Origin of the sequence: Methanorbis rubei (assembly GCF_032714495.1) — an archaeon.
GTDB lineage: Archaea > Halobacteriota > Methanomicrobia > Methanomicrobiales > Methanocorpusculaceae > Methanocorpusculum > Methanocorpusculum rubei.
Genome location: NZ_JAWDKB010000006.1, coordinates 57,672 through 112,904, shown reverse-complemented (window position 1 = coordinate 112,904; position 55,233 = coordinate 57,672). Strand labels below are relative to the sequence as shown.

General features: G+C 50.7%; 59 protein-coding genes, 1 tRNA gene and 1 pseudogene (2 of these 61 running past the window's edge). 23 read left to right on the top strand and 38 right to left on the bottom strand.

Going from position 1 to position 55,233, the window contains the following annotated elements; all coding sequences use genetic code 11:
• The 3 genes from McpCs1_RS07750 to McpCs1_RS07740 form a co-directional block, all read right to left on the bottom strand.
• Nucleotides 1–617: the 5' portion of a coiled-coil protein gene (locus tag McpCs1_RS07750; RefSeq protein WP_338096688.1), read on the bottom strand. 265 nt of this gene lie to the left of the window's left edge; 617 of the gene's 882 nt are visible here — the first part of the coding sequence; it begins with the start codon at nt 615–617; its stop codon lies beyond the left edge, outside the window.
• 743 nt (nt 618–1,360) lie between these two features.
• Nucleotides 1,361–2,527, bottom strand: coding sequence for a cell division protein FtsZ (ftsZ, locus tag McpCs1_RS07745; protein ID WP_338096687.1), 1,167 nt, complete (start codon nt 2,525–2,527; stop codon nt 1,361–1,363).
• Nucleotides 2,528–2,556: 29 nt separating this feature from the next.
• A complete protein-coding gene (locus tag McpCs1_RS07740) occupies nt 2,557–2,742 on the bottom strand; it encodes a ribbon-helix-helix domain-containing protein (RefSeq protein ID WP_338093773.1) in 186 nt (61 codons plus the stop codon).
• 215 nt (nt 2,743–2,957) lie between these two features.
• Between McpCs1_RS07740 and McpCs1_RS07735 the strand changes: the two genes are divergently transcribed.
• Nucleotides 2,958–3,968: a pyridoxal phosphate-dependent aminotransferase gene (locus tag McpCs1_RS07735; protein ID WP_338096686.1), complete on the top strand. Its 1,011-nt coding sequence runs from the start codon at nt 2,958–2,960 to the stop codon at nt 3,966–3,968.
• Nucleotides 3,956–4,558: an NTP transferase domain-containing protein gene (locus McpCs1_RS07730; RefSeq protein ID WP_338096685.1), complete on the top strand. Its 603-nt coding sequence runs from the start codon at nt 3,956–3,958 to the stop codon at nt 4,556–4,558. The genes McpCs1_RS07735 and McpCs1_RS07730 overlap by 13 nt, the downstream gene beginning before the upstream one ends.
• Before the next feature lie 110 nt (nt 4,559–4,668).
• On the opposite strand, the gene dnaG is transcribed toward McpCs1_RS07730, so the two are convergent.
• From dnaG to McpCs1_RS07690, 9 genes and pseudogenes are all read right to left on the bottom strand, one after another.
• The gene (gene dnaG, locus McpCs1_RS07725; RefSeq protein ID WP_338096684.1) at nt 4,669–6,207 is read right to left on the bottom strand and encodes a DNA primase DnaG; all 1,539 of its coding nucleotides are present in this window, start codon (nt 6,205–6,207) and stop codon (nt 4,669–4,671) included.
• A gap of 113 nt (nt 6,208–6,320) precedes the next feature.
• A complete protein-coding gene (locus McpCs1_RS07720; RefSeq protein ID WP_338096683.1) occupies nt 6,321–6,821 on the bottom strand; it encodes a hypothetical protein in 501 nt (166 codons plus the stop codon).
• A 3-nt stretch (nt 6,822–6,824) separates the two neighbouring features.
• A pseudogene (locus McpCs1_RS09340) lies at nt 6,825–6,917 on the bottom strand (archaellin/type IV pilin N-terminal domain-containing protein); the annotation flags it as partial.
• A gap of 254 nt (nt 6,918–7,171) precedes the next feature.
• Nucleotides 7,172–8,440: a dihydroorotase gene (pyrC, locus tag McpCs1_RS07715; RefSeq protein ID WP_338096682.1), complete on the bottom strand. Its 1,269-nt coding sequence runs from the start codon at nt 8,438–8,440 to the stop codon at nt 7,172–7,174.
• On the bottom strand, nt 8,441–9,466 hold the full coding sequence (hypE, locus tag McpCs1_RS07710) for a hydrogenase expression/formation protein HypE (RefSeq protein WP_338096681.1): 1,026 nt from the start codon (nt 9,464–9,466) through the stop codon (nt 8,441–8,443).
• A gap of 2 nt (nt 9,467–9,468) precedes the next feature.
• Nucleotides 9,469–9,807 (bottom strand): hydrogenase maturation nickel metallochaperone HypA/HybF, encoded by a 339-nt coding sequence (locus McpCs1_RS07705; RefSeq protein ID WP_338096680.1) that lies wholly within the window; start codon nt 9,805–9,807, stop codon nt 9,469–9,471.
• The gene (locus tag McpCs1_RS07700) at nt 9,800–10,042 is read right to left on the bottom strand and encodes a HypC/HybG/HupF family hydrogenase formation chaperone (RefSeq protein ID WP_338096679.1); all 243 of its coding nucleotides are present in this window, start codon (nt 10,040–10,042) and stop codon (nt 9,800–9,802) included. The genes McpCs1_RS07705 and McpCs1_RS07700 overlap by 8 nt, the downstream gene beginning before the upstream one ends.
• A 59-nt stretch (nt 10,043–10,101) precedes the next feature.
• Nucleotides 10,102–10,185 (bottom strand) — tRNA-Ser (locus McpCs1_RS07695).
• 62 nt (nt 10,186–10,247) lie between these two features.
• On the bottom strand, nt 10,248–11,402 hold the full coding sequence (locus McpCs1_RS07690; protein ID WP_338096678.1) for a hypothetical protein: 1,155 nt from the start codon (nt 11,400–11,402) through the stop codon (nt 10,248–10,250).
• 92 nt (nt 11,403–11,494) lie between these two features.
• Here McpCs1_RS07690 and McpCs1_RS07685 point away from each other — a divergent pair, with 92 nt between their 5' ends.
• A complete protein-coding gene (locus tag McpCs1_RS07685; protein WP_338096677.1) occupies nt 11,495–12,472 on the top strand; it encodes an archaeosine biosynthesis radical SAM protein RaSEA in 978 nt (325 codons plus the stop codon).
• Nucleotide 12,473: 1 nt separating this feature from the next.
• Here the strand turns inward: McpCs1_RS07685 and McpCs1_RS07680 are convergent, their stop codons facing one another.
• Both McpCs1_RS07680 and McpCs1_RS07675 read right to left on the bottom strand, forming a co-directional pair.
• Nucleotides 12,474–13,673, bottom strand: coding sequence for a purple acid phosphatase family protein (locus McpCs1_RS07680; RefSeq protein ID WP_338096676.1), 1,200 nt, complete (start codon nt 13,671–13,673; stop codon nt 12,474–12,476).
• 306 nt (nt 13,674–13,979) lie between these two features.
• The gene (locus McpCs1_RS07675) at nt 13,980–15,209 is read right to left on the bottom strand and encodes an ornithine cyclodeaminase, nickel-pincer nucleotide-dependent (protein ID WP_338096675.1); all 1,230 of its coding nucleotides are present in this window, start codon (nt 15,207–15,209) and stop codon (nt 13,980–13,982) included.
• Nucleotides 15,210–15,563: 354 nt separating this feature from the next.
• On the opposite strand from McpCs1_RS07675, the gene McpCs1_RS07670 reads away from it, so the two are divergent.
• From McpCs1_RS07670 to McpCs1_RS07655, 4 genes are all read left to right on the top strand, one after another.
• A complete protein-coding gene (locus McpCs1_RS07670; protein ID WP_338096674.1) occupies nt 15,564–16,001 on the top strand; it encodes a hypothetical protein in 438 nt (145 codons plus the stop codon).
• A gap of 111 nt (nt 16,002–16,112) precedes the next feature.
• The gene (locus tag McpCs1_RS07665; protein WP_338096673.1) at nt 16,113–16,718 is read left to right on the top strand and encodes a PH domain-containing protein; all 606 of its coding nucleotides are present in this window, start codon (nt 16,113–16,115) and stop codon (nt 16,716–16,718) included.
• A gap of 151 nt (nt 16,719–16,869) precedes the next feature.
• Complete coding sequence (locus McpCs1_RS07660; protein ID WP_338096672.1) at nt 16,870–18,312, top strand: cobyric acid synthase; 1,443 nt, start codon at nt 16,870–16,872, stop codon at nt 18,310–18,312.
• Between the two features lie 35 nt (nt 18,313–18,347).
• Nucleotides 18,348–18,698 carry a type II secretion system protein E gene (locus McpCs1_RS07655; RefSeq protein WP_338096671.1) on the top strand — a complete coding sequence of 117 codons (351 nt, stop codon included), beginning with the start codon at nt 18,348–18,350 and terminating at the stop codon, nt 18,696–18,698.
• A gap of 206 nt (nt 18,699–18,904) precedes the next feature.
• Here the strand turns inward: McpCs1_RS07655 and McpCs1_RS07650 are convergent, their stop codons facing one another.
• Complete coding sequence (locus McpCs1_RS07650; protein ID WP_338096670.1) at nt 18,905–19,651, bottom strand: hypothetical protein; 747 nt, start codon at nt 19,649–19,651, stop codon at nt 18,905–18,907.
• A gap of 8 nt (nt 19,652–19,659) precedes the next feature.
• A complete protein-coding gene (locus McpCs1_RS07645; RefSeq protein WP_338096669.1) occupies nt 19,660–20,382 on the bottom strand; it encodes a sugar phosphate isomerase/epimerase family protein in 723 nt (240 codons plus the stop codon).
• A 465-nt stretch (nt 20,383–20,847) separates the two neighbouring features.
• Here McpCs1_RS07645 and McpCs1_RS07640 point away from each other — a divergent pair, with 465 nt between their 5' ends.
• Nucleotides 20,848–21,417, top strand: coding sequence for a flavodoxin family protein (locus tag McpCs1_RS07640; RefSeq protein ID WP_338096668.1), 570 nt, complete (start codon nt 20,848–20,850; stop codon nt 21,415–21,417).
• A gap of 122 nt (nt 21,418–21,539) precedes the next feature.
• Here the strand turns inward: McpCs1_RS07640 and tpiA are convergent, their stop codons facing one another.
• Both tpiA and McpCs1_RS07630 read right to left on the bottom strand, forming a co-directional pair.
• Nucleotides 21,540–22,205 carry a triose-phosphate isomerase gene (tpiA, locus tag McpCs1_RS07635; protein ID WP_338096667.1) on the bottom strand — a complete coding sequence of 222 codons (666 nt, stop codon included), beginning with the start codon at nt 22,203–22,205 and terminating at the stop codon, nt 21,540–21,542.
• A 14-nt stretch (nt 22,206–22,219) separates the two neighbouring features.
• The gene (locus McpCs1_RS07630; RefSeq protein WP_338096666.1) at nt 22,220–22,732 is read right to left on the bottom strand and encodes a multiprotein bridging factor aMBF1; all 513 of its coding nucleotides are present in this window, start codon (nt 22,730–22,732) and stop codon (nt 22,220–22,222) included.
• A 154-nt stretch (nt 22,733–22,886) separates the two neighbouring features.
• On the opposite strand from McpCs1_RS07630, the gene McpCs1_RS07625 reads away from it, so the two are divergent.
• Nucleotides 22,887–24,164 carry a proteasome-activating nucleotidase gene (locus McpCs1_RS07625; RefSeq protein WP_338096665.1) on the top strand — a complete coding sequence of 426 codons (1,278 nt, stop codon included), beginning with the start codon at nt 22,887–22,889 and terminating at the stop codon, nt 24,162–24,164.
• Between the two features lie 18 nt (nt 24,165–24,182).
• On the opposite strand, the gene McpCs1_RS07620 is transcribed toward McpCs1_RS07625, so the two are convergent.
• The gene (locus tag McpCs1_RS07620; protein WP_338096664.1) at nt 24,183–24,872 is read right to left on the bottom strand and encodes a class I SAM-dependent DNA methyltransferase; all 690 of its coding nucleotides are present in this window, start codon (nt 24,870–24,872) and stop codon (nt 24,183–24,185) included.
• 139 nt (nt 24,873–25,011) lie between these two features.
• Here McpCs1_RS07620 and mutS point away from each other — a divergent pair, with 139 nt between their 5' ends.
• The 3 genes from mutS to McpCs1_RS07605 all read left to right on the top strand — a co-directional run bounded on the left by mutS (nt 25,012) and on the right by McpCs1_RS07605 (nt 30,617).
• On the top strand, nt 25,012–27,624 hold the full coding sequence (mutS, locus tag McpCs1_RS07615) for a DNA mismatch repair protein MutS (protein WP_338096663.1): 2,613 nt from the start codon (nt 25,012–25,014) through the stop codon (nt 27,622–27,624).
• Nucleotides 27,624–29,432 (top strand): DNA mismatch repair endonuclease MutL, encoded by a 1,809-nt coding sequence (gene mutL / locus McpCs1_RS07610; protein ID WP_338096662.1) that lies wholly within the window; start codon nt 27,624–27,626, stop codon nt 29,430–29,432. The genes mutS and mutL overlap by 1 nt, the downstream gene beginning before the upstream one ends.
• Before the next feature lie 102 nt (nt 29,433–29,534).
• Entirely contained in the window at nt 29,535–30,617 is a 1,083-nt protein-coding gene (locus tag McpCs1_RS07605) for an AAA family ATPase (protein WP_338096661.1), read from the top strand.
• A 40-nt stretch (nt 30,618–30,657) separates the two neighbouring features.
• Here McpCs1_RS07605 and amrS read toward each other — a convergent pair whose 3' ends face one another.
• Nucleotides 30,658–31,659, bottom strand: coding sequence for an AmmeMemoRadiSam system radical SAM enzyme (gene amrS, locus McpCs1_RS07600; RefSeq protein ID WP_338096660.1), 1,002 nt, complete (start codon nt 31,657–31,659; stop codon nt 30,658–30,660).
• Nucleotides 31,660–31,735: 76 nt separating this feature from the next.
• On the opposite strand from amrS, the gene McpCs1_RS07595 reads away from it, so the two are divergent.
• A complete protein-coding gene (locus McpCs1_RS07595; protein WP_338096659.1) occupies nt 31,736–31,996 on the top strand; it encodes a DUF3795 domain-containing protein in 261 nt (86 codons plus the stop codon).
• On the opposite strand, the gene McpCs1_RS07590 is transcribed toward McpCs1_RS07595, so the two are convergent.
• Nucleotides 31,983–32,729, bottom strand: a complete 747-nt coding sequence (locus McpCs1_RS07590; protein ID WP_338096658.1) for a TrmB family transcriptional regulator — start codon at nt 32,727–32,729, stop codon at nt 31,983–31,985. The genes McpCs1_RS07595 and McpCs1_RS07590 overlap by 14 nt on opposite strands.
• Entirely contained in the window at nt 32,730–34,112 is a 1,383-nt protein-coding gene (locus tag McpCs1_RS07585) for an MATE family efflux transporter (RefSeq protein ID WP_338096657.1), read from the bottom strand.
• A gap of 95 nt (nt 34,113–34,207) precedes the next feature.
• Between McpCs1_RS07585 and McpCs1_RS07580 the strand changes: the two genes are divergently transcribed.
• Together McpCs1_RS07580 and McpCs1_RS07575 are read left to right on the top strand one after the other, a co-directional pair.
• Nucleotides 34,208–35,386, top strand: a complete 1,179-nt coding sequence (locus McpCs1_RS07580; RefSeq protein WP_338096656.1) for an MFS transporter — start codon at nt 34,208–34,210, stop codon at nt 35,384–35,386.
• A 23-nt stretch (nt 35,387–35,409) separates the two neighbouring features.
• Nucleotides 35,410–36,078: a metallophosphoesterase family protein gene (locus tag McpCs1_RS07575; RefSeq protein ID WP_338096655.1), complete on the top strand. Its 669-nt coding sequence runs from the start codon at nt 35,410–35,412 to the stop codon at nt 36,076–36,078.
• Nucleotides 36,079–36,528: 450 nt separating this feature from the next.
• Here the strand turns inward: McpCs1_RS07575 and cyaB are convergent, their stop codons facing one another.
• Nucleotides 36,529–37,095: a class IV adenylate cyclase gene (gene cyaB / locus McpCs1_RS07570; protein ID WP_338096654.1), complete on the bottom strand. Its 567-nt coding sequence runs from the start codon at nt 37,093–37,095 to the stop codon at nt 36,529–36,531.
• A 148-nt stretch (nt 37,096–37,243) separates the two neighbouring features.
• On the opposite strand from cyaB, the gene McpCs1_RS07565 reads away from it, so the two are divergent.
• From McpCs1_RS07565 to McpCs1_RS07550, 4 genes are all read left to right on the top strand, one after another.
• Nucleotides 37,244–37,936 (top strand): FKBP-type peptidyl-prolyl cis-trans isomerase, encoded by a 693-nt coding sequence (locus McpCs1_RS07565; RefSeq protein WP_338096653.1) that lies wholly within the window; start codon nt 37,244–37,246, stop codon nt 37,934–37,936.
• A gap of 303 nt (nt 37,937–38,239) precedes the next feature.
• Entirely contained in the window at nt 38,240–38,698 is a 459-nt protein-coding gene (locus tag McpCs1_RS07560; RefSeq protein WP_338096652.1) for a hypothetical protein, read from the top strand.
• Between the two features lie 76 nt (nt 38,699–38,774).
• On the top strand, nt 38,775–39,587 hold the full coding sequence (locus McpCs1_RS07555; protein ID WP_338096651.1) for a winged helix-turn-helix transcriptional regulator: 813 nt from the start codon (nt 38,775–38,777) through the stop codon (nt 39,585–39,587).
• A gap of 137 nt (nt 39,588–39,724) precedes the next feature.
• Entirely contained in the window at nt 39,725–40,456 is a 732-nt protein-coding gene (locus McpCs1_RS07550; RefSeq protein ID WP_338096650.1) for a winged helix-turn-helix transcriptional regulator, read from the top strand.
• Between the two features lie 256 nt (nt 40,457–40,712).
• Here the strand turns inward: McpCs1_RS07550 and McpCs1_RS07545 are convergent, their stop codons facing one another.
• Genes McpCs1_RS07545 through McpCs1_RS07535 form a run of 3 tightly spaced genes read right to left on the bottom strand, consistent with a single transcriptional unit; the run spans nt 40,713 to nt 43,154 of the window.
• Nucleotides 40,713–40,946, bottom strand: a complete 234-nt coding sequence (locus tag McpCs1_RS07545) for a hypothetical protein (protein WP_338096649.1) — start codon at nt 40,944–40,946, stop codon at nt 40,713–40,715.
• The gene (gene feoB, locus McpCs1_RS07540; RefSeq protein ID WP_338096648.1) at nt 40,933–42,918 is read right to left on the bottom strand and encodes a ferrous iron transport protein B; all 1,986 of its coding nucleotides are present in this window, start codon (nt 42,916–42,918) and stop codon (nt 40,933–40,935) included. Before feoB ends, McpCs1_RS07545 begins: the two co-directional genes overlap by 14 nt.
• Nucleotides 42,915–43,154 (bottom strand): FeoA family protein, encoded by a 240-nt coding sequence (locus tag McpCs1_RS07535; protein WP_338096647.1) that lies wholly within the window; start codon nt 43,152–43,154, stop codon nt 42,915–42,917. The genes feoB and McpCs1_RS07535 overlap by 4 nt, the downstream gene beginning before the upstream one ends.
• Before the next feature lie 157 nt (nt 43,155–43,311).
• Between McpCs1_RS07535 and McpCs1_RS07530 the strand changes: the two genes are divergently transcribed.
• Entirely contained in the window at nt 43,312–43,761 is a 450-nt protein-coding gene (locus McpCs1_RS07530) for a metal-dependent transcriptional regulator (RefSeq protein ID WP_338096646.1), read from the top strand.
• A 686-nt stretch (nt 43,762–44,447) separates the two neighbouring features.
• Here McpCs1_RS07530 and McpCs1_RS07525 read toward each other — a convergent pair.
• From McpCs1_RS07525 to McpCs1_RS07510, 4 genes are all read right to left on the bottom strand, one after another.
• Nucleotides 44,448–45,128, bottom strand: coding sequence for a small multi-drug export protein (locus McpCs1_RS07525; protein ID WP_338096645.1), 681 nt, complete (start codon nt 45,126–45,128; stop codon nt 44,448–44,450).
• Between the two features lie 24 nt (nt 45,129–45,152).
• The gene (locus McpCs1_RS07520; RefSeq protein ID WP_338096644.1) at nt 45,153–45,908 is read right to left on the bottom strand and encodes a small multi-drug export protein; all 756 of its coding nucleotides are present in this window, start codon (nt 45,906–45,908) and stop codon (nt 45,153–45,155) included.
• Between the two features lie 134 nt (nt 45,909–46,042).
• A complete protein-coding gene (locus McpCs1_RS07515) occupies nt 46,043–46,336 on the bottom strand; it encodes a type II toxin-antitoxin system HicA family toxin (RefSeq protein WP_338096643.1) in 294 nt (97 codons plus the stop codon).
• 4 nt (nt 46,337–46,340) lie between these two features.
• Nucleotides 46,341–46,781, bottom strand: coding sequence for a hypothetical protein (locus McpCs1_RS07510; RefSeq protein WP_338096642.1), 441 nt, complete (start codon nt 46,779–46,781; stop codon nt 46,341–46,343).
• A 124-nt stretch (nt 46,782–46,905) separates the two neighbouring features.
• Here McpCs1_RS07510 and McpCs1_RS07505 point away from each other — a divergent pair, with 124 nt between their 5' ends.
• Nucleotides 46,906–47,391, top strand: coding sequence for a GNAT family N-acetyltransferase (locus tag McpCs1_RS07505; protein WP_338096641.1), 486 nt, complete (start codon nt 46,906–46,908; stop codon nt 47,389–47,391).
• A gap of 6 nt (nt 47,392–47,397) precedes the next feature.
• On the opposite strand, the gene McpCs1_RS07500 is transcribed toward McpCs1_RS07505, so the two are convergent.
• The 5 genes from McpCs1_RS07500 to McpCs1_RS07480 form a co-directional block, all read right to left on the bottom strand.
• Nucleotides 47,398–47,808: a bactofilin family protein gene (locus McpCs1_RS07500; RefSeq protein ID WP_338096640.1), complete on the bottom strand. Its 411-nt coding sequence runs from the start codon at nt 47,806–47,808 to the stop codon at nt 47,398–47,400.
• A 69-nt stretch (nt 47,809–47,877) separates the two neighbouring features.
• Nucleotides 47,878–48,738 carry a geranylgeranylglycerol-phosphate geranylgeranyltransferase gene (locus McpCs1_RS07495; RefSeq protein ID WP_338096639.1) on the bottom strand — a complete coding sequence of 287 codons (861 nt, stop codon included), beginning with the start codon at nt 48,736–48,738 and terminating at the stop codon, nt 47,878–47,880.
• A 40-nt stretch (nt 48,739–48,778) separates the two neighbouring features.
• Nucleotides 48,779–49,357: a hypothetical protein gene (locus tag McpCs1_RS07490; protein ID WP_338096638.1), complete on the bottom strand. Its 579-nt coding sequence runs from the start codon at nt 49,355–49,357 to the stop codon at nt 48,779–48,781.
• A gap of 1 nt (nt 49,358) precedes the next feature.
• Nucleotides 49,359–50,363: a TFIIB-type zinc ribbon-containing protein gene (locus McpCs1_RS07485; protein WP_338096637.1), complete on the bottom strand. Its 1,005-nt coding sequence runs from the start codon at nt 50,361–50,363 to the stop codon at nt 49,359–49,361.
• Entirely contained in the window at nt 50,360–51,118 is a 759-nt protein-coding gene (locus McpCs1_RS07480; RefSeq protein ID WP_338096636.1) for a TFIIB-type zinc ribbon-containing protein, read from the bottom strand. Before McpCs1_RS07480 ends, McpCs1_RS07485 begins: the two co-directional genes overlap by 4 nt.
• Nucleotides 51,119–51,637: 519 nt before the next feature.
• Between McpCs1_RS07480 and McpCs1_RS07475 the strand changes: the two genes are divergently transcribed.
• Both McpCs1_RS07475 and McpCs1_RS07470 read left to right on the top strand, forming a co-directional pair.
• Nucleotides 51,638–52,165: a hypothetical protein gene (locus McpCs1_RS07475; RefSeq protein ID WP_338096635.1), complete on the top strand. Its 528-nt coding sequence runs from the start codon at nt 51,638–51,640 to the stop codon at nt 52,163–52,165.
• 552 nt (nt 52,166–52,717) lie between these two features.
• The gene (locus tag McpCs1_RS07470; RefSeq protein ID WP_338096634.1) at nt 52,718–53,650 is read left to right on the top strand and encodes a tetratricopeptide repeat protein; all 933 of its coding nucleotides are present in this window, start codon (nt 52,718–52,720) and stop codon (nt 53,648–53,650) included.
• Between the two features lie 20 nt (nt 53,651–53,670).
• On the opposite strand, the gene yciH is transcribed toward McpCs1_RS07470, so the two are convergent.
• The 3 genes from yciH to McpCs1_RS07455 all read right to left on the bottom strand — a co-directional run.
• Nucleotides 53,671–53,976: a stress response translation initiation inhibitor YciH gene (yciH, locus tag McpCs1_RS07465; RefSeq protein ID WP_338093584.1), complete on the bottom strand. Its 306-nt coding sequence runs from the start codon at nt 53,974–53,976 to the stop codon at nt 53,671–53,673.
• Nucleotides 53,977–54,056: 80 nt separating this feature from the next.
• Entirely contained in the window at nt 54,057–54,689 is a 633-nt protein-coding gene (locus McpCs1_RS07460) for a DUF2115 domain-containing protein (RefSeq protein WP_338096633.1), read from the bottom strand.
• Nucleotides 54,690–55,233 carry the 3' portion of a Tex family protein gene (locus McpCs1_RS07455; RefSeq protein WP_338096632.1) on the bottom strand. It continues 1,604 nt past the right edge of the window, so 544 of the gene's 2,148 nt are visible here — the last part of the coding sequence; the start codon falls outside the window, past its right edge; it ends in the stop codon at nt 54,690–54,692.

The window sequence follows — 55,233 nt, the reverse complement described above, 5'->3', positions numbered from 1 at the left end:
TCACGTGACTTGTCAGCCTTGCGGTAGCACTCGACCATCAGATCGTGGTGCTTCTGAGCAAGCTCTGCCTTCTCGGTCACATCTGCGTGCAGAGCGGATGCCTGCTTGCGGAACTCGCGTGCCTCAATTAAGCGGCCGCGAACTTCCTTGTTCTGCTCGTGCTCAACTTCCTGCTCTTTGACTTCGGAACGGAGCTGCTTAATCTTGTCGACAAGCTCGCGCTCTTTTTCCGTCGTCATGACCTCAGTCTGCTGTCTCTCCTCAAGAGACTCAATTTGACGGAGAATATCCTTTGCGGAAGTCTTCTTCTCATGGCTTGCAGCGGCTGCGCCGGAACCTGCATCGCCTCTGAGTGCGTCAATCTCTTCGAAAAGCGCATTCGCCTTGTCGTTTAACTCATTGCGCTGTTCCTTAAGAGCCTGAACCTCGTTGTTGTTCTGATCACGAAGCTCTTTATTCTTCTGTGCATCCTCAACATACTGACGGGTTGCATTGTTCAACTCGTTTCTCTCGCGGGCAAACTGGCTTGCCTGCGCGTTCAACTCATTGCGCTTTGTTTTGTGTTCTTCAGACTCTTCGAGGAGTGTTTTTCTCTTTGCGACAAGATCTTCGGTCAACGTTCTTACCTATCCTGAGCAGCCGCCTGATTGAATCGAGTGGAAAACATAAACGGAAAAAGGCGGGAATCAAATACAAAATTGCATGAAAAATGACACAAAAACGAATCTATAATCTCAAGCGAACGAATGGTATTCAACCTCCTGTACTTTCTGCCGTCTGTCTTCAGGTACTCTACCTTTCAGATACACGACTTTCCTATAATAAATGGAGACCTTAACATTTAAACATGTCGGAGAGGATAGATTTCTGTCCCTAATCGAAAAGCCGCCCAAGAAAAACGCGAGAAAGCATGCCTGCCCCATCATGCTTACTGTTGCGCAGCTTCGCAGGAAAACACAGAAATAAAAACATCACTGAGAGGCGTGAACAATACGGAATCCGAAAACAACACACGAACAACTCATTTCCGTGATGTTCTCGTCTGCTCCGTGATGTTTTTTCTGTGAAATTTCCGTGTGCTCCGCTTTTCCGTGGGCGGAACAGAAAGTACAAGATACCGAAAAAGAATAAAAAACAAAAGAGGCTGACCAACCCCGATTGCGGGTTGGGGTTTTCGGGGCAGCTGAGTGTGAATCCTGCCCCGTGTGAATTATAGTTATCGTATTGGTTGGAATATCTGAGTCCTTTGTACTCCAGGAAACTGGCACCGGGAAGCTGAGTGGTGGTTGGTGTGTAGTTTCTCCCCGGTACCTAGTGTATGTATGGAAATCCTCGGTGTAAGGATGGTGGCTGCCCTACCTTACATAATCCAGTCAAAGCTTGAACCGCTGCGTGCAGTTGCGGTATTGTTTGACGAGGAGTGGGTTGCGGCGGAAGCCTGGGCATAGTTAAAGCCGCTGCCGCTTGACTGAGAGGGCTTGGATGCAAGGTTAACCGAGTGGCCGCCAAGAATCTGCGGGCTCTGGATACCGGTCATGATTGCCATAACTGAAACCTTGCCCTCAAAGTCCTTGCGGACACGTGCGCCCCAGATAACATCTGCGTGCGGATCAAGTTCATAGGTCAGCTGCTGGGCAATCTCCTCAGCATCATGGAGCGTAAGATCATTACCGCCCGTGATGTGGATAAGACCGCCGGTTGCGCCTCTGAAATCGATGTCAAGAAGCGGGTGTGCAAGACAGTCGCGGATAACGCTCTCAGCCTTGTTCTGCTGCTTGGACTCGCCGACCAGCATAACTGCAAGACCGCCCTTGCTCATGATTGCACGGACATCTGCGTAGTCGATGTTGATTAAGGACGGCTCAGTGATCGTCTCAGAGATTCCTTTTACCGTCTCAGCAATGATCTGGTCCATCACGGAGAAGGCCTGACCAAGCGGAAGGTTTGGAACAAAGTTCTTCAGTCTGTTGTTGTCGAGAACAATAACAGAATCTGCTGCCTGACGCATTGCCTCAAGACCATCCTCGGCCTTCAGCATTCTCGCACGCTCAACCTGGAACGGGTAGCTGACCATTGCAATAACAATAGCTCCGTGTTCCTTGGCAATCTGTGCAACAACCGGTGCGGATCCCGTACCAGTTCCACCGCCCATACCGGCAGTGACGAACACAAGGTCTGCATCCTTTAAGATCTCTTCAAGCGTCGGTCTGGCCATCTCTGCGGCACGGCGACCAACATCAGGGAAACCTCCGGCACCAAGACCGCGGGTCAGGGACTTGCCGATAAGAACACGCTTGTCAGCCTGAATCATATCCAGGTGCTGCTTGTCGGTGTTGATTGCGATAGTCTCAGCACCGGCAACCTTCATGTTGTGCAGACGGTTGATGGTGTTGTTTCCTGCGCCTCCGCAGCCGACAATCACGATTCTTGGCTGTCCAAGCATATCGTCGTCGTCAACGATAGAGGTCTTCTGCATTCCCTTTTCAAGTTCTGAGTTTTTTAATGCCTCGTTAATAATACTCTGCATGTTTTTTCACACCCCAATAATTTTTAACATTAAAGTCGTACGTCGAATGTGGATACCTGGTCACTCTCACGAATAATTCGTTCGCTTCTACCTGCGAGAAACTCCCTCACGGCGTATCTGACGGCTTCAGATACGGTGGGAAACTCCCCAGTCTCAACAAGTTTCTCCAGTAGTTCCACCTGCTGCGGCGGTAAGCGGATCGTGATTCTGTCCATCATAACTCCATTCAGACAATTGTCAGTCATTCGTCTGACATTTGTCTGACATTAGTATGACACTCGACTGACGTCCTGTTTTGGACAAAACATAATTGAATCTCTTCCCATATATAGATATGTATGCCAGACAGGTTCGGTTCATTAAAAAATACTGCCATTCTGCACGGTATTTATGTCCGTGCGTCGATACTAATAAACAGGAATTCAAGAGCATGGAGAGACATTTTCCAAAAAAAGCTGTGCATGGAGGAAAAGCACAGGAACTGAGGCGCACATTCGGCTGCGATTTTCTTGACGTGAGCGCAAGCATGAACCCGCATGTCCCAGCCTTTCCTGTTGACTACTCTTGCGCGGATCTCTCCTTCTACCCTGATGACAGTTACATAGAATTAAAAGAAAGCATCTCACGCGTGTTCGAAAGAAATGTGGACGAAATATGCGTCGGCAACGGATCCGCAGAGCTCATACGCGTCTACTGTCACACCACTCTCAAAACCGGCGACATCGCAAGAATTGATCAGCCGACATTCTCCGAGTACGGCCTCTCTGCTGAACTTGCCGGAGCAGAGATACGCTCCGGCGACCAGCTCGGCAACCAAAAGCCAAAGGTCAGATTCATCTGCAACCCGAACAACCCGACCGGAACCCTTCTCTCAAGAGAACAGATGCTCGCTGAACTTGAGCTCTGCACAAGCGACGGAACAAAACTCTTCGTGGACGAAGCATTCATGGACCTCTCCGAGCCTGAGGACTCGATCACGGACCTGCGGTCTCCGGATCTTTTTGTAATGCGGTCGTTAACCAAATCCTTCTGTGTGCCTGGCATCAGATTCGGGTTCGGGTTCGGTGACCCTGACCTGATCGCAAAAATTGAAACCGCCCGCACACCATGGACCGTGAACGCATTTGCCGAGTATTATGCAAAACTTGCCCTCGCCCACTATCATGAACTGCGGGACTCTGCCCGCAAACTTGCCGAAGAGCGCGACTGGTATTATGCCCGCCTGAGAGACCTTGAGTTATCCTATGAAGAGTCAACGGTCAATTATATTCTCATCCACCTTGACCGTGACGCAGCTCACTTCACCAGAGCAATGATCGACAAAGGAATTCTTGTCCGCGACTGCACCTCGTTTGGTCTTGCAAGAAGCATCCGGGTCTCGGTTGAGACTCGGGAGAAAAACGTCCGGGTACTGGAGGCAGTTGAGGCATGCTTGCGCTGATTCTTGCCGGCGGCGAAGGATCACGCCTGAGACTTGGAGAAAAAGCGCTGGTGATGGTGCATGAGCAGCCGATGATCTCCTGGGTGCTGGATGCATTTGCTGCGGCAGACTGCGAACCGCTCGTTATCACCTCACACAAGACACCGTTCACCAGAAACTGGTGCAGGGCAAACGGCATCGACTTCCTTGACACAGCAGGAACCGGCTATGTAGAGGACCTCACCGAAGCAGTAGAGATGACCGATGAGGAAGGCCCGCTCTTCACCTCGGCAGCAGATATCCCCTGCTTAACCGAGGATATCATCCGCCGCATCCGTGCGGCCCATGCCGAACACGGACTTCCCGCATGCTCTGCCTGGGTGCCGGTCAGCAGGTGCGAGGCATACGGCATGCAGCCCCGCTACTGTGAAACTGTCTGCGGCGTTGCGGCAACTCCCTGCGCAGTGAACATACTGACCGGCGGTCTGATCGGTGTTGCGCAGGAAGAGTTCTGCCTGCTGCTTGATGAGCCCGGCCTTGCATTCAATATCAATACCCGCGAGGAGCTTGCGGTGCTGGAACGCGAGTTCTATGCGGTGCGTGGGTTGTGAAGGGCACTATCTGTACTTGATCAGCTCCACTCATGGAAAAACAGAGTGCAGACCAAAGGCCTGCACCCTGTTTTTCCGTGGGAGGCAGAGTCACCTCATCAAAAAAAAAGTTAGAGTAAAATCATCCTAATAGACACGGGACGCCGGACGATTCCATCAAAGTTTTTCGCCACAACAAACTTCATTCCCTTCTCTGCAGCCGTATCCACAAACCGCTGGTTCACCACTTCGTCGATGATCACACCGGCGAAGTCCCCCTTCAGCTTTGGCAGAATATCCCGCATCTCAGATAACGAGTAGTCGCCGTGAATGGCACCATCAGCAGTAAGAACGCGGGCCCTTCCGGTCTGACGCATCCAGTCCGAGTGCTCGGCAATGGTCCTTGGTTCTGCAACCAGAACAGGCGGCACAGCAGGTGCGGCCTGCTTCGTCTTCGGTACAGATGCAGGTGCGGGCGCAGGAGCAGGCACAGACGCCGGCTCAGGTTCGCCGGTGATGACCGCAACCGATGCAAGCGGAACCTCAGCCACCTTCTGCGGAGGAACAACCGGTTCGGCAGAAACCGCCGCCGTCTTCTTGGAACGAGTGGTCTTTTCCGGAACAGCAGGCACTGCGGGAGCAGGCTCGGAAATTGGCACAGGAGCAGGCACGAGAGGCACTGCCTCGGGAATCACTGCGGGAACCGGCACCACCGGCTCAGACAAAGGGACCGAAACCGCGCTGGGCACCTCAGGCTCAGAGACAGCCTGCATCATTGCAAGATCTGCTGTCACATCATGCATCGAAACAAGATCAGGCACGAGATCAGCAATCGGCTCGTCACGCGTAATCTGTGCACGCAGGGTATCAGCAGGAATCTTGTTGCGCAGAGACTTCACAATCTCCTTGCGCGACATGTCCTCCACACTTCGTCCGCGGGGAGAAAACGCCACGAAATCAATCTCTGCGACCTGCAAAAGCTCACGCAGAATCAGATCTCCTCCGCGGTCGCCGTCCACAAACACCGTCGTGTTCTTCTTGATGCTCAGCTCCACAACCGTCTGGGGAACTTTGGTTCCCTCAACAGCCACCGTGTTTTTGATGCCGCACTTGAGAAGGTTCAGCACATCGGCTCTCCCTTCTACAATAATGATGGCATCCGAGTCCATGACATTGGGTCCTGCCGGGAGGCGTTCCTCGCCAATGGAAGAGACCTTCTCCACCCTGATGGACTCGCGAACCTCGGCAAGAATATCATTGGTCGAGATTCCGACATCATCAAACGATTCGAGCAGCAGCTCTTTGGCACGGTCCACAATCTGGCGGCGTTTGATCGCCCGTAGATCCTCGATCCCCTGCACCTTGATAATGGAAACGCAGGGGCCGACCCGCTCGATGGTCTCAAGGGACGCAGCAAGGATTGCCGTTTCCGCACGATCAAGAGAAGATGCGACGTAGAGCTCACCGGTGGTTTTACCGTGCTTGCTCGTAATCTGCACATCGATTCTGCCAACGCGACCGCTTCGCTGCAGGTCGCGCAAATCCATATCTTCGCCTAATAATCCTTCGGTCTGGCCGAAAACAGCCCCGACTACGTCGGGTTTTTCGACCACCCCCTCAGCCTCGATATGAATATGAATAAGATACTTGGTAGTGTCAGGTGAGTACATGTAAGTAAGCCTCCATGGTTGGGATGAATAATGAAAGAAGTAACCATAGATGAATAGGATATGTACTCTTGACGCATATAAATTGTCTGACCGAAAAGTATTAGGTAGGGGAGTTATGATCTGACAATTTTCGGCGCAATTTCCGTGGACCGGGAGATAACTTTGCCATCGGATTTTCTGATGATTTCAAGCGTGACGACATCATTTTCATTAATAAGGCTATTAATAAAATCAAACACCGCAGTTTCTCCGGGGTCCCAGTAATAATCACTAACACCGTCCCCCTCAATGGTGTGAACCTTGTAATGGTGAGTTGGAATAAACTCATGCCCATTCAGAGTCAGGAGAAAAACATGTTTGTTTTCGCCATTCACATACAATTCTGCAGAATAATCTGACAAAAATAATCGCGGATATTCCCCGGAAACAAGATATGGCACACCATTGCGTATTCCAAGAACCGGTTCAGGTTCAAATCCCTTGTGAATAAGAGATAGACGGCTTGCAGCACCAGTCTTAGGTATTGCTCCGTTAAAAGTGTGATGAATCTCCTGTATATCTATGATCTCAGGCACCGGTTCATAATCAGAAAACGACATAGTTGCAGTTCCCATTAGGCAGGAACAGAGAATGGCAATAAGCAGTATCACCAAAACTATCATTAGAAGAGTAGCAATTACCGGGGATACTGCGGGATCACGCTTCCACACAATATGAGAACTGTACCTCTCAGAAAAGATAGAGTTGTGGCTAGCATATGACAATAATATGTCAATGCAAAAGGGATGATATGTCCCCCGTCGTTAACCGATCACATTCATTGGTGGCTGCTGCCGTCCCTTATGGATCTTTGACCGGACGGGGGGTGCCTGTAGCATGTCATGTTGTCCCGTGGATCATTCTCCGCGACTGCGTATGCGTCACCCGGGGGCCTAACACATGCCGAAGTATCGACACAGTATACTTATGGAGCGGTGAATGATTTACCCTTTCCGGCAAACCAAAGCGGTTCATCGCGGGAAAACTCACCATTATGCCAGACAGGAGCTCCACCGACAACAGTCGTCAGCGGGAAAACTCCCGCCATTCCCTCATACGGCGTCCAGCCGCATCTGCTGTGAAGATGCTCTGCAAGAATTGTCTCAGGCTGCCTGGAATACACAGCAATATCCGCACGACTGCCGACTGCAATCTTTGGTGCGACAAGTCCGAGAATATGGTACGGATTTGTGACCGTCTTTGCAACAACTGCATCAAGGGAAATTTTTCCCTCGAAAACCGCATTCATCAGAAGCGGCATCATCGTCTCAACACCCGGAACGCCGGAGGGAGCAGTCGAAAACGGCTGAGTTTTTTCAAGAGTAGTGTGCGGAGCATGATCTGACGCAATGGCTGGAATGGACTCAAACATCCGCCACAACTCCATCCGTTCAGTCTTCGTTCGCAGAGGCGGGTTCATGCGAAAGTGCGTGTCCGAAGGACTCTGCTCTTCCCAGGAAAGAAACAGATGATGCGGCGCAACCTCGTAACTGTTCCCTGGCCGCATCATTACCCGGGCGATGGATGCAGCACCGCTCATATGACAGTAGTGCAGACGTGCAGTTGCGGGAACAAGAGAGTTCACCAGATCAACCGTTGCCGCCTCTCCGCTGACAGGCCGGGACGCCGCATGCTCGGCAAGGTTGTGCACCTCGCCAGGCCGAACCTCTTCAGCATGCACCGTTGTCAGAGCGCCTGCGTTCCCGAGAACAGCGAGGGCTGAGCGGATCGTCTCTGGAGAGAGCGCTGACCCGTAACTTGACGGAGCAGCAAACATTTCTCCAAACGCAAGAGCGCCTGCTTCCCACAGACCCGTCAGGTCCGCAGTCTCTGTAACCGAGCCGTTGATTGCAAAATGACAGAAACTTGTTTCGTGTGCATGAGCGACGCGGGCGGAAAAGTTTGCCGCAGAATCCATCGCAGGCACCGTGTTCGGCTGATCAACAACCGCCGCAACACCACCGGCAACCGCAGACTGCGTTCCCGTCACCCAGTCCTCCTTCGCAGACTGCGGCCCGTCCCGCATATGCACATGCATATCAATCGCCGCAGGAACACACAGACAGCCGCGGCAGTCAATTGTTTTTTCCGAGGAGCCCGAGCTGCCGATATGAGTGATGACTCCGCCGGCGATTGAAATATCCGCAACCCTGCCGTCCGGCAACAGTGCAGACTTCAGCACCAGATCAGTCATTTAACAGACCCTTGGAACCGGATCGCCCATCGGCGGCTCAATAAACCTCTCGCCGCCGATACGTGTCCGCATCACAACGCCTGACCCTTCCACAACCTCGCCGACGATCACTGCGTTTTTTCCGTACGGATGCTTCTTCAGAGCAGCAAGCACCGCGTCAGCAGCATCTGCTGAAACGCCCATCACGCACTTGCCCTCGTTTGCAACCTGCAGTGGATCAATACCGAGGAGACTGCCGGCTGACGCAACATTCTCGCGAACAGGCATCGCATCCTGCTCCACCACAACCTTCACCCCGGCTTTTCGTGCCATCTCATTGATGCATGCCGCAAACCCGCCGCGGGTCGGATCCTTCATCGCATGAATTGCACCTTTCGGCGCAGCGTTCACCGCATCATGAATCATCGAATACAGAGGCGCAACATCAGACTTCAGCTGATCGCCGAGATCAAATCCCTCGCGGTAGGCAACAATCGCCATACCATGATCGCCGAGCGTTCCGGAAACGATGATCTTGTCCCCAACGGCAAGAGCCTTGTCGCGAATAAGATACGACTCCTCATCCACCACACCAACACCTGCGGTATTGATAACGATACCGTCAAGACTTCCCTTCTCCACAACCTTTGTGTCGCCGGTGATGATCGAAGCCCCGCACTCGCCGAGAGCCTCGTCCATCGACGCAACAATTTTTTCCAGATCTGTAATCGGGAACCCTTCCTCAATCACCATTGCGCACGTCAGGGCAACAGGCCGTGCACCCATCACCGAGAGATCATTAATAGTTCCGGAAACCGCAACACGACCGATGTCGCCGCCCGGAAAAAAGATCGGCTTCACCACGTGCGAGTCGGTGGTCAGCACCACCGTTTTTCCGCCGATATCAAATGTTGAACCGTCGTCAAGCGACTCAAGACCGATGCCGCCGGCATTATTGTGTTTGAATGCGGTCAGAGTCTGGAGAAGTTCTCCCATGACCTCTCCTCCCGCGCCATGCATCATATTGACCTCAGTATCCTTTTTCATTGTTACTCCTCGGTATCGATTTCAATATTTTTCACTAAAATTTCGCGGCCCTGCACCAGACGCGGCAGCTTTCCGCAGGTCGGGCAGACAAAAATCTCAGAGCCACAGTAGCCGCACTCGCACTCGGCGATCGGCGGGATGGTAGTAAACACCAGTTTGGTTCTATCAAACATGGGGTCGTCAACGATGAATGTTCCAAACATAAACTCAACCTGATCAGGGTTGACCATCGCCATCGAGCCGACGTCCACGTAAATTGTTTTGACCTTTATCGCACCGTTATCCTCGGCGGCACGTTTCGAGGTCGCATAGATATCATATGCGATGCCGGACTCATGCATGGTGCCCGGGCCCCTCTTCCATCGCTTTATAGACTTCCTTGAACAGCTCGCGAGTCTCAAGACCCTCCTCGCGGGAAAGACGCTGAATGGCAAAACCTACGTGGACGAGAACAAACTCGCCGACCGCAACATCAACAAGATCGATTCTGACCTCCTGCTGAAGGTCTCCGTAGTCAACGAGAGCCACATTTCCGTCACGTATTTCCAGAATTTCTGCAGGGACAGCTATGCACATATAAGGGTATATTGGTGAGGGACAGTGATAAAGACAACGATAAAGAAAAACAGTAAAAGCGCCGAGAGGGAGATTTGAACTCCCGAGGTGTCACCACCAGAGGCTTTCAAGGCCACCGCCTTTCCGGACTAGACTATCTCGGCATCAAAGTCCACTCATAATATGCATGCCGCCTAAAAAAAGATTTGTGTTCTGATTTGTCGCGTCACGCCCGGCGCATGAGAACAACACCGGCAGCCGCGAGGACTCCGAGGAACGGAAGGATGGCACCCGCAGGGCTTTCGGTTGCGGACGGGTCTGCGCCCGGCTTGCCGAAGGTGTTTGCGAGGTTTGGATCTGCGGCAAGCGAGACCACATTCTTTCCATTGATATAGATGGTTGCTGACGCATCACCGCTGGATGGATATACCATCAGATTCACGGTTGCGTCGCTCGTTGTGACCGTAAAGGACTCGTCAGAGTTTTCATCTTTTTGGTTGACTTTGATCGGAGTTCCACCGTTGACCGTGTATTCAAGGGTCCAGTCGGTTCCGCGGAATGCGGTGATGGTTGCTGGTCCGGTTCCGGTCTTGATCGCGAAGTAAGCAGGTTTTGCTTTGGATGCAACCGCATTTGCCGTCAGCGTCTGGCCTGATGAGGTCTGTGTCGCTGTGACTGTTACAGAACTGGTCGGGCTTCCACTCATCAGCGTGTAGGTCAAAAGACCGATGTAGCCGTCCTTGTCCCTGACTGCTACCTGATACATGCCTGCACCGGTTGCCGGAAGATCTTCGGAGAATTGACCATTTTCGTCAGTTCCTACCCAGTACGGGCCGTAGACTACGCGTCCGTCGACAACGCTGCCCTCGTACATGGTCAGCTCAACGCCTTTTGCGCCGGTAGCGCTTGCCTTGCCTGAGACCTTAACGTCAGTGGTAGAGTACTGGACTCTCGGGGACGTGCTGGTCAGCTCACTGGTACGATCGACCAGCTGAACGGTGAAGAAGGCACGCTTGCTGCCAAGATCGTACTCCTTTGAAGAGGAGACGGTCACCGTGTACATGCCGCCTTTGAGCTCCCAGGTCTCAAAGGTTGCACCGAAACGACCGTCGGACTGGATGACAACCGATTTGGAGTCCACAGTTCCTCCGCCTCCACCGGATTTTGCAAGCACAATGCGCATGGTGGCACCTGCTGGAATATTATCTGTTACGCAGTCAACAACAATCTGGGATCCCACTCCCATCTTCAGAGTGGCGGTCTGCGGGTCAGGCGTGATGAAATCAAACGAGTACGCTGACACAGTTCCTGCACAACACAACAGAACCAGCAGACCGGCAGCGAGAAGGAGAATACGGGTTTTTCTCGTACCGTTAATCATAATTTAGTTAGTTAATTTCTTTACAGATAGTCTTTGCCGTTGACACTGCCAACCAAACTAAGATAACTACTGCAATGCCATTATATCAGAGAATGTTGGCACCCGTAAAACCGCTCGCGTCCTGGAAAGGACAGGACAGATATTTCGGCGAAGTCCTGCCGTCGCTCACCGGAATTTTTCTTTCCGGCGGGTGCAGCTGGAACCGCTGCAGGATGTGCGGTTACAAAAATGACCGCAACAGCTGCGCGTCACGTGATGAGCTTATCGCGCACATGAACGCTCAGATTGCCTGGATTTCCGAGAATTTTGCAGGTGATGAGTATGGGCTTGGAAAGATCTTTACCTCGGGCAGTGTGTTTGACCCAAATGAAGTGCCGTTAGAAGTACTGGACTCGTTTGGAAACCTGTTCGCCGGAAAGCCGGTGATCGCAGAGTCACGCGCTGAGTATGTGACTGAGGAGGGGCTTTCAAGACTTTTGAAGACCCTGGATCAGGGTCAGGCACATCCGCTGACTGTCGCGATGGGTCTTGAGACCACGAACGACGCCATCCGGGAAAAGTCAATCGACAAAGGATTTTCCTTTGCAGACTTCGTTCGCGCATCAGAGGTTTGCCATAATGCAGGGGTCGGCGTGAAAGCATATCTGATGATGAAGCCGCTGTTTTTAACCGAGAGCGAGGCTCTCGCGGATATGCAGACATCGATTGCTGAGGCAGCACCCTATGCAGATATGATCTCAATGAACCTGTGCACGGTGCAGGGTCGAACAGAGCTTGAGCAGTACTGGCAAAGAGGCTCGTTCAGGCCGCCGTACCTGTGGTCTGCGGTAAAAGTTCTGCTGGAGGCAGAAGTGCCGGTTGCATGCGATCCAGTCGGCGGTGGATTCCGCCGCGGACCGCACAACTGCGGAGCCTGCGACAAGGAGATCGTTGCGGCAATCAATGCCTACTCGCTGTCAGCGGACAAGTCCGAACTTCAGCAGGTGTGGGACGCGGGTTGTTCCTGCAGAAAAGAGTGGGAGTATGTTCTGGAAAACGAGTTTTCCTGGAACATGCCCTTAACACAATAATTTATTTTTTCTGCCATGCGGCAAGGATTGCTGCAAAAGGGTTTCCAACACGATATTTTTCTGCGACTGTCGACTGATAGGTCTTCAGGACGTCCTGATTGTCAGGACTGATGTCTGCTGCGATGAGCCGTTTGCCGGTGATTGAATCAGAGGTTGCTTCAAACAGCTGCCAGCCGAGGGTGTGATACTGGAAGCTGTTCAGCTCGTGAGCTGGCGCTATCCCCTGCGGAATCATGGCAGCGCCGCTGGTTCCAGAAATGATGTGGTGGGTGCTGCCGATGAGGTAATGCTCATACCAGTGTTCATGCCCGCTAAAGACGAAGTCCACGCTATAGTAATCGAAAAGCTCCAGCATCTTTTCGTGCTGGGCATCGGTTACCTGCTGACGATAAGGATCGTTGGAGCTGAAGAGCGGCTGGTGGAAGATGACAATTTTTCTGCCTTCGGCGACTGCAAGCTCACTCTCAAGATAGACGAGCTGGGCATCGATGTCAGGGAGGGCAACGACGTCGTCGGGATAGTAGTTGGGGCGGATTTTCACGCTGGTGTCAAGGACGATGAAGGTGACGGGACCTGCGTCAGCGGTGTAATACCGGTCGCCGAAGAGATCATGCCAGAGGCTGTAGGTGATGTAGGGAATGTCATGATTTCCGGGAGCTGCAACGAGCGTGACATTGTGGATGTAGGGGTCGGCCGCGGTAAAGAAGTCGGTCCAGTACTCATACACGGATCCGTCGTAGACGAGGTCTCCTGTGTGAATCACGATATCAGGATGTGACGCTGCAATGTCTCCGGCGATGAGACCGTGACGTTCGGTTTCCGAGAACTCAAGGATGTTGGTGGTGTCGTTGACGATCTGCTGGGTGTCGCCGACGACGGCGAAGGTGATTTTGCCGCTGCCGAATGTTTTGAACTGGTACCAGGGAGTGATTTCTCCGTCAGCAGTGACGCGGTAGAGATATCCGGTATTTTTGTCAAGGTTTGCAATCTGCACATGATGATATTTGGCGGCCTGATCGCTGACTGCATCACAGCCCTGGACTTCAACGAGACTTTCAGAGATGTTGTCGGTTACAAAACTGATGACTGTTGAGTTTTCGGTTGTCTGGGTGATGTAAGGACCCATGGCAACTCCTGCACAGGCAGGGCCGCAAAAAAGAAGGAGGAGAGTTATTGAGAACACCATTATTTTGAGATTCATACAGATATGAGTTGATACTCATGGTTGATAAATGTAGTGAGTTATGCGGTGTTGCATTCTGAAACGCGAATCGCATGCCTGCGGCCTGCTCACCGCTTCGCACGCCGTTCCGTCGTGCTCACTGCTTCGCGGAATAACGCGAATAAAAAATCGCCAATGGCGATTTTTGAGATATTATTAATATTACTTATTTTAGAAAAATTTCTTCATTCTGAGAGACAGAATTTATTTTTGCGTTTTGAAAAATCGCCATTGGCGATTTTTTTTATTCGCGCTATTGGCACTATTCGCGTTTCAAAATTTTATTTATGATGAGGAAAGAACCCGCAGCTCTTCAAGGAGGAGGGGCATGAATGTTCCCGCATCGCTGACCATGCCGATCGCCTGGGATGTTCCGCGGTCCATGAGTTTGGTGACGGAAGCCGGATTGATGTCAACACAGATGGTCTTGACATGGGAGGGGAGGAGGTTGCCGACTGCGATCGAGTGGAGGAGGGTTGCAACCATTAAGACCATGCCAAGCTCAGGGATGTGTTTTCGCATGGCATCCTGTGCATCGATCACATTCTGGATGACATCGGGCAGCGGACCGTCGTCGCGGATGGAGCCGGCAAGCACGAACGGAACATTATTTTTGATACATTCATACATGATGCCCGACGTCACGATGCCGGTTTTGACCGCCGCATAGATGGAGCCTGCATCCATGATTTTGTTGATGGCATACAGATGGTGACGGTGGCCACCGCTGACAAGCTCGCCGGTGCGAAGGTCCATGCCGAGCGAGGTTCCAAAGATGCTGTACTCAAGATCATGCGCAGCAATGGCGTTGCCTGCGAAGAGAACGTCGATGTATCCCTCGCGGATCATGGCAGATACTGCCTCAGACGCTCCGGTGTGGATGATCGCAGGCCCTCCGACGAGTGCGACCTTTTTGCCTGACTGTTTGATCTGCAGAAGCTCTTTTGCTATCTGGCGGATCATGGTTTTGCTGGGTCGTTCAGACGAGACCTCGCCGCCCATGAACTCAAAGACACCGATCTCACGGGGACGCTCGGGGAAGTCAACGCGGACGCCTTCTTCGCCGACGACGACATTGTCTCCAGGAAGGAGTTTACCCTGCACGACGCAGGACGCGGTTTTCATTTTGGTGTCAACAGAGATGAGGGCATCCATTTTCATGTTGGCAACCGCGATCCACTCGCCTTCGTGGTGGATGTAGGTCGGGTGGTTGGTGGTTGAGTAAAAGCCTTCGGGAGCTACTTTTGCTTTGATAACGTTCTGGAGGGTGACCTCTTCTTCTCCGGAGACGAGAACACCTAGCCTGCGGAGTTCGCTGATTATCTGGGTGAGCTCTTCGGGAGTTTTGGCGGAGATCTGCATGCGGGCGTAACTCGGGTCGGTTTTCTGCCGTCCGAGACTGAACTCCTCGGTTTCAAAGTCTCCGTTGTACTCGACAACGCAGTCCATTACTTTGGCAAGAATGCCAGAGTCAACGATGTGACCCCTGAGTTCGATCTCCCGCGAGAATTTCATGTATATGTATGAGTCGCGTGACGAGATGAATATCTCGGCTGAGGGGAGGATGCAGTATTGTTTCTGAGTAGCCCGCGGAAGAAAATATAACGAGTGATGAGCAGCTGAAGTTAATAAACAAGCCGCGTAGGGATCACCACACATCCCCCGATTTCTGTTGATTAATGTTTCGCGCATATTTTTCCGGAAAATACACATGTATAAATATTGCTGCGTTTTTGATTTTGTCAATGAAAACGAGATTGATTTTCAGAATTAATGTAACATTGGGCTGAAAAATATCCGATCCCATCCACACATCACAAGTATTTCATCAGAAATACTATATATCACCTGAAAGAAAGACATTCATGTATGAAGCGATTGCTGATTGTTTTGATAATGTGTGTTGTCCTGCTGACCGTATCTGCAGGTTGTGTGGGAACGCCTGGTGTGGTAACTCAGGTGTACACTGAGGATGGTGTCACGGTGTACCAGAATGCCGACGGATCCCACTACGGTATTGATGAAGAAGGAAATGAAGTATGGGTCAACCCTGACGGTTCCTATTCAGGAAAAACAGTCGACGGATCTACAGTCACCGGAAGCAAAAACGGCGATATCAACTACCAGGGCACTGACGGTACCAGTGTTGTTGGAAACAACCAATCCGGAACCGCGGTCACAGAAGACGGCAGTACCATGACCTGGACCACCGATGCAAGCGGAGTAATCCACTACACGATTGTTGACAAAGAAACCGGTGAGACCTACACCTACTCCTCAACCGACATTCCGAGAGGATACTACTGAGAACTGCATGATGATCTCAATCATAAAAATGGATTGAGGTTGTCATCTACATCACTTTTTTACAAAACAGGCAAGAAAGTTTATCTCATCTCACTACGACGTAACCCTATAATGATTCAACTCGGAGAAGACTTCAAACCCTCACTGAAGTACAAACCCTACCTCGCGATCGCCACGATCTTACTTATAGCCTTCATCTGGGCTCTCTGTTTTGGTTGGGTGTTCATTGGCGATATATTCGGTCTTGGCGCATCCATTGCGATTGCAGCAGCAGTAATTCTCATCGCCTGTCTGGTCTTCGGCGTTGTGTGGGTCGTTCTCTACTACAAGTCGGTCGTCTACCATCTCAATGAGACCGAGATGACCTGGAAGCGCGGTGTCTGGTTCCGCAAAACCGGAATTGTTCCCTACAACAGAATCACCAATGTTGATATTGTCCAAGGTCCGGTCATGAGAATCTTCGGCATCTCTAACCTCAAGATTCAGACTGCCGGATACTCAGGAACGAACGGATCTGCGGAGATTTCGCTTGAAGGTATCGAAGAGCCTGAACCCTTGCGTGCACTCATCATGGACTTCGTCCGCGGCACTGCCCCAAGCCCTGCGGCAACCGGCGGTGCACCGAAGGTGACTGCGCAGACAACAGCCAATGCCGACATGACCGCACTCATCGCAGAAGTTGCGGCTATTCGCAAACTCCTCGAAGAGAGGAAATAATTTCTTTTTTACATCAGTCGATATTCGCCATTAATCACAGCTCCATGGGCGGATCTGATCAATCCTAAACATTGTTTGCCAATACACGAATTTATGGACAAACCCACATCAATCCAAATTATTATTTTTCCGCACCGCAAACGAGTATCTCATGTCTCTGATGGTCCTCGGAACCTCCTCTCATGCAGGTAAAAGCTCAATAACAGCAGGAATCTGCCGCATACTCAGCGACCGGGGCATCCCTGTAGCACCGTTCAAGGCGCAGAACATGAGCTTGAACTCCTATATCACCGAAGAGGGAGCAGAGATCGGCATCGCCCAGGCAACCCAGGCATTCGCAGCCCGGGCCCTTCCGGTCGCAGACATGAATCCGGTGCTCTTAAAGCCCAAAGGAAACGCAGTCTCGCAGGTGGTGCTTCTCGGAAAGCCCTGGAAAGACACCAAAATTGCCGACTACTACACAGAGACCGAGTACCTGCTTGCCGAAGCAGTTGCTGCATACGACCGACTGAAAAGCGAGTACACCAATATCATCGTCGAAGGAGCAGGAGGTGCTGCCGAGGTGAACCTCTACGACCGCGACATTGCAAACATCCAGCTCGCAAAACGTTTGCAGATACCAATCATCCTTGTCGGAGACATCGAACGCGGAGGAATATTCGCACAGATCTATGGAACGATCGCCCTTTTACCGGATGACGTCCGCCCCTTGGTGAAGGGAATCATCGTCAACAAATTCCGGGGTGACGCACAGCTCTTTGAGTCAGGCAGAAAAATTCTCGAAGATCTTACCGGAATACCGGTACTTGGCATCGTGCCTTGGATGAAACTTGCACTTCCTGAAGAGGACTCGCTCTCACTCGCAGACAAAATACCTGCGGTAAAAAATATCAGAGTCGCAGTCATCCGCTACCCCCACATCTCAAACTTCACCGACTTCTCTCTGCTTGAAGAAGCCGCAGCAGTTGAGTACGTTGAGCCGGGAACTTCGCTCGACGCCTATGATGCGGTCATTTTACCCGGAACAAAAAACACCGTCGATGACCTTGCAGTTCTCAGGTCTTCGGGTGCCGCAGACCAGATTACTGCCTACGCGAAAACCGGAAAGCCGGTGATAGGCATCTGCGGCGGATACCAGATGATGGGAACATCCATCTTCGACAACGCAATCGAAGGAGAAGTTGTCGCAGACTACGAAGGGCTGAATCTGCTTCCGGTGCACACGATCTTTGACCATTATGACAAGATCACCCGTCAGGTGAAAAGAGTCTCAAAAGGAAAAGGACCAATCCTTTCCCGAATGAACACCGCATCAGGTTACGAGATACACTCAGGCAAAAGCAGTGTTGCAGGAGCTCCCGCGTTCACGGACGAGGGATGCGTTGACGAGACCGGACTCCTCTTTGGCACCTACATGCACGGACTGTTCGCCAATGCAGAAGCGGTCGATGCTCTTGTCGGCCATCTTGCCGAAAAAAAGAATGTTCCCTACACTCCGGCAGGCGATGCCGGCGATCCGTATGCGGCCCTCGCACGACATCTGGAAAGCTGTCTTGACGTGGAGCGAATTGTAGCGCTCTCAACGGTTAACTAAATCAGGGTCCGGCACCCAACCACTTAGTGAGAGAGATGGTGCTCAGGTTATCATTCACACTGGATACTGAACTGTCGGAGCGGATCGATCTGTTTGCAAAAAAACAGGAGGTCGACCGTAACGAGGCAGTGCTCAGGCTGATCGAGGCAGGCCTCTTTCAGGCCGAGCAGAAAGGGGAGATGCCGCCCGCACCCAAACGCGACTTCAAGGAGTTTGCGAAAATGCAGAAGAATGTGGACATGCTTCTGCGCAGCATAGATGAGCTGAAAAAAGAGGTGCGGGTCATGCACCATGTGATTGATCTTGAGGAGAAGCGGGAAATGGAAGAGAAAACAGCCGAAAAACCTGCCGCGAAGTGGTGGGACCGGCTTGACTTCATGAAATAAAACTCGGATAAACGCGAATCGCATGCCTTCGGCCTGCTCACTGCTTCGCAGCTTCGCGGAATAAAAAAACGCCTTGGGCAATTTTTAAGATTTTTATTTAGACAACATCTTCATTTCGAGAAGTACAGTCAATTTTTTTTGAAAAATCGCCATTGGCGATTTTTTATTCGCGTTCTTCGCGTTTCAAATATTTCAAAACCGGCAACTCATTCGCGAACGACCACATCACACTGGAGCGTGAACGGACTCTTGCGAATCGAAAGCGACAAAAGATACGGATAGTTTGCCGCAAGATACTCCATATGATCGAGCCAGACAAAAGTCAGCTGCGAGTAGACGCGGTTCACGTCGCCTGCGAGATGCGCAATATCAGTCTCTGGAAGATCGGCAATATTTCCGCGGCTTGCAAGCTCCTCGCCGAGATGGAAGAGATCCTGCAAAAGTTTTGAGATGCTGTTGTGTTCAAGAAGAACAGGATTTTCAATCAGTCTGAGCAGAAACTCATGATGCTTCTCAAGGAGATTGCGAATCTCAATAAGATCTGCAGCAGAAGGAGAGGCAAGGAACCTACAGGAGGCAAGCTGCTGCTTTGCCTGGGAAAAATCCTCGGCCGCCCATGTTTTATGGACCGCAAGAGTGTCGCGGATAACTCCCGCATCAGGATCTGACGAGGTAATCAGGCGGAGCAGGCGGGACCCCATCTCAGAGAAGAAGAGGCCGATAACCATCTTCATCTTTTCCTGCTGCTGTTGTTTTGCCCGCATGGAAAGAAGCCGGTTGATGATGATGGTTACAATCAAAATGTTGATCGGCAGAAAGCCGAGGCTGTTGAAGATGTAGGAGAGCGTGTTGCTCTCGCCGTCATCACCGAACACGATGAATTTTATCATGTAGACGAGGACAGATATGCAGATGAGCGCAATAATCAGCCGTTGTTCCCAGGTAAGCTTCACCACCGCGTTTACGCTCCGTATCGTTTGGTGAGGAGGTCAAGGGTCTCAAGGGCACCGTCAAAGGACTCAACCTCGATGACCGGTGTTTGGATATTGTTTTCAGCGACACGTTTCATTACCACGTCAAAGTTGATGTTTCCTTTGCCGATTGATTCATGGCTGTCACTTTTGCCGTTGTTGTCATGGAGATGCACGTGGGCGAAGGAGGAGGGAAGGAACTGGTCAAGGTTGCCGCACTCGTTTGCATGGCCGACGTCAAGGCAGAAGAGGGCACCGTCAAGCAGGGAAAGGTCCTTTGGTTCTTTGAGGAAGAAGTAGCCCCAGTTGCCCATGTTTTCAATAAAGTAGGTGACGCCGTACTGAATGGACTCGGCACGAATCTGTGCGAGGGAGGCGCGAAGGTGCTGTTCGGCAAGCTCATACTCGTACTCCCAGGCAAAGTAGCCGGGATGGACAACAACCGATGCGTCAACTTCTGCGGCAAGGGCAAAGGTGTCGGCGATGACCTCGACTGATGCGCGGCGGATGGGTTCAAGAACGGAAGCAATGTTCACGCCGCGGGAGGGAGCGTGAATGCTGTACTTGAAGCTGTAGGATTCGAGAAGTTTGGTATCGGTTAGCAGATGCGGGCCGTCGCTCATGATCTCAACGTTGTTGGTGTAGGGAACAAGTTTGTCGAGGGCTGAGCTGAGCGGTTCTGCGTGAAGACAGTGGGTGGATATTGAGTACATGTCTATTATAGTAGTAGTGTGCGCTGTGAGAAAAAAATGGCTTTGGCGATTTGGCAGGGTCGGGAAGATTTGTGATCGCAACTCGTAAGTCTACAATCCGCAGTCCACAATCTACAGTCGCAACTCGTATCCTGATCATAATTTCTAAAAAAGCGGGCGAATGTCCATATTTCGAAAAGAAATATGACAACTACTCAGTCCTGTTGTAGTTCTATTTCACTAAAGAATAATAAAGATGAGTAATTGCAGAGGGAAAAAAGCAGAGGCAGTTGGAGAAATTATTGGGCGCTTCATCTTTTAGATAACCAGCATATGAGTTGTGACTGTCGACTGTAGATTGTAGATTGTAGATTGTCGACTTGCGACTTGCGACTCAGGAGGAAAATCCTCTGAATGGATGCGGAGCAAAATCCCTCTGTAATATTGTAGCGGATTGATAATCCCAAAAACGAAACAGGTACAGATATGGCAGACGTAGTTTTAATTTCAGGAAGTCCGCGGGCAGATAGCAACACGGAGTTCCTGCTGAATGTATGCAAAGAGGAGCTGGAAGCGGCAGAACTCACCGCAAAAATTCTCTCGCTCCGCGGAAACCCCATTCAGTCCTGCATCGCCTGCGGCCAGTGCGCGAAGCTTGGTAAATGCTCCTTACAGGACGGCTTAAACGAGATTCTCCCTGACATCCGCGAGGCTGACGGTTTTATTATCGGTGCTCCGGTCTACTTTGGAACCGCACGCGGAGATGTGATGAATCTTCTTCAGCGCGTTGCGATGGTTGCTCGGGTAAACGGTAACTGGCTGTCCAGAAAGGTTGGCGGACCGGTTGTTGTCGCACGCCGCGGCGGCCACTCGGCAACACTGCAGGAGATGCTGATGATGTTTTTCATCTCTGATATGATTGTTCCGGGTTCGAGCTACTGGAATATCGCGTTCGGCCATGCGGCAGGAACGGTTGCCGATGATGCAGAAGGCATTGCAACGATGCGGAAGTTTGCGCAGAACACGGCGTATCTGATTTTACAGATGCGCAAATAATTTTTTTTGCTGTTTGAAACGCGAGTCGCATGCCTTCGGCATGCGACTCGTGCCATTCGCGTTTCAAATTTTACCAAAAAAAAGTATTCGAGGGTGGATCCCCCTTTAAAATCATGCAAACATTAAATCTTTGAGATTAAATCGCGCAGCACAGCCTCAGGATCCTTCGCCTTCACCACACTCGACGCAAGGAGCACACCGTCCGCTCCAAGTTCCAGCGCTTTCTTCACGCACTCGCCTGACTGAATACCAGCCCCGCACAGAACCTTCACCTCAGGATTCACGCGGTGCACACCCTCAACCGAGCTCTGGATAATCTCAGGATTTGCCGTAGCAACCGAAATGCCTGAACCGATCAGCTCAGGAGGCTCGATCGCAACATATGTCGGCGCAAACAGAGCAGCAGCCGCAGACACCGCCGCATTATTCGTGCAGACCACCGACTCCAGATGATGGAACTTTGCCGCGGCAACCGTAGCCTCAATATCAGCAATCGTCAACCTGCGCTCAGAGTGATTAATCAGTGACCCAACACAACCTGCCGCACGGACCGTAAACGCAGGAACACGTCCCGTAAACGCACCCTCGACAGGATCAATATGCTGAGCATACACCGGAATCTCATAATGCTTACAGAACGGATGAAGTTCCGTAAACTGCGGAGCAACACCAATCGTCACCCCGGACTCCTGCATCACAAGCTCTGCCGCAGTCCCTATCTGGCCGGCATTATTTCCCGCACCCTCGCGGTACGACTTAAAATTAATAAGAATAAGGGGAGATGCCATTTGGAATAGCCCACTTATTTCTTCTTTACCTGTAAAACATCGCCCAGCGTCGTTGCAGGTGCGCCACCCTGCTGAAGCGAGTTTGCATCACCATCTGAATCAAGAAGCCGGATGCCAAGCTCGCTCTCGAGCTTGCTGCGTTCAGCCTCGGTCGGCGCACGCTCTCCGCGCTCAAGTTTCTTGATGTCGCCTTCCTGCATCTTCAGGATAAAAGCAAGATCCTTCTGGGTATATCCTTTCTCCTGACGTGCCGCAGTGATCCGCTTTGCGAAATCCTCCACAACATCGCCCTCAATATAATCGAACATATCGCGTTTGCGAGGGGTTGACGGGGTGGATGCAGGCGCGGACTTTCTTGTCAGCGTCGGCTTGCCGTATCCGGCGCTGGCAACTTTTGGTGCCTGAATCTCTGTGCCGAGCTTGGCACATTTATCGCAAACCTTCATTGGTTTGGCACCCTCAATCTGCACCAGTCTTGCCTTCTTGGTGAGAGGTGCACCACATAACTCACAGTATTCTGTTTGCATGATAAATTCGCCGTTATCTATTTTTTATTTCTAACACATTAACGATTCGGATACCGATACATTTCAGGAATGAATGAAAACCTGATATCATTCAATCCAAAACTCGGATGAGAAGATATTTTAGCGATATACACTGATATACCCGTAAGTTGCCATGTCAGAAACACCCGATATTATGTCGCCGTTAGCGAGCGATCAGAATACGGCAGACAGCAGGGCCCCGTTGCCTGAGGAGAGCGAGCTTGCAGCTCTGCGAAAGACGAATGTTTCGTTGGAGAGCAGAAACTACGAGCTTCGCGAACAGGTCCGCCAGCTCAGGCTCCAGAACGCGGCAGCAGAGTCGCAGCGGGATCAGCAGAAGCGCGAGGTAAAAAAACTGCGTGAAGAGCTTGACAGCTACCGCAGCCCTCCTCTGGTGCTTGGAACCATCGAGTCGGTTCTCGACGAAAACCATGCGGTGGTGAGGAGCACGACCGGCCCGCAGTTCCTTTCCCGAATAAGTGAACATCTCACGTCAACGAAGGATGTGGTGCCGGGCGCCCAGTGCGCGATGCACCTTCAGTCATTCACGGTCGTTGACATTCTGCCTGCACGATATGATATGCAGGTGGAGACGATGGAGATTTTAGACGCTCCGTCAGTTACGTATGACGACATCGGCGGTCTTGAGGAGCAGAAGCAGATGCTCCGCGAGTCGGTTGAGCTGCCACTCAAGTCGCCGAAGCTGTTTGAGGCGGTCGGTATTGAGCCGCCGAAAGGGGTGCTGATGTACGGGCCGCCCGGAACCGGCAAGACGCTGCTGGCAAAAGCAGTCGCCCATCACACGAAGGCGACGTTTATTCATGTGGTCGGATCCGAGCTGGTGCAGAAGTACATCGGTGAGGGAGCGAGACTGGTTCGCGAGCTGTTCCAGATGGCACGCGAACGGGCTCCTGCTATCGTTTTCATCGATGAGATCGATGCGATCGGAGCGTCAAGGATGCATGATGCCTACTCGGCAGGGGATCATGAGGTCAACCGTACACTCATGCAGCTGCTTGCAGAGCTTGACGGTTTTGACAAACGCGGCGATGTGAAAGTTATCGGCGCAACGAACCGTCAGGATATTCTTGACAAGGCACTCCTGCGCCCGGGGCGGTTTGACCGCATCATTGAGTTCCCGCTGCCGGACGCGAAAGGACGGAAGGTAATTCTTGAGATTCATACGAAGAAAATGAATCTGCGAAAAACCGTTTCCTTAGAGGAAATTGCGGACCAGACCGAAGGAATGAATGGTTCAGAGCTGATGGCGGTCTGTGTTGAGGCAGGTATGAATGCAATCCGCAAGCGGCGGACGATGATCAATCAGGAAGACTTCGCGAAAGCTCTTGTGTCGGTGAAGAGCGGCAGGACCGGTATCGTGATGCAGCAGCCGGACGCGATGTACTCCTAAACTTTTTTTAGATATCTTCTAACATTTTCTCAGTCTGATGGTGATGATGCGTGGAATTTCCGGATCATCATCTGCGGTTTCGTGCAGCGCGTCCATAACAAAACCTGCGGCGAAAGCAGACCCGAGTATCTCCTGAAGCGAACGATGATAATAATTTTGCAGAACCGGCTGGCCGGCGATTGCCGTATCCTTATGGATGCAGCTTGAGAGATACTGACCGTGTGGATACGTAAAGCAGGGATGGTGCGTGGTAAACACAAAAATTCCGTTTCGGCACAGCAGCTCATACACTCCGAAAAATAATGGGTTGATATCAGCGATGTCCATGACCGCCATGTTGGAGACCGCTTTGGTAAAACAATTTTTTCGTTTGAGTTGAGAGAGCTGTGCAGAATCGGTCGCATCGCAGACAACAAACTCGGCGTTGTGCAAAATATGTGACCGTCGACGTTTTGCATGTGCAATCATTTTTGGGCTGTAGTCAAAAGCAACCGCCCGTGCGCCAAGTTCCACAATTCTTTGGGTGAAGTTTCCTGTGCCGCAGGCAATATCCAGCACGAAATCGCCTGACTTTATCTCCAGCAGTTTTTCCGTATACGGACGGACCAGTTCACGATGAAAAGCATTCGAGTTATCACCCATTTTTTCATCCCAGTAATCCGCGTTCGCCTCCCATGCCAGTAAACTTTCATCAGTAGTATTATTCATCAAGAAATCTCTGAGGATAGTATGATTTGAATACGAAAAAAAGGTATGCGGAAATTTTTCGAATGATCTGTCTGACCAGACACAAAATGCCAAAACCGAACTTTTCAATAGTTACCAAGACCTAAAGTACTTTTCAATTATGGTTCCTCCAAAGAAACTCACTCCTGCGATGGAACAGGTCAGGACATTCAAGGAACAGTATCCTGACTGCGTTCTTTTCATGCGGATGGGGGACTTTTACGAAACCTTCTGGGAGGACGCAGAAATATGTGCCAGAGAGCTTGACATCGTGCAGACCACGAGGTCCAAGGACCCTGACGGCAACCAGATACCGCTTGCAGGAATCCCGTATCATGCACTGGACCTTTACCTGCCGCGGATGATTCGCAAAGGCTACAAAGTGGCAATCTGTGAACAGGTTGAGGATCCAAAAACCGCCAAAGGCTGTGTGAAACGTGATGTCGTCCGCGTGGTAACGCCCGGAACCGCGATTGACACGGGCATTGTGGATGGCAGTGCGGCGCACTATCTGATGGCACTATCAGTTGACGCCAAAAAAAATCATGCCGGACTTGCATTTCTTGATATCACCACCGGCGAATTTTTTGTCAAAGACATTGCATCAGAAGACAACCATGCATCCCTTGCAACCGAGATCGAACGCTACACGCCCGCAGAAATTTTGGTGCCGCAGGGAGTTTCAGCAGACCTCATCAGTTTTCTTGCCGGCACCGGCAGGGTCCTCACCCCGGGCAGGTCAGGCCTGTTTTCCGACGGGGATGCGGTACTCTGCGAAGCATTCGGCGTTGCAACGCTGGAGGGATTCGACTGTGCTGACTCCCCGCTCTGCATCAGCGCCGCAGGAGCCGCTCTCAGATACGCGAAAGAAACCCAGAAGACCGCACTCCCGCACATCAGCGGATTTTCCCGCAAACATGCAAGCAATGCGATGGTGCTGGACGCAATAACGCTGCGAAACTTGGAAATTCTCTCGCCGCTCAGGGGAGACCGGAACGACACCACACTGTGTGGATTTTTGAACCGGACCAAAACACCGATGGGAAGCAGAACGCTTCGGTCGGTTGTCACCGTTCCCCTCCTGGACCCCGCAGCAGTCAACCGCAGACTTGATGCTGTCGAGTTTTTCAAAAATCGTCCCGTGCTCTGCGGAACGCTTGGCGCAGTGCTGGCAAGAGTTGCCGACATTGAGCGGATCGCAGGACGCATCGCCTACGGCAATGCGTCCCCACGCGATCTTCTGTCGCTTGCGACAACACTTGAACTGCTGCCCGAGATCGGGGACTCGATCGGAGAAACATCAGGACTTCTTGCTGAACAGCTTGCAAAAATTCCTGACTTTGCAGGAGTCGCGGATCTGATCAATGCCGCAATCGTCGACGATCCGCCCGTGGTGTATAGGAACGGCAACGTGATTCGCGCAGGCTACAACGCCGACCTCGACGAACTTCGTGACGTGCTGGCAAACGGGCGCGACTGGATCGCCGAGCTGCAGCAGAACGAACGGGACCGGACCGGCATCAAATCCCTGAAGATCGCCTACAACAACATCTTCGGCTACTATATCGAGGTCACGAGAGCGAACCTCGACAAAGTCCCGCCCGAATACGAGCGCAAGCAGACGACCGTGAACGGCGAGCGGTTCACGCTTCCGGCACTCCGCGAACGCGAAGCTCTGATGGCGCAGGCCGACAGCCGGATTCTCGCGCTTGAAGTGGCGCTCTATGAGTCGCTGATTGAGACCCTGCGAAATTATGTTCCTACATTCAAGGAGACCGCAGAGGCCGTTGGAACCATCGACATGATCGCATCCTTTGCCGAGCTTGCAGCTGCGAACAGGTATGTGCGGCCAGAATTTTCAAAGGGAGAAGATCTCCTCATCCGTGACGGACGCCACCCGATTGTCGAGAACTCGGTTCCGGGCGGCTATGTCCCGAACGACACCGAGATGAATGCGTCAGGCGACCAGATTCTGATTCTGACCGGAGCAAACATGGCAGGTAAGTCGACCTACATGCGAAGCGTTGCCCTCACCTGCATCATGGCGCAGATCGGCAGTTTCGTTCCCGCACGCTACGCAAAAGTCGGTATCGTGGACAGAATTTTCACCCGTGTGGGCGCGTCCGATGACCTCGCGGGCGGCCAGAGTACCTTTATGGTTGAGATGCTGGAGTTAGCCAACATCTTAAACAATGCAACCGAAAAAAGTCTGATTCTTCTTGACGAGATCGGCAGAGGCACGAGTACGGTGGACGGGTACTCGATTGCAAGGGCCGTTCTTGAGTATCTGCATGGAAAAGGGGCCGCAGGTCCCCGGACGCTGTTCGCAACGCATTTTCATCAGCTGATCGGTATGGAGCAGGAGCTCCGCCGCGTGAGAAACTATCACTTTGCGGTAAAGGAGGATCAGTACGACATCACGTTCCTTCGAAAACTCATTCCGGGAGCAACTGACCGGAGTTATGGTATTCATGTGGCCCGCATTGCAGGGGTTCCGAAAAAAGTTCTGACACGTGCCGAGACAATTCTGGATCAGGCACTTCGCGAGGATGCAGGGTCGGGCGGGAAAAAATACTACACCCAGATGCTTCTGGTGGATACGGCATCAGAATCCCTCACACCCGCAGTCTCCGCAGTTGAGGAACGGGTCCGCGAGGCGAACCTCAATGAGATGACGCCCATGCAGGCGCTGATGTTCGTCAATGAACTCAAATCAATTTTGGAGAGAAAGTAATGGGCATCATTACCGTTCTTGATGAAGAAACGATCAGCCACATCGCCGCAGGGGAAGTGGTCGAGCGGGCGGCGTCCGTCGTCAAAGAATTAGTCGAAAACGCGATTGATGCAGACGCACACAGAATCAAAATTGAACTTTTCGCAGACAGCACCGCGGTCACGCGAATTTCTGTCACCGACGATGGCATCGGCATGAGTGAAGAGGACGCACTCCTCGTTTTCCGCCAGCATGCAACAAGCAAAATCTCACGTCCGTCCGACCTCGCGGCAATTGCCACACTCGGATTTCGGGGCGAGGCAATGGCAAGCATCGCCGCAGTTTCCCAGGTCACCCTGGTCACCAAAGAACGCGGCAGCAGCAGTCCTGCGGCATGTAAGATTACGATTCACGGCGGTGAACTCATCGAGTGCACAGCAGCAGGCGCTCCCGAAGGAACCAGTGTAGTCGTTGAAGGCCTCTTTTACAACACACCGGCACGCAGAAAGTTTCAGAAAAACGTTGCTACCGAACTTTCGCACATCTATGACATGGTGGAGCGGCTCGCACTCGCGCACCGCACCATCTCGTTTGTTCTCCTCTATCAGGGAAAGGAACGGTTCCGCACCTACGGAAACGGCAGTTATCAGGACGTGATCGCAGCAGTCTTTGGCGCAACATTTGCCAAAGAACTGGTACCGGTTGAAGGAACCTATGGCCTCGTCAAAGTCTCAGGACTGATAACGAGACCCGGGTCAGAGATGAAAACAACGCCGAGTAGATTGTATCTTTCCATCAACCACCGGCAGATAAGTTCGCGGACTATTCAGTGGGCGGTCCGCGAAGGTTACGGCACACTGCTGCCGAAAGGAATGTACCCGGCAGCATTTCTCGACCTCGCAATTGATCCCCGCGACGTGGACGTCAACGTCCATCCGACGAAAAAAGAGGTCCGGCTCTCCCGCGAACGCGATGTCCAGAGAGGAGTGCAGGACGCGGTCTACTGTGCCCTGCACGAAACACCGGTGTTTGCTGTTGAACTGAACGCTCCCGCTCCACAGGAGATGCCAAAGCCGAAGACGGCGCAGCCGAGAGTGTCTCTCCCGCAGACAATTCTTGGCGAGGCGGTTGCCCCCTACGAACGGCGGGTGCGGCCAGTTCAGGAGATCCAAAAACCTGCCGCAGCCTCCCTCCGGCAGACCGACAAACAGCTGAGAAGGACAGAGACCTTTGAAGTTCCGGAGACAACAGAGTTCGTGCCTCAGGTCCTCGGCCAGATTGCAGATACCTACATCCTCGCAAAAAATGAGTCAGGAGATCTCATCGTCGTGGACCAGCATGCAGCGCACGAACGGGTGATGTATGATCTTTTACTCGCACGACAGAAGAGCGGGCTTGCCGGTCAGGAACTGCTCGTGCCAATCCAGCTGCATCTGACCAAACGCGAGACCGCAGCGATCGCAGATCTCTTGGATGTACTTGCAGAAGCAGGCTATCTCCTCGAGCCGTTCGGCAAGGATGTCTGGATGGTGCGCACCGTACCGGTCGTCTCCGAGACCCTCGGCGACCCGTCCGTGATTCATGAGATCATTACAGAGGCTCTTGACAAAACCTCGGGCGGCGGTGAAGAGAGTGTGCTTGACCGGGTGCTCAAGACCGCGGCATGCCGGGCGGTGGTCAAAGGCGCAACGCCGATGACCGTTGAACAGATGCAGAGACTCCTTCGCCAGCTGATGGCAACCGCGTCCCCCTACACGTGCCCGCACGGAAGACCGACCACCATCGTGCTGACCAAAGAACGGTTTGCCGCAATGTTTCTGCGGACATGAAGATTTTATTTTTGTGAGGAGCATTTTATTATAGGAAACTAGTACCGGTACCTCTCAGGTAGCAGAACGAATGGCCAAGCACAACTCCCCACCATCCGCATCATGAAACTCACTGAACTTCATCTGGAAAATATTACAAGGTTTGAAAAACTGGACATCACCTTTTCTCCCGGCATCAATGTAATCATCGGAGAAAACGGAATTGGAAAAACACATATCCTCAAGATACTGTATGCCGCCTGCCGGTCGATTGAAGATGGAATCTCGTTTCCGTACAAACTTGTGCGGGTGTTCCAGCCGGCAGAAAGAGGAATAAACCGGCTGGTGCGCAGAACCAGCGGGAAGGCCTATCGGGGAATTATTGAGATAATGTCAGACTCAGCATCGATTTCCTGCGAGATAAGTATAGCTTCAAGGGAGTATGAGTCTGCCCGGCTCTATGGCACCGAAAAGTGGAATGCACAGAAAGACAGCACCAGTCTCTTTATTCCGGAAAAGGATGTTCTGCTGTATACACGGCAGATAAATGCGGCCACGTCGAGAAATTATTTCGAGACCGATGACACGCAGATAGATCTGGTGGCGGCGGTCAATCAGAAGTGCAGGAGGGAGGGGGAGGAAAGTGTGTGCGGTGCACTCCCTGAAAGGATGTTACAGCATCGGGTGCGGGGTATCCTTCCGGGAAAACAGCGGTATTATCTGAAGACCGGAAGAAAACAAGAGATGACGATGGTATCTTCTGCAATGAAGAAAATTGCAGTACTCAAGACGCTGGGGATGAACGACAGCCTTTGTAAAGCGAATATACTGTTCTGGGACGCGCCTGATGTGGATATGGATTCCGGGAGCATGGAAGCCATCACAGACCTGATTCTTGATCTGTCCAGAAAGAAAAAACAGATATTTCTTACAACAAACAACTGCCTGTTTGCCAGATATCTGGAGGCACGGGCTGATGAAAAGGATGTGATGCTATATCACTCTATTTACCCGAACAATTATCGGCAGAGACTGGCCACGGCCAGCGGCCGAAAGATATCCGAGATGCGTGACACTCCGATGGAGAAAAAGTTCTCCAAAATACTGAGGGTTATCTGCGGACTGCAAACCGATACGGGTTATGTTCGGGAAGAGTTCGAGGATGAACTGGATGAGGAAGAGGACGATGGAGATGATCAGGAGTAAATCCTGATCTGATTTTTTTTACAGAAAAACACAACCATGATTACCGAGCGAGGCGGCCGTCGAACTTTCTGCCGCAGGTTTTACATTTTCCGTGGGAAATACCAGGCATCTTTGTCACATAGCCTGCCCGAAGAATCAGCAGTTCCCCGCACTCAGGGCACAGGGTCTGAGATCCTGCGGCATGCATGATGTTGCCGATGTAAGGATAGTAGAGGCCGTGATCTTTTGCCTGCAAAAAGATCCGGTCGAGTGTCTCTTTTGGTGTCGGTTTCTCGCGGTCCATCTGGTACATGGGAGTAAACCGCGTAAAGTGATGAGGAACCGCGAGCCCTAGATTCTCCATCTCCCACTCAAGCATGATATCGATCTCTTCGGAACTATCATTGTAGCCGGGAATCACCAGCGTCACCAGCTCCAGATGAAGTCCAAGCTCTTTTGCAAGGAGAATGGTGTCCAGCACCGGAATCAGACGTGCGCCGCAGACCTTCTGATAAAACTCATCGGTGAAAGCCTTCAGATCCACACGAATCGCGCCGAGATATTTTGCGAGCTCGCGGAGAGCCTCCTCGCTGATGTAGCCGTTCGTGATAAACGCAGAACCAAGGCCTGCGGAGTCAGCGAGCCGCAGGGTGTCCAGCACGTACTCAAAGGAGATCGTCGGCTCATTATACGTGAACGAGATGCTCTTCGCAGAAGTTGCCGTCGCCTCTTCAACCAGATGTTCCGGAGAAACATACGTTGCCGGCAGTTCCCGCACCTGCGACAGCGTAAAATTCTGGCAGTGACGGCAGGTGAAGTTGCAGCCGTAACTGCTCACAGAAAATGTCTGGGTTCCCGGAAGATAATGATAGAGCGGCTTTTTCTCGATCGGGTCAAGGCCCGCAGCAGTCAGACGGCCGTAGCTGTTCGAGTAGAGAATGCCGCAGATATTTTCCCGCACACCGCAAAATCCCCGCTCACCGTCGGTGATCCGGCAGTGTCTCGGACACACGCCGCAGACGACGGCATCGTCTGCAACTCGGGAAAGGAGCGCCTTATGCATACTCAAAGTATAGTCAGAGAATCTATATCAAAGAGTGCATCGAAGAAAATATATTATGAGATTAGCATGCTGCGGCATGGACTGTGACGCCTGTCCCTACCCAGGCAACTGTCCCGGATGCCGCGAGGTTGACGGAAAACCGTTCTGGACCGCGTATGCAAACATACCGGTCTGTAAAATCTTTGACTGCTGTGCAAACGAACGTGCCCGGACCAACTGCGGAAAGTGTCCAGAGGTTCCGTGTCACCGCTACTTTGCCAACCCTGACCCCTACATGAGCGAGGAAGATGCAAAGAAGACTCTTGAAAAAAAGATGAAAAATCTCAGATCGGTTTGATCTCATCCAAAATGCAGTGATAGAGGTAGCCGGAGAAGGGATCGTTCGAGAGAAAAATTCCGAGAACATCTCCGCTGTCCTCCACAATCTGAAGAAAATCGCGTCGATCTGCATAAATTGCGAGCCTGAGTTTAATGCTCCTGTCATCAGGGACATGCGGAGAAAAAAATCCATTCTCAATCTCGCGACCGCCAAGATAGCATTTGATGCTGGTAGACTCCGCGAGTTTTCTGTTTCGCAGAACCACGTAGAGATCGAGTCGTTTCTGAAGATCCGCCAGATCAAATGCGTAGCGTTTGAGAAACTCGGCGTCATCGCAGAAAATAATCATCTCTGACTTCGCCCGCTGAAACATCAGACGAATCTGGGAATCGATTGCATGAACATTCTGGAGTTCATATGCCTGCGTCAGACGTGCGGGACGGTCGCGTTCCAGATCCGTCAGATACTCGCTCAGTTCGTTTAGGGCTGACATGGTATCTGTCTTGATGTGCTCAAAAGTTTTTGCGACATCATTGACATGATACCGAACCGGCGACGCTCCCGAACAGCCGACGAAACGCTTCTCCATAAGCCGGTCCAGCGTTTCATAGACCCGACCGCGGGGAATCGAGGTGAGGTCATGGACCTCTCTTGCGCTTGCAACCCGCAGCTCGAACAGGGACGAGTAGACTTTTGCTTCATACTCGTTCATGCCGAATTTTTTCAGGCGGGATACAAGCTCCTCGTTCATTTATGCGTCTTCTCCGCCAAGGTCCAGCTTCTTTCTCTTCCAGTCGCCCTTGCGGTAGAAGTAGTAGTCGCAGATACACATGACAATGGAACCGCAGACGATCGCATACCAGATGTACTGGATCGGATAGCCAAGGTAGGCAAACATCGCAGAAAGCGCGACCTGCGTACAGATCTGTCCGGCGATTGCCGAGTACATGCCGGGGCGCGTCATGCCTGCTCCATTCATCGCAAACCCGAGCGTCATTGCCGCTGCAATGATGAAGTAGGAGAACGGGATGATGTGCATGAAGAGGATGCCGTCAACAAGCGCCTCGCCTTCCGCGCCGAAGAATGCCAGCAGCATCTCTGCGTTGAAGTAGTAGAAGACGGCAACACATGCCATGAAGATGGCATTGATGACAACCGCATACTTCACTGAAAGCTCGGCACGGTCAACACGTCCGGCACCAAGATTCTGACCGACCATCACAGCGATCGCAGTACAGAATCCCATCACGATGATGAGGCCAAGCATATCCAGACGAATCGAAATTCCGTATGCGGCAACGGCTGCCGTCCCATAGAATGTGGTGACGATGGCAGTCATCATCAAAAATCCGAAGCTTCTTACTCCGCTCTGGATTGCGCTCGGGATTGCGATGAAGACGATCTGTTTGATCAGGTCAGGCTCAAAGGTCCACTTCTTCGGCAGTCTGACCGGACTGTTTTTGAATGCCGGATGAAGATAAATCACGCCAAGCAGCAGAAAAATTCCTGCTCCTCGTGAAATGATTGAGGCATAGGCAGACCCTGCGATACCGAATGCCGGGAATCCTGCAAGACCCTGAATGAGGGTCGGGTTGAGGAGGATGTTGACGATGTTTACCGCTATCATAGCAAACATCGGTGTTCGTGAGTCGCCGCTGCTCTGAAATGCGGTGACCAGGGTCATTAAGATGACCATCACAAACAGACCCATCAGCATCGGCTGGAGAAACTTTACTCCTTCGGCAAGAGCTCCCGGGTCTGCTCCAAGAAGCAGAAGGAGTCCTTCGGACCAGAACATGCCGATGACGGCAATTATTGCGGAGATGATTAAAGCCAGATAGAGCGAGTGGGCGAGAATTACCTGAATGCGTTCATACCGCTGTGAGCCGTACGCTCGCGATATGAATGCAGCAGTGGCGGTGACAATACCAAACAGCACGGTCATTAAGACCATGATGATGGAGATACTCATCGTTCCCCCAGCAATGGCGTCCTGTCCGAGGTGGCCGATGAAGTACATGTCCACTACTTCAAGAACACTCTGCAGGATGTTGCTGATGATGATTGGGATGGCGATGATAATGAGGGCTTTTGTGATACTACCCTCGGTGATGATGTTTTCCCTTTCGGTCATGAGACTATACATGTGTGGTCTGTAAGGCAATAATAATACTGCTACTGAGTTCAGGTGCACCACGCATTTATGAGAGATGTCTTTAATGAGTAAAGATGAAAAAGACGTTTGTTCCAACGAGATGGACACTGGTATTCCTGCTTTGCGCAGCGATGCTTACTCTGATGGGTGGAGCGGCGGTCGCTCCGGCACTTCCTCTGATAAGTCAGGTGTTTCCTGACGTGCCAGAGTACCTGATCTCAATGATCATCACGCTGCCAAGCCTTGCGGTTGCCTGCACTGGGTATTTGGTCGGGATGGCATGCGACCGGTTTGGAAGAAAACCGATTCTTCTTTTGTCGCTGGTGATATTTTCGGTTGCCGGGTCAGCGGGATTTTTCCTTGATTCATTTCCGGCAATTCTTGCAAGCCGCGTTGTTCTCGGTATTGGTATTGCAGGTCTCATGACGGCAACGACCGCACTTATCACCGAGTATTATACAGGTGCCTCCAGAGTGAAGGTGCTTGGTTACCAGTCGGCTGCGATGGGTCTTGGCATTCTGATTCTTGAAACCGGAGGAGGAAGTCTTGCGGAGATCTCATGGAGAGAGCCGTTCTTGATTTATCTGGTGGGTTTTGTGATCCTCCTTGGAGCTATCTTTGCAATCAAGGAGCCTGCCCGTGAGCCGACTCACGGTCTGCGCGACAGCTCGGTGAAGCTGAACATGCGTGCGCTTCTACCAATTTATGTAACAATCTTTGTCGGGATGGCAATCATTTTCCTGATGCCAACCAAACTGCCATATCTTATTGCTCAGGTTGGCAGTACTTCTCTGATGGGGACCGGAGTTCTGCTTGGTCTGATGGGATTTTGTGCGGCGGTTGCCGGAATTTTTTACGGACGGCTTGCGGCACGGATGCCAAGAATGCAGATGATGTTTCTGTGTTTCCTCGTGCTCGGCGTGGGATGCTGTCTGCTTGGGTTTGCCTGGTCGGTCGCGGCAATTGCCGCTGCGGTAATTTTAGTCGGAGCAGGAAACGGCGCACTGATTCCGACAATTGTGAACTGGATCACCAATGAGGCACCGATTCGTGCGATGGGAAAGGCGACCGGAATTTTTTCGATGTCGCTGAACCTCGGACAGTTTGCATCCTCACTTCTGGTGGTGCCGGTTCTGGTAATTGTCGGGTCGTACAGTAATTTGTTTCTGGTTACCGGGTTTTTGGGAATTCTTATTGCTTTGATCTTTGCGGTTGTGTGGAGACGGGAAGTACGAATTTCTGAAACTTCATAACCTCGAAAGGGAAATAGATAGTCATGACCGATATTGTGTTTATTACCGATGTACATGGAAAGTATGAGGTGATTTCCCAAATTTTTGATGAGGTGGAGCCGGATTACGTTTTCATCGGCGGCGACCTGACGGATTTCGGACCTCTGGAAGGAGTGATTCCTGCGCTTGAGGAAATTCCTGCACCAACACTGGTGATTCCCGGCAACTGTGATCCAAAAGAGATTGTGCAGATTATTGAGGCGTCGGACGCGGTCTCACTGCATCTGAAGAGTATTGATCTCGGCACGATTACGGTCTCAGGTCTTGGCGGATCAAACACGACTCCGTTCAATACTCTGTTTGAGCTGTCTGAGGAGGAGATCGCAACAGCTCTTGCAGGCGTTCTTGCGAAGATGAAAAAGAACCGGTGGAATATTCTGGTGACGCATGCTCCGCCAAAAGGTGCGCTCGATGGAATCGGCGAGGACGGATCGGTTCACGTGGGTTCTGAGTCGGTGGCGGCTGTTGTCCGTGAGTTTGATATCATCTGCTGCGGACACATTCATGAACAGAAGGGCGTCGTTGAGTTCGAGCGACGCATCTGTGTGAACCCTGGACCGGCATCCGAAGGAAACTATTCGGTGATTACTCTGAACGATGAGGATGAACCGATCATTGTTCTGCGAAATGTGCATGATGAAAAAGATGAGTGAGAAAATTCTCGCGAAATTTTTTTGAAAATTTTTTTGAATAGGAGTTACGCGGTGATGAGTTTCGTTGCGGATTTTTCTGTAGGTGGTCTCGCTTGGAGTAACCACAGAACACACTGAACACACTGAACACACTGAACACACGGAGCACCACGGAAAAAACACAGAATACCGCTTCGCTTACGGAAAAAACGGAAAACCTAAGAGCATGGGCATATGTATAGGTCACCATTTTGAGATGACAACTTCCTTAGGCTTTCCGTGTTTTCCGTAAGCGAAGCGGTATTCTGTGTTTTTTTCCGTGGAATTCCGTGTGTTCTGTGTGTTCCGTGGTTGCCCCAAATAAAATCAAGGACAAAGAATCCCTTTTTCTTATGCTATTTCATACCGCGTAAGTCCTATTTGAAAAAATATTTTGAAAAAAATTTGAAAATTTTTTCGAGCCGCTTGCTCTCAAACTTTTTTTGCTGCCTTGGCATCAAGCAGGATTTCAAGATAGGATTTGGTGAGCCGTTCGCCCGTAATGCCTGCCACTGCGGCGACGCTTTCGATTGCAGCGATCGCTTCATCTTCGGTGAGAGAGAAGTCTGCTTCGATCTCAGAAAAAGTGCCGACATCTTCAACATTGTCAAGAGTAACGATGGCTTTCTCGCACTGATAGATCTCGCGGTGCTTGACAACCTCTGCGGTTTTTCTGAAGTTGAGCCGTTCAAGAATTATGCCGAAGTCTTCGCCGGAAGAGAGGTCGACGATGATTTCCTCGCGTGCCTTGAATCCTTCGCGACCGACTTTGGGGCCTTTGTAGGTGACATTAGGCGGCATGATCTTTCCGCAGGTCTGGTTTTTGGTGTACCGGACGCGAACAGCTTCGTCGGTCTGGGCAAAGTCTTTGTGCGGGGCATTGTAGTAGATATCGTGCTCGTCCTGCTCGGCGATGAGGACAGCTCCGTGTTTTTCGAGATTGTTCCGGATGGGTTCGAGTGACGGAACTTTGACTTTGATCTCAATCTCCAATGCCATGATGTTGTAGTATTCGGATTTGAGGGGATATAAGGGTAGGGGATTTTACTGGAGAGTTCCAAACTTTCCAAGAAAAATAGATATATCATTACCGGATGAATTCGCAAAATCTCTTAATGTATGAGGGCGCATAGTATAGGGAATTCGTATGGCTATTGAGAATGGCAACTATATTAAAATCAGCTACACCGGTTCTGTGAACGGTTCAGCTTTTGATACGACTGATGCTGAGGCAGCAAAGACGGCAGGAATTTTCCGCGAGAATGCGATGTATGGTCCGGCAGTGGTAAAGGTCGGCGCTGGTCATGTTCTGGTAGGCGTTGACGAGGATCTTGCAGGAAAGGATGTCGGCAAGGAGTACACGGTTGTTGTTCCGGCAGAGAAGGCATTCGGCGAGCACAAGAAGGATGAGCTGAAGGCAGTTGACAGAAAGGGTCTTCCGGAGAAGGTCGCAATGTTTGACCGCGTGACGGTTGACGGACGCGAAGGTGTTGTGGTAAATAAGATCGGCAACCGCTATCTGGTTGACTTTAACCACCCGCTCGCAGGCCAGGACCTCACCTATGTCTACACGATTGAGTCTGTTGTTGAGGATCCGATTGAGAAACTTGAAGGAACCATCCGCCTGTTCACCGGACGCGAGATGAAGGTCAGCAATGCACACAAGACGTTTGTGTCTGTTGAAGTCCCGCCAATGATGGCAATGTACAATCAAAACTGGATGATGACCGAGTACATGATCACGCAGGAGGCTTTTGGTCTCTTCCCGGAGATCGAGTCGGTCAAGTTCGTCGAGACCTTCCCGCGCCCAAACCTCAAGACTGAGGAAAAGGCAGAATAATTTTTTCTTCAGAGATGTTTCCGGAGATATCCGGATAACTTTTTTTCGGCGATTTTATTTTAGGAAATACAGTTTTGTCACAATATAAGAGTATTTATAGGAAAAGATCGGCTTTGTCAAGCCAAAATTAATGATTTATCAAGGCAGTAGACATTCAGAAATTTCTGACAAATAATGTCGTAAAAGAATTAATGAGGCGTTGAAAAAAGATTTTTCAATTGGATACCACATAGGTTTAGGAAAACCTAAACCTAATATATGTCCAAAGATAATATAACACGATAACGAGAACAAACGTATTGTATGAGAAAGAAATTAGTTGTAGTACTTGCGATGCTGTGTGTGCTCGCATTCTGCATGGCTCCGGCCGCAGCAACGACGTCCTCTGATCAGGTGACAAAGAACAGCGGCATGACTGTTACACCGATTATCGGTAATGTCATGTGGCCGAAATCATCAACCACTGGCTCAGTCACGCAAGGTGTAACAGAGAGATATACCTATACAGTACCTGCAGGATCAACAACGCTTACAGTAAGAGTTGCATGGGGAACCACAGCAAGCAATCTTGGTCTTGTTGTCCAGACTCCGGACAGTGTTATGCATGGTGAGTACGATGACGCAACCGATGGAAGCGTTAACGGTAGTCTTGCATTGCAATTCCAGGACAGCCCGCTCCAAAGCGGACAGTGGGTATTCTTTGTCAGAGGGAAGTCAGTGACAAGTTCACAATCATTTACTATCACCATAGTCAGCTCTTAAATGGTAGAAATCTATGAAAAACATCAAACCAATTTTTATTTTACTAATTATACTATCGCTATTGTTCACGCCGGTCATGGCAGATGACACTGTAATTTCGAGGGGGAGCCTGATCATCTCCGCAGTCCCAGACGATTTTGAAGATGACGAAACATTGGCACCTATCGAAAATCCTTGGATCATGGATCCGATATCAGAGTTAGAATATATTCTTACAATACTTTACACTGGAGTATGGGGTCTTCCTTCAATACTCATTTCACAACTCCTTGCAATATTCACAATTTTCCTCGGTGCAGGCGCTCTCGGCCTCCTCGTCACCCGCAAAAAACTCCCCGATGATCCTGAATCACGTCCAATGATTGTCTACAATGCAATCAAAGAAAATCCGGGAATGACCATGGCACAACTGCAGAAACTCACCGGAATTCCACGCGGATCAATTAACTACACGATTCATCGCTTAAGTCTTGCAGGCAAAATCAAAAAGACCACAGACAGTGGCGCGGGAAATTATTATCCTGTCAATGTCCAAGTAGCCGGACACGAAGAGTTCATGCACAAAGTCCTCACAGAGGAAAGGCCGAATAAAATATTTCAGACCATCATCGATCACCCCGGAGTTTCTCAAAAGATCTTAGTCGAAAAGACCGGTATTCCTCAGACAACACTTCAGTGGCATCTGTCCCAACTGGCAAAATACAATGCAATTGAAAGCGTTCGCAACAAAAACACAGTTCATTACACCGCAATCTCTGACTACGTTCTGCTGTACAATCAGCTTGTTGGAACAAAAAAACAGGAAATAGAGACTAAAAACAATGAAAATGTCGATAAGATTTCCGGAGAAACAACAAAGAAAAACACCGACAACACAAACGAATCATAACCCTCAGATATGAAAAAATGATGCAGAGTACCTCGCTAAAAAGTTCCATGGTTTTTCGATCCAAAACATTATCGTTGCTGGCTATTTTTCTCTTATGTTCGATTTTCTGTACTGGAGTTTCCGCAGATACGGGTGAGATGTACTACCCTCTCTCAGGACTAACTATCTCTCCGGCACCAGTAGACTTTGAAGACATCGATGATGGGATTCCTGTGGTGCTCGTGGAAAATCCGACATTTGATCCCATGAAATCATTACAGGAATATATTATCATAACCTACAGCCATGCTTTCGGTCTTCCCCCCGTGATTTTTACCGAATTTCTCTGGGTCATTTTTCTCTTTCTCACCACCGGTGCCCTCACCGGCCTTCTGGCACGCGACCCGTTCTCCTTCAAGCCCAACTCTCGGACAATGAAACTCTACAACGAAATAGTCGAAAACCCAGGTATTACCGCAACCGAACTTGCAAAGATCACCGAGACCTCGCGGGGGACCACGACTCATCACATCAATAAACTTGAGACTGCAGGAAAAGTCCGAAAGGTCGCAAGAAAAGGCATGACCTGTTTGTATGCAGGAGCTTGCAGCGAGGATGAAAGCATCGAGTTCATGCAGCGGCTCATCACCCGAGAAAAACCGCACAAAATATTCACCGCGATTGCAGAAGCTCCGGGAATCTCGCAGACAGAACTCATAGAAAAAACAAGCATCTCGCAGTCGACTTTGCAGTGGCATCTCTCGCAGCTTGCACGCTACAATGCAGTGGATACCTATCGCGAGAAAAACTTCATCCACTACACAATTCTTCCTGAGTATCTCAAGATCTATCAGAGCCTCACGAGCACAAACGAGAATAATGTAGAATAGGACTTACGCGGTGTGGTTCTGTGACGTATGGTTTTGCTTGAAATAACCACGGAATGCACGGAAAGATTTCCGAGATAATTTATTCTCTTAAAATATAAAAAATATATTCCGTGCATTCCGGCGCCGCAGGCGTTCTCCGTGCATTTTTGCGAAGCAATGAGCAGGCCAAAGGCATGCGATTTCTTTTTTTCCGTGAAGCTCTGTGTGCTCAGTGCATTCCGTGGTTACTCTAAGTGAGGTCAAGGACAGAAAAATCTCAAACGATGAAACTCATCACAGCGTAACTCCTATAAAAAAAATATTCTTCTTCCGAAGAAGCTTCGCGGGAAGCCACTGCACACTGGCAGCAGCCACCCTTATCCTTCTTCGAACAGCCGCAGCAGCATGACCCCTGCGAAAGATTTCGCTTCAGCATCAGGCCGAACACCAGCAGAATCGCAACCGCCAGCAGCACAAACAGCACCGTCCAGAAAGGATCATCCGAATCCAAGAAGAACACCTCCCTGATAGATGATGAAGGAAACAATCCAGGCAACAACGCACATCATCACAGCTGCCCCAACCGTAATCTTCCACGAGTTCGTCTCCTGCTTAACCGTCAGCATCGCCGCAAGACACGGCATATACAGAAGAATAAACACCATGAACGAGTAGGCGGAAAGCGGCGTGAACACATTCATCAGCACATCGCCCAGAGCCTCCTCGCCCACGCCGAACAGCGTGCCAAACGTTGCCACCACAACCTCTTTTGCAATCAGTCCCATAATAATTGCAATCGCCGCCTCAGGAATACCAAAGCCGAGCGGTGCAAAGATGGGAGCAATCGCAGAACCTATCATGCCAATCACACTCTCAGAAGATCCGTACTCAACACCGAATGGCAGCGAGGCAAGCAGCCACATCAGAAGAACCGCCGGGAAAATAATCACGCCGGCCTTCTTCAGAAACATACCTGCATGCTCAAACGAATGGATGAGAACACCTTTGATTGTGGGAATCCGATACGGAGGCATCTCCAGAACAAATGCCGAAGACTCACCCTTGAAGAGTGTCTTGCGAAGCAGAAGCCCCACAATCAGCGCAACGAGAATGCCCAGCAGATACAGCGAAAACATTACCAAACCCTGCACCTGCGGCACAAAGAAGATGCCGACCAGCAGAAGGTAGACCGGAAGACGGGCCGAGCAGGACATGAACGGCGTCAGAAGAATCGTCAGCAGCCGCTCACGCTCGGTCTCCATCGTACGCGTTGCCATAATTGCCGGAACACCGCAGCCGAACCCAAGCATCATCGGAATAAACGACTTCCCGTGAAGACCAAGTCGGTGCATAATCCGATCCATAATCACAGCGACCCGTGCGAGATACCCTGAGTCCTCAAGAATTGCCAGAAGGATGAACAGCAGGATAATGTTCGGCAAAAAGATCACAACCGACCCGACACCGCTGATGACACCATCGCAGACAAACGAACTCACCCATGCAGGAGCTCCGCTCGCCGCAAGAGCGTCGCCGGCCATTTCAGAAATTGTGCCAAAGATGGTGTCGATCATATCCATGAACGGCGCACCGAGCATGAACACGATCTGGAACACCGCATACATCACCACAAGAAAGATCGGAAAACCGAGCCACTTGTTGGTCACAAACCGGTCGATTCGTTCCGACTGATTTTTTCCTCCCGAGTCTGCATGAAGATTCACCGACTCATGAAGAATGCCTGCGATGTATCCGTAACGCTGATCGGCAAAAACTTCCTGCGGGGTTGTGCCAAAAATTTCCTCGAGATGTTTTCTGGTCTTCTCGATCTCTGCCCTTGCCTCCTCGGAAAAATTTTCCGGAGCTCCATGGATCAGATACTGAATCAGATCCCAGCGGGAAACTTCCGGCAGAATTTTCAAAAGTTCTGCAAGGTGCTGCTCAATTTCGTTTGAGTAGTGTGGAGGGTTCGTGGTCGCCGCAGGTTTTTTCAAAACTTCCTGAATCAGCTGATCCTTTCCGGTGTCATCGATCGCTTCAATTCGCACGACCGAAACACCAAGGGATGCGGAGAGTTTTTTGGTGTCGATGATGATGCCTTCAGCGTCCGCATACCGGTTCATGTTCAGTGCGAGAATCAGCGGGACGCCAAGCTCAATCAGCTGAAGGGTCAGGTAGAGATTTCGTTCGAGATGTGCGGCGTCCACAATATTGACCACGACGTCCGGCTTTTCATGCAGGAGGTACTCAACGGTAATCTCCTCTTCGAGAGATCTGCTGCTCAGGCTGTAGGTCCCGGGGAGGTCAACGATCTCAAGGGTTGTTCCTTCATAGGTTGCCTTTCCTTCTTTTCGTTCGATGGTGACGGTTTTTCCCGGCCAGTTTCCCACATGGTGGCGCATGCCGGTAAGGTTGTTGAAAAGAGTGGTCTTGCCGCAGTTCGGATTTCCAGCGAGGGCGACAATGATTCGTTTTTCGCTCATGCAATCTCCATGAGAATGTTTTTTGCCTCGTTTCTGCGGATCGCAAACTGGCATCCGCGAACGCGGACAATCATGGGGTCGCCAAGCGGGGCATTGCCAAGCACAGTGATGTCGGTTCCCCGGGTGATGCCGAGTTCAAGAAGGCGTTTGGTAATTTCTGCCCCATGTTCAAGGGATGCGACCGTCGCAGAGGAACCGCAGGGGATGCAGTTTAGGGTTACGAGAGGTGATGTCATTTGCATACTACTTTGTTTGCGGTTAGGTTGGTATATTCAGCCGCCTAATTTTATTCGGGAGCGATGCGGCAGCCGAAGATGTTTCGGATTTTTTGAAAACATCCGAAAATTCGCAAAGCAAATGCTCATAATCTTGCGTGAGAAAACTTAGTAGCACATGGATGCGACCCCGCAAACACCACACTGCAAACGCCTTACGATGAAGGAGGAGGATTATCTTGAGACAATCCTCAATGTTTCGGCAGAGAAAGGCTACGCGAAAACACGGGACGTCGCTGACGAGCTGGACCTGTCTCCTCCTTCGGTTGTTGAGATGTTTGCAAAGCTTGATCATAAGAAACTGGTGGTCTACCGCAAATACGAAGGGGTGACGCTGACGGACGCGGGCCGGGCAGTTGCCGAGCAGATCAAGTACCGCCATGATGTGCTGGTGGAGTTTCTCCGTCTGATTGCGGTGCCGGATCAGATTGCTGAGAAGGATGCATGTTTCATGGAGCATGAGCTGAACGCGGCGACGATTCAGAAGATCAAACAGTTTGTTGAGTATGTGGGCAGCACGAAGTCCGCCCATGCAGAGCTGAAGCGGTTTACCGAGTTTTGTAAGTGATTATTTTTTTGAAACGCGAAATAATTATTAAACGCGAATAGCACGAATAGCGCGAATAAAAAATCGCCAATGGCGGTTTTTCAAAAGAAAAAGATCTTCAGTAATTTTTCAGAACAGAAAAAATTGTGTGAAAAATAATTTTTGTAATTTCTTAAAAATCGCCAATGGAAATTTTTCAAAATAGGACTTACACGGTATGAAATAGCATAAGGAAAAGGGATTCTCTGCCCTTGGTTTTATTTGGGGCAACCACGGAACACACTGAACACACGGAAAAAACACAGAATACCGCTTCGCTTACGGAAAACACGGAAAGCCCAAGGAAGTTGGCATCTCAAAACGGTGACATATACCAATACCCGTACACTTAGACTTTCCCGCGAAGCGGTAAGCAGGCCGAAGGCATGCGTTCCGTGTTTACCGTAAGCGAAGCGGTATTCTGTGTTTTTTTCCGTGGAATTCCGTGTGTTCAGTGTGCTCCGTGGTTACTCCAAGCAAGACAGCCTACAGAAAAATCCCAAACAATGAAAATCATCACCGCGTAACTCCTATTCAAAAGAAAAAATTCTCAGTAATTTTACCGAGCTGAGAGAGTTGTATAAAAAAATAATTTTGGTAATATTTTAAAAATCGCCATTGGCGATTTTTTATTCGCGCTATTCGCGTTATTAGCGTTTCATATCTCATCACGACCCGAACCGTTTCTGCGTGTACCGCTGCCAGAGCTTCCAGCACCCAACCGCAAAACCAACCACCGCAATCACCGCAATAATCGCAAACAAGGGATTCATCATCCACAAATTGATGATGAACTGCATACCAACAGCCATCGTCAGCGTTGCAAGAACACTTCCAACAAACACAATCGTCAAAAGAATTCGCGGCGGCACAGACAAAAGTCTGCCGACGATGGTAGTATTGATCGCACTCGAACCCATGAATGGAATGTACATAAACAGAAACAGACCGATCAGCGACAGCCCTTCAATCCAGCGATGCTTCTGGAGAATTTCATTCGTCTTCTTCGTAAAATAGCGGAGAAGTCTGCCGAGCAGCGGAATGCGGAGCAGCAGATCAAAGTTGTAGGCGATAATAACCGCAAGAGCCATGTCACTCGCAACGATACCAAGCGTAATCTGCCACCAGGAAAAACCAAGAGCCATTGCAATGGGTACAATACTCTCCTTGCCAAATCCTGGCATGATATAGGCGGCGAGGCATCCTGCCAGTTTGTAAAACTCTCCATCGGGAGTCGTCAGAAAAAGAAACAGCAGCACTGCACCAAATACTGCCAGAACACCGCCTGACATTATCAGCCGAACGCGAAGGGTAGGCTGATAATACGGAGTAACGGCGTCTTCGGTCATAAAATGCAAACCAAGTATAGGTGTTTAGGGAAGAAAATCTTCCTCATCTGTATCGCAGTCGCATGCAGGATTTTTCGGAGAAAACCGTTTCGTGTACCGGTGCCAGAGAACAGCAAGCACGATAACAGCGACCGCAATCAAAACAATCGCAAGCACCGCATACCATGGATTAACCTGCCAGAGATCCAGAACCGCAGCCGAACCAAAAGCAATCGTGAGGGTCGACAAAATACTGCCGAGGGTCACAATCCAGAACACCGTTATCTTTCGCATGCCAAAAAGCTGGCCGAGAATCGTGGAGTTGGTAGCGCCCGAGCCCTGCAGCGGGATGTACATAAATATAAGCAATCCCACGTGCGACAGCTGTTCAATCCAGGGGCTTTTCTTGCGGACCTTGTTCGCCCCGTCCGTAAACTTACGAATCAGGCCGCCGACAAACGGAATTTTTTGCAGCAGATCAAAGTTCAGCGCAATTAAAAGACAGCTGCAGATGTCCATTAAAATAATGCCTGAGCTGATGAGCCATGCAGGAAACCCGAGGCCCATGGATATGGGAATGATTGTTTCTTTGCCAAACGGCGGCACAAGGTACGCGATGAGAAGTCCCATAATTATCAGAAATCTCTCGCTCGGCTGACCAAGAAGGCCGCCTTCCGGCGGATACACAAACCACAGAAACACAATAAATGCACCGTAGAGAGCGAGCGGACCACCAAGGAATACAAGCCGGCGAAGAATAATCTTTGCCCATTCCTGCGTAGTACGTCCTTCCTCAGCCATAAAAGATACTTATATAGATGGCATGACAGGCATAAAGGGTTACTGGATTGCTGGCAATCCAATATATATTCTGAGAAGTTTTTGGTGATAAGAATTTCTTTCACTCGCGCCCGCATATCTGCGGAAGAAAGGAGTTAGTCTTTCTGAAGGAGACCGAGATCGACATAACGGGCGACAAGTTCGTCATATCCAATTTTACAAGAGACCATTTCTGCAAATTCGGTTTTTGAGAGATAGGTCTGCTCTGCCATCTCCCGCTGTAGTGCATCGTTGATTTCCTGTTTATTGTGGCTCAAATGTGTTGCAATTTCTGATTTCTTTCCATCATGCACAAAGAAATAAACAATATGCTTTGATCGGCCGCGTACTAAAACAAAACCTTTCTTTTTCAGGGCTTTGGTAACCGCATCACATTTTAGTACCGACAAGATATCACGCCCAAACTGCGTCCATCAATTTTTTGCCAAACGTGACCGCCCCTTCAGTCATGGGTTGATGGTCTGTATAAATATCAATGAGATCTGCAAACTGCAGGCGGGCTTCCTCCAGTCCTTCAATGATATCAATGCAGGTTACGAGAATCTTAAACTCGCTATTTGAGAGAATCAGTGTATTATCTTCAATGATGACTTTGAGCGGGATCGGCTTTTTCAGTTTCTTCAGATCATCGTTCACATAAACTGATTTGAGAAACACTGCACCAATACCCTCATCAGACTCTGAAACGGCAACGGTATAGAGAATCGGCTCTAAAATCTCACTGTATGACTCGTTCCCTCGCTTCAAAGAACAGAGCGTCTCTTTTACGCGTGGAGTTACGGAGATGGTAACCGTTGCTTTCTCTGGTTTTTCTCTGGATTCCATCTCCTGCATAATATCAGATAATAGGAAGGGTGAGATAATAGGTTTTGTTATCATGAGAATTTTTGCGTGAAAAATGATTGAACCAGAACAATTCCCTGACACATATATACGAATCCTCACCAATAGAGAAACAATGAAGATCATCTGCAAACCCTACACATCAGATGAAGCAGACAGAGTAACCGAAGTCTGGAACGACATAGTACGGGACGCCAACGCGTTTCCGCAGGAAACAGCGTTCACCAAAAACGAGGCCGACGCATTTTTCAGATCACAGACAGCAACCGTTTGCGCAGTTGTAAACGGCGAAGTTGCAGGATTTTACATACTGCATGACAACAATGTCGGGCGCTGCTCGCACACCGCAAACGCATCCTACGGCGTTGACAAAAAATTCCGCGGATACGGAGTTGGAAAAATTCTTGTCACAGACTCACTGACAAAAGCAAAAGAGTGCGGTTATTTGGGACTTCAGTACAATGCAGTCATAAAATCAAACTACGGAGCAATCACCCTCTACCTCAAACTCGGATTCAATGTGATCGGAACAATTCCGAACGGGTACCGCAAAAACGATGGGACCTTTGAAGATCTCTTAATCTTCCACAAAACACTTTGAAAAAAATTACTGGTTGATGACGCGGGTGTTTCTCCCCATCAGTTTCCCGCAGTGCACTTTTCCCATCACCAGAATATTTTCCCCGTGCACTTCATCAGACACAATTCCCGGGCGGAGCAGCACATTGCCGTTCGACTTGATCACCCGCACGCGGGCGCCGTCGCAGATTGTTACCTGATCAGTATCTGAGATAAGTTCTCCTTCCACCAGACAACCGCGGGAAATAACCGCCCCGTTGCAGGTGATATTGCCGCCGACCCTTGACCCGACACCGAGCGAAAGATTGCCGGTCACCACAAGATCTCTCCAAAACTGAGTTTTCGGAGGCACAATGAAATCCCCGTCGATTTTGACTGACTCCTTAAAATAGGAACCCCGTTCTGCCAGATAGGTCTTGTCCTTTACGAAAACTTTCATCGATACCCCTGTTACGTATAATAACCTTCATTCTCACGGTATTAATAGGTTGCCCATTGCTTGGTTTCCTCACAGCAGCGGAGAAATGATGCCGTACCACAACTCCATCACAAGGAACAGGAAAAGCGCCGCAAACATTCCGTACTTGATCAGACTCGTGGACCGTGCGGCAATCAGTTCAGCTGGAGTTTTGCAGCGGACGGATTTTGCCGCAGCATACAAAATGAACAGATCAATTACTGCAATTGCCGCGAGATACGGAACTCCCCAGCGTGAGTACGGGGCAATGCTTGCGATAATCGCACACACAATCAGGATAACAGAAACGTAACCGCTCTTCTGCACACCAAGAATCATCGGAAGCGTGCGGGCCCCGCCCGCCGCGTCCCCCTCGATATCTTCGGCTGCCTTGAGAATCTCGCGGGCAAGCGTTCCAAAGAAGGTGATCGCAAACAGCGGCAGCGTAACAATAAACGACTCAGGGCCAACAAGAACTCCGCCGAAGAGGAAGATGCTTCCTGAAAGATATGCAACCGAAAGATTTCCAAGCAGCGGTATTTTCTTCAGCTTCGCCGCGTACGCAATCAAAAGAATTGTATTTACCACAGCTATTGCAAGACACCAGAAGTTGGTTGCAAAGCTTACGAGAATACCAACGGCAAACAAAACTCCCGCCCACACCGCAGCATTGTGGGGAGAAAGTGCGCCCGACGGAATCGGGCGGTCGGGCCGGTTGATCGCATCGATATCCCGATCAAAGTAATCATTGAGCACATTGCCCGCACCACAGATTACGGTCACAATCACAAAAAGGGCAAAAGCGGAAAAAACATTGGTTCCTGATGCGATCAAGTAAGCAATGATCGCCGTAATACCGGAAATTACCGCGTTTGCCGGACGAATAATCGTAACGTAGGCGGAGAGGCTCATCAACTACTGTTTTGCTGTAGAACCTGAAAAAGGGAAGGTATCAGACTGCGGGACTCAGGTCATCCCCGCGTCTGATGAATGGGATATAATACAGTTCATGACCGCGAACCGCAAAACTGTACTCGATATCCTGCAGAGTTCCTGAGAGATCGATCTCATGTTTGAGGAAGAGAAACTCTGCATCCTTCTCCGCAGTTTTGGAATTTTTCACCACAGGGTAGTGCGGAGCACGTCTGAAGTCTGAGATCTCAGGAGCTTTCGGCATCGATCTGCTGAACTCAAGATTCCATCCGGCAGTTCGCCTCGGCATCAGGTCTGCGGCACAGACATAGAAGTTGCACAGGCCACGCATCGGTTTTTTGGTGATCCGTAAAAATCCGCCGACCGTATCACAGTGAGTGACGTTGATGTCAGCGTCGATTCTCCAGAACGGAAGGTACACGAGATCTTTGTTCTCAGACTTCGGCGCAAAAATGTGGGGGACAACGTCGCCCACGTCGGTATCCAAAAACTCCATCGTTTTTTTGCATGCCGGACAGAACAGAATGAGGTCAGCCTCTTTTGCTTTCAACGGGGAGCCGCAGCCGCGGCAGAACAGATTTTTTACCAGCAGTGCCATGTTATCGTTTGATCTCCCGGACAGTTTTCTGTCCGAATCCTTTGGTCGAAAGTGATATGCCGCCGGTGAGTTTTCCTTCGGTGATTTCTGAGCCGAATCTGAACATCCAGTAACCGGCAAGCACAAGAATAAGACCCATCACCACACCGCCGAAACCGGCGATGGCGTAGTCGGAGCCTGAGTATAGGGCGTACGCAACTCCTGCTCCTGCGCAAAGTCCGCCGAATCCTGAGCCAAGACCTGCGGCAAGTGCCTGGTAGGTCTGGTCGCCCGGTGCCCGACCGGAGACCGGAGTTCCTGCAACCCCGTCAAGCACGACAAAGTAGTCGCGTTCCCGGTACTGGTACCGAATAATCCAGTATGGGTAGTAGAGGAGCGAGAACTCGCGGGGCACGCAGAATGTTTTGGAAAATGTCAGGGTCTCAATGCCTGACGACGCGCGGCGGTGAGCTTCCATTCTGATGTCGGTGTCTGCCTGATCGTAAGCTTCGTCGCGGGAGGAGGTCGTCTCAAAGACCGGAATATCTCCGTCAGCATACGGCAGAAGTTTTCCATGCGGGTTGGGCGGGACGGCAATACCGAGATCACCGGTCTGGCAGGCGATGACCGACCAGACGTACTCGCTGTCAGAACTATCTTCATGATGCGTGGTATGCGTGTGACCGTCTTTGTCGGTGTGCTCTGAGTAACCGCAGGCAATTGCCTTGCCGGTTCCAATCAGCCGCCAGAACGGAAGGTACATGGGAAATATTTCGGTGATAACAGCAGACGCCGCAAGGTCGCGGGCTTTGGGAAAAGTCCTGAACCATTTTTTCGCGGCAGCTTCCGCAGCGGCTTCGGTAACTTCCATCTTGTACATGAACCGTGTGATGCCCGCATCATCTGCGGTGATCGCAAGAGCAGAGTTGCAGAACGGACAGAACGCAAGTCTGTTTCCTTCGGCAACTTCAATGATTCCTCCGCATCCGGGGCATGAGAGTCCGACGAGAAGGTTTGCGTCGCTCATAATTTTCCTCCTTCAGGAGTTTTCACCACAGCCCGACCGGTGAACATAGCGAGCGCAGCGCCGGCAAAAGCGAGCACATAAAATATCGGCGTTACGGTGAAACCGAGAATGCCGCCGATGAAGGCGAGAAGAAATCCTCCGCCGACGACAAGAGCGTAGGGTGCGGCGGACCGACCGGGAAATCCTGCGGTGTAGACGCGGCCTGAGGTTCCTCCCATCACAGAGGTGTAGTCCACGCCCTGATACCGGTAGTGGAACACGTAGAAAGGAAGGTAGAGCAGTGCCTGCTCTTTGGCGGTTCCCGGGAGATCTGCGAGATAGGTCTCAACGCTTATCTCAGGTGTGATGACTTCAGCTCCTTTGGTGGAGATGGTTGCGTCAAACACTATGACATCGCCCGGCGGAATGATCTGACTCTGGAGTCCGGGGAGTGTTGTTCCTTTTGCCGGTTTGATGATGGATTTTTCCTGGCCCTTGATTGTTCGGCGGAAGAGGAAGACCGGGAAGTAAATTTTTTCGACCGAAGTTACTTCAGCATTCAATTCAAGATCTTTGGCGAGCGAGGGGCCTGCACACCAGCGGCGAAACACTGCACGGGCTTTTTCCTCGTCCAGAATAAAGGGCATGATGTAGTTGAAGATGACACTGCTTCGGTCAATATAGATCACCGTTTGGCAGGAATCGCAGGTGACATACTGTTTGCCGTGTTCGGCACGTACCGGAGCGCCGCATTTCGGGCAGCTGAGTGGCGACATGAGTAGGTTATGTTTGGGCGGGATGTGTGGTTAAGTTGTTGGGTATTTTTGGTGTTGCCTATTAATTCCTGCCTCCCACGAAACGCATGTCTGCGGCCTGCTTACTGTTTCGCAGGAAAACACAAAAATAAAAAGATCACTGAGAGGCGTGAACAACACAGAACCCGAAAACAATTCGTTTCCGTGATGTTCACGTCTGCTCCGTGATGTTTCTGTGAAATTTCCGTGTGCTCCGTTTTTCCGTGGGCGGAGCTACGACGAATGTTAGTTGCCAATAAACAAATTTGTGGGCAAAGCCATAATTTGAGAAAATATTCCACTCGAAACACCTCGCGACCCAAAAATATCACCCTCAATAAACTTCATATTGATATACATAATTTTGGCATTCGTGAGACACCGGCCTGCCTCATCATGAAAAAATTCTGCCTAAACAAGAAGACGTATTAATTCAGATGCCACACTACTACTCAGTAGTACTTCAAACGAGTACAGATACAACAATGGAGATTTCAAATAATGACGCTTGACAGCAGTAGCGGGGATCCTTCAAAAGGAAAAGAGGATAGCGCACTTTCGCTGTCGGAGATGAAGCTGCGGCGGATTTTCTGCCCGGGATGCTTAGAGGAGATGGCAAAAGAGGAGCTTGTTGGAAACAAGTGCCCGCTCTGCGGATACCGGCTTGCCCCCGAAGATCTCGACGAAGAGATCAATGAGGACAGCGACGAAGAACTCGTCTGGATGCTGACACAGAATCTTCAGCGCTCACTGCTTGAGTGGCTGATGGATATGGGAGCAGCGCCCCTTGCAGCATACAGAATTGCATCAAGAGTCTGTGAACGCGAAGACATTCCAACAAAGAGCGGCAAAACAACCGCCTTCACCTTCACCGCACGCATGAGCCCTGAGGAGAAAGTACAGGAAAAACGCTGTAGAATCTGCGGCAAGACCTTTACCTCGGAAGGAAAGAAGGTCATCTCCGGCGACCTCTTTGATCCCGAACCAACAGTTGAGTACTTCTGCAGCGGCTGCCGGCCCCAGAACTAATTTTTTTTATTTTTTTCAATAGGAGTTACGCGGTGATGAATTTCATCGTTTGAGATTTTTTGGTCCTTGACCTCACTTAGAGTAACCACGGAATGCACTGAGCACACAAAGCTTCGCGGAAAAAAATGAAATCGCATGCCTTTGGCCTGCTCATTGCTTCGCAAAAATGCACGGAGAACGCCTGCGGCGCCGGATTCGCATGCCTTCGGCCTGCTCACCGCTTCGCGGGAATGCACGGAATATATTTTTCATATTTTGAGAGAGTAAAAGAGAATAAATTGTCTTAGAAATCTTTCCGTGCATTCCGTGGTTATTTCAAACAAAACCCCATGTCGCAGAACCACACCGCGTAAGTCCTATTTCGAATGAATTATTTTTTGGATTCCGTGATGTTCACGTCTGCTCCGTGATGTTTTTCTGTAATATTTCCGTGTGTTCTGTTTTTCCGTGGGCGGAGCTGCGAAGCAGTAAGCAGGCTCATGTTTAGCAGACGACTCAACGTTATGGTGAAAAAGGCTATCCCTCTGCGCCTCATACTGGTAAATCATATTCATGGGACTCTTTGACCGGATCAAAAAGACCGAAAGCAGCAAAGACACAAAAGCTGCAGAGTCGGCTCGATACTACAGCGACGCAATCTCTTACCTTCGGTACGACCGATACAACGACGCCTTGTGGAGTCTGGACAAAGCAATTACCGCAGACCCAAACAATGCTCCTGCATGGAACGACAAAGGACGAATCCTTGCAAGGTTCGGCAGACGTGACGAAGCAGTTCTCTGCTATGACAAAGCAATAGAACTGCGGCCAACAAGCGCAGTCTACTATCACAACAAAGGCGACACGCTCGCATCATTTGGAGAAAACGAAGCAGCCGACATATGTTTCACCGAGGCTCTGAAGCATGAACCTGACAACGTCGTCTACCTCACGAGCCACGCACGAATGCTTGCCGCCGCGAAAAACTACAAACAGGCGGACGCAGTCATGACCCGTGTCTGCGAACTTGAACCGCGGGCTCCCGAACACTGGTTCAACCGGGCAACAATGCTCTACGAAGCAGGAAAACTCGAAGATGCCATCGCCTGCTACTCAGCAGTCATCGAGATTGCTCCGGGACACGCAGTGAGCTACTTCAACTGCGGAAACGCGTACCGCGAGCTTGAAAATTATGAAAAAGCCGTCTACTACTATGATCGCGCCCTCAAATATGACCGGACCATGACCGGAGCCATGAACAACAAAGGGCTCTCGCTCAGTCTTCTGGGAAAACATCTTGAAGCCTACGACTGTTTCCGCCGTGTGCTTATCGCACTGCCGAAGGCTCCTGACATCTGGTACAACAAAGGCTACGAACTTCTGATGCTTGGCGAAAAATCCGACGCAGTCGAAGCATTCAACACCGCCCTCTCCCACTGCACGGAAAAAGACGCAGAGCTCATCACACGCATTCAGACAGAAAAACACAAAGCCGAAACGGCCTGAAAAAATATTTTTTTATCGGATCAGCTGATATTATCGATGCTGTATCCGCGGGTCGTTAAAAGTTCCTTGACCCGGTCACGGTGGTTGCCCTGAAGCTCAATGGAGTTTTCCTTGACCGTCCCTCCGCAGGCAAGCCGGCCTTTGAGGAACTTGGAGAGATCCTCAAGATCGATTTCATACGGATCAAGGCCGTCAACAACGGTGACCTCTTTGCCGTACCGTCTCTTGCTTACTTTCACGGTGATTCTTTGCTGTTCCTTTGCGACTTCTTCACAAATACAGAGTTCTTTTGGTAAACCACATTTCGGGCAGATGCCACTATTCATTGCATTACTAAGTGGTGCCCGTGAGTTAAAATAGATATTGCTGAATACAACGCAAAACGATCCCCACACAACTGCCGGAATTATCCATGATAATTGAAAAAGTAGTTGTCCAGCTTTTCCCCGCGCTCGACAAACTCCCGCTGTTCCTTGGTCAGCACGAGGTCGCGTTCACGACTCTGCACCGCAGGACAGAATCTGCAAAGCGTTGCGTCAACCTCGCCCTGCACCGCACGGACCGGGCAGTAGTAAACGCCTTCGTGCAGCTCAACCGCGTAGCCGCCCGGAAACGGGGTTCCTACCGGATGAGCGGGAGAGTCTGCGATATACATCGTGTAGGCAGCGATGAGATACTTGAGAACGGCAAGCCGCTTTCCTGTGGTCCGGACCGAGGCATCACGGGCAAACTCCTTCCATGACCCAAACAGACGCATGTTTGCATGAACGTCTGCAAGTTCGGCGGTCATCATGCGGTGATAACCGTCAACAATCTGGACGCGGGCAGAGTCAAGCAGTGCGTCTGCATAATCTTTCGGAACATAGGCAAGTTTCTTCGCATATCTGGCAAGCATCTCTTCCAAGTCATCAGGCGTGAACGAAGCTCCTGCAATCTTCAGCGCAGCAAGCAGCTCGCCTTTGCGTGAGAGGACGCACAATGCTTCCCAGTCAACGCTTCTGGTCACAACCGCCGCTCCTGAGCGGTTCCAGAACCCCACTTATAGCACCCGCTTGATGCTCATACTGACGCGGCTACGGGCATGATCAACCGAGAGGATCATCACGCGAACCTGTTTGCCGACTGAAACAACCTCGGACGGATGCGCAACAAATCTGACGGCAAGCTCGCTGATATGCACAAGCCCGTCCTGATGAACGCCCACGTCCACAAATGCGCCGAACGCGGTCACGTTGGTCACAACGCCGGGCAGCACCATGCCTTCAGTAAGGTCGGTGAGTTCATGAACCGACTGGTCGAACGAGAACTCTTCCTCGCCGGTGATGCGGATGTCGCGGCCCGGGTTTCCCAGCTCATCGATGATATCAGTGATGGTAACAAGCCCGCAGTTTTCGCTCACATATTTTTCCGGCTCGATGCGTTTGAGAAGTTCGGGAGCGCCTGCGAGTCTGCCTGCAGACACGCCGAGGTCTTTTGCCATCCGTTCCACAAGAGGATACCGCTCCGGGTGAACGCCAGTCATATCAAGCGGGTTGTCGCCGCCAATGATCCTGAGGAATCCTGCCGCCTGTTCAAATGTTTTT

What these genes read in the sequence shown, in the direction of transcription:
- McpCs1_RS07680 (WP_338096676.1), bottom strand. Translation starts at nt 13,673, where the DNA reads ATGAATCTCAAAATAATGGTGTTCTCAATAACTCTCCTCCTTCTTTTT.
- McpCs1_RS07595 (WP_338096659.1), top strand. Translation starts at nt 31,736, where the DNA reads ATGGACTGTGACGCCTGTCCCTACCCAGGCAACTGTCCCGGATGCCGC.
- mutS (WP_338096663.1), top strand. Translation starts at nt 25,012, where the DNA reads ATGGTTCCTCCAAAGAAACTCACTCCTGCGATGGAACAGGTCAGGACA.
- McpCs1_RS07520 (WP_338096644.1), bottom strand. Translation starts at nt 45,908, where the DNA reads ATGGCTGAGGAAGGACGTACTACGCAGGAATGGGCAAAGATTATTCTT.
- hypE (WP_338096681.1), bottom strand. Translation starts at nt 9,466, where the DNA reads ATGAAAAAGGATACTGAGGTCAATATGATGCATGGCGCGGGAGGAGAG.
- McpCs1_RS07480 (WP_338096636.1), bottom strand. Translation starts at nt 51,118, where the DNA reads ATGTCGCCACTCAGCTGCCCGAAATGCGGCGCTCCGGTACGTGCCGAA.
- McpCs1_RS07590 (WP_338096658.1), bottom strand. Translation starts at nt 32,729, where the DNA reads ATGAACGAGGAGCTTGTATCCCGCCTGAAAAAATTCGGCATGAACGAG.
- McpCs1_RS07660 (WP_338096672.1), top strand. Translation starts at nt 16,870, where the DNA reads ATGTCTCTGATGGTCCTCGGAACCTCCTCTCATGCAGGTAAAAGCTCA.
- McpCs1_RS07730 (WP_338096685.1), top strand. Translation starts at nt 3,956, where the DNA reads ATGCTTGCGCTGATTCTTGCCGGCGGCGAAGGATCACGCCTGAGACTT.
- yciH (WP_338093584.1), bottom strand. Translation starts at nt 53,976, where the DNA reads ATGAATAGTGGCATCTGCCCGAAATGTGGTTTACCAAAAGAACTCTGT.
- McpCs1_RS07700 (WP_338096679.1), bottom strand. Translation starts at nt 10,042, where the DNA reads ATGTGCATAGCTGTCCCTGCAGAAATTCTGGAAATACGTGACGGAAAT.
- ftsZ (WP_338096687.1), bottom strand. Translation starts at nt 2,527, where the DNA reads ATGCAGAGTATTATTAACGAGGCATTAAAAAACTCAGAACTTGAAAAG.
- McpCs1_RS07655 (WP_338096671.1), top strand. Translation starts at nt 18,348, where the DNA reads ATGGTGCTCAGGTTATCATTCACACTGGATACTGAACTGTCGGAGCGG.
- McpCs1_RS07675 (WP_338096675.1), bottom strand. Translation starts at nt 15,209, where the DNA reads ATGAAATTCTCGCGGGAGATCGAACTCAGGGGTCACATCGTTGACTCT.
- McpCs1_RS07565 (WP_338096653.1), top strand. Translation starts at nt 37,244, where the DNA reads ATGGCTATTGAGAATGGCAACTATATTAAAATCAGCTACACCGGTTCT.
- McpCs1_RS07475 (WP_338096635.1), top strand. Translation starts at nt 51,638, where the DNA reads ATGACGCTTGACAGCAGTAGCGGGGATCCTTCAAAAGGAAAAGAGGAT.
- McpCs1_RS07720 (WP_338096683.1), bottom strand. Translation starts at nt 6,821, where the DNA reads ATGGGAACTGCAACTATGTCGTTTTCTGATTATGAACCGGTGCCTGAG.
- McpCs1_RS07535 (WP_338096647.1), bottom strand. Translation starts at nt 43,154, where the DNA reads ATGACATCACCTCTCGTAACCCTAAACTGCATCCCCTGCGGTTCCTCT.
- McpCs1_RS07625 (WP_338096665.1), top strand. Translation starts at nt 22,887, where the DNA reads ATGTCAGAAACACCCGATATTATGTCGCCGTTAGCGAGCGATCAGAAT.
- McpCs1_RS07640 (WP_338096668.1), top strand. Translation starts at nt 20,848, where the DNA reads ATGGCAGACGTAGTTTTAATTTCAGGAAGTCCGCGGGCAGATAGCAAC.
- McpCs1_RS07550 (WP_338096650.1), top strand. Translation starts at nt 39,725, where the DNA reads ATGTACTACCCTCTCTCAGGACTAACTATCTCTCCGGCACCAGTAGAC.
- McpCs1_RS07690 (WP_338096678.1), bottom strand. Translation starts at nt 11,402, where the DNA reads ATGATTAACGGTACGAGAAAAACCCGTATTCTCCTTCTCGCTGCCGGT.
- McpCs1_RS07705 (WP_338096680.1), bottom strand. Translation starts at nt 9,807, where the DNA reads ATGCATGAGTCCGGCATCGCATATGATATCTATGCGACCTCGAAACGT.
- McpCs1_RS07645 (WP_338096669.1), bottom strand. Translation starts at nt 20,382, where the DNA reads ATGTACTCAATATCCACCCACTGTCTTCACGCAGAACCGCTCAGCTCA.
- feoB (WP_338096648.1), bottom strand. Translation starts at nt 42,918, where the DNA reads ATGAGCGAAAAACGAATCATTGTCGCCCTCGCTGGAAATCCGAACTGC.
- pyrC (WP_338096682.1), bottom strand. Translation starts at nt 8,440, where the DNA reads ATGACTGATCTGGTGCTGAAGTCTGCACTGTTGCCGGACGGCAGGGTT.
- McpCs1_RS07735 (WP_338096686.1), top strand. Translation starts at nt 2,958, where the DNA reads ATGGAGAGACATTTTCCAAAAAAAGCTGTGCATGGAGGAAAAGCACAG.
- McpCs1_RS07560 (WP_338096652.1), top strand. Translation starts at nt 38,240, where the DNA reads ATGAGAAAGAAATTAGTTGTAGTACTTGCGATGCTGTGTGTGCTCGCA.
- McpCs1_RS07495 (WP_338096639.1), bottom strand. Translation starts at nt 48,738, where the DNA reads ATGAGCCTCTCCGCCTACGTTACGATTATTCGTCCGGCAAACGCGGTA.
- tpiA (WP_338096667.1), bottom strand. Translation starts at nt 22,205, where the DNA reads ATGGCATCTCCCCTTATTCTTATTAATTTTAAGTCGTACCGCGAGGGT.
- mutL (WP_338096662.1), top strand. Translation starts at nt 27,624, where the DNA reads ATGGGCATCATTACCGTTCTTGATGAAGAAACGATCAGCCACATCGCC.
- McpCs1_RS07470 (WP_338096634.1), top strand. Translation starts at nt 52,718, where the DNA reads ATGGGACTCTTTGACCGGATCAAAAAGACCGAAAGCAGCAAAGACACA.
- cyaB (WP_338096654.1), bottom strand. Translation starts at nt 37,095, where the DNA reads ATGGCATTGGAGATTGAGATCAAAGTCAAAGTTCCGTCACTCGAACCC.
- McpCs1_RS07685 (WP_338096677.1), top strand. Translation starts at nt 11,495, where the DNA reads ATGTTGGCACCCGTAAAACCGCTCGCGTCCTGGAAAGGACAGGACAGA.
- McpCs1_RS07630 (WP_338096666.1), bottom strand. Translation starts at nt 22,732, where the DNA reads ATGCAAACAGAATACTGTGAGTTATGTGGTGCACCTCTCACCAAGAAG.
- McpCs1_RS07605 (WP_338096661.1), top strand. Translation starts at nt 29,535, where the DNA reads ATGAAACTCACTGAACTTCATCTGGAAAATATTACAAGGTTTGAAAAA.
- McpCs1_RS07620 (WP_338096664.1), bottom strand. Translation starts at nt 24,872, where the DNA reads ATGAATAATACTACTGATGAAAGTTTACTGGCATGGGAGGCGAACGCG.
- McpCs1_RS07585 (WP_338096657.1), bottom strand. Translation starts at nt 34,112, where the DNA reads ATGACCGAAAGGGAAAACATCATCACCGAGGGTAGTATCACAAAAGCC.
- McpCs1_RS07740 (WP_338093773.1), bottom strand. Translation starts at nt 2,742, where the DNA reads ATGGACAGAATCACGATCCGCTTACCGCCGCAGCAGGTGGAACTACTG.
- McpCs1_RS07665 (WP_338096673.1), top strand. Translation starts at nt 16,113, where the DNA reads ATGATTCAACTCGGAGAAGACTTCAAACCCTCACTGAAGTACAAACCC.
- McpCs1_RS07555 (WP_338096651.1), top strand. Translation starts at nt 38,775, where the DNA reads ATGGCAGATGACACTGTAATTTCGAGGGGGAGCCTGATCATCTCCGCA.
- McpCs1_RS07575 (WP_338096655.1), top strand. Translation starts at nt 35,410, where the DNA reads ATGACCGATATTGTGTTTATTACCGATGTACATGGAAAGTATGAGGTG.
- McpCs1_RS07490 (WP_338096638.1), bottom strand. Translation starts at nt 49,357, where the DNA reads ATGGCACTGCTGGTAAAAAATCTGTTCTGCCGCGGCTGCGGCTCCCCG.
- McpCs1_RS07510 (WP_338096642.1), bottom strand. Translation starts at nt 46,781, where the DNA reads ATGCAGGAGATGGAATCCAGAGAAAAACCAGAGAAAGCAACGGTTACC.
- McpCs1_RS07505 (WP_338096641.1), top strand. Translation starts at nt 46,906, where the DNA reads ATGAAGATCATCTGCAAACCCTACACATCAGATGAAGCAGACAGAGTA.
- amrS (WP_338096660.1), bottom strand. Translation starts at nt 31,659, where the DNA reads ATGCATAAGGCGCTCCTTTCCCGAGTTGCAGACGATGCCGTCGTCTGC.
- McpCs1_RS07530 (WP_338096646.1), top strand. Translation starts at nt 43,312, where the DNA reads ATGGATGCGACCCCGCAAACACCACACTGCAAACGCCTTACGATGAAG.
- McpCs1_RS07580 (WP_338096656.1), top strand. Translation starts at nt 34,208, where the DNA reads ATGAAAAAGACGTTTGTTCCAACGAGATGGACACTGGTATTCCTGCTT.
- McpCs1_RS07525 (WP_338096645.1), bottom strand. Translation starts at nt 45,128, where the DNA reads ATGACCGAAGACGCCGTTACTCCGTATTATCAGCCTACCCTTCGCGTT.
- McpCs1_RS07670 (WP_338096674.1), top strand. Translation starts at nt 15,564, where the DNA reads ATGAAGCGATTGCTGATTGTTTTGATAATGTGTGTTGTCCTGCTGACC.
- McpCs1_RS07500 (WP_338096640.1), bottom strand. Translation starts at nt 47,808, where the DNA reads ATGAAAGTTTTCGTAAAGGACAAGACCTATCTGGCAGAACGGGGTTCC.
- McpCs1_RS07485 (WP_338096637.1), bottom strand. Translation starts at nt 50,363, where the DNA reads ATGAGCGACGCAAACCTTCTCGTCGGACTCTCATGCCCCGGATGCGGA.
- dnaG (WP_338096684.1), bottom strand. Translation starts at nt 6,207, where the DNA reads ATGTACTCACCTGACACTACCAAGTATCTTATTCATATTCATATCGAG.